Below are 57671 nucleotides of genomic sequence, written 5' to 3' on the forward strand. Positions count from 1 at the left end.
CACCTATTACAAAAGAAGTCATCGACTTTTTAGAACAGTTTGATCCGAAGAATCCTAAAACATGGAAACGGGAACGAAAAGTACCATTAACCAAGATTTTACCAAAAGTGAAAAAAAGAGGCGAATAAGCCTCTTTTTTATGTTATATGAACGTAAATGGCTCTGTATGCGTTTTTGACACGTATATATCAACATCGAATTTTTGTTGTGCACACATCGTTTTTAATACGTTCGCCACTCCTTCTTTCATCACCTTTTCGACATGATGCCCCGGGTCAACGACATTTAAACCGAGCATTAACGCATCATGTGCGACATGATAATATAAGTCACCTGTTACGTACACATCAGCACCGCTCATTTTTGCTTCGTGAATATATTTATTTCCGTCACCACCGATGACTGCAACTTTACGAACACGACTCGCCAATTCACCAACGACACGAACAGCCGGTACATGCAATGATGTTTTCACATGTTCCGCAAATTGTTGCAACGTCATCTCTTCGCTTAATGTCCCGATTCGTCCGAGCCCATATGTCATCCCCTTATTGTCAAGCGGATATACATCATACGCTACTTCTTCATACGGATGAGCTTGTAACATCGCTCGAATGACCTTTCGTTGCAAACGTGAAGGGACAATCGTTTCGATGCGTACTTCTTCTACTGTTTCTAACTTCCCTTGTTGACCGATAAACGGATTTGCTCCTTCTTCTGGTAAAAACATACCTATGCCTTCGCTATTGAACGTACAATGGCTATAATTTCCGATATGTCCAGCACCGGCATCGCCCATTGCTTTGCGCACCGCATCCGCATGTGTGCGTGGCACGTATACGACAAGCTTTTTCAACGGCTCTTCGTACGTTGGTACGAGAACATCAACATTTTGTAATTGCAGTGCCTCAGCGAGCCAGTCGTTCACCCCGCCCTTAGCGATATCTAAATTCGTGTGCGCAGCGTAAATAGCAATATTATGTTTGATACACTTTTCAATCATGCGACCATACGGCTGATCGGTAACAATATGTTTAAGCGGACGAAAGATCGGTGGATGATGCGCAATAATTAAATCAATTCCATGCGCAATTGCTTCATCGACAACATGTTCTAATACGTCTAACGTAATCATGATGCGCCGAATTGGCTTGTTTAACGTACCGATTTGTAAACCGATTTTATCCCCTTCCATCGCTAAATGTTTTGGAGCAAACTGTTCAAACAGTTGGATGATTTCATATCCGTTTGGGGTTTTCATCTGTTTAAAGCCTCCTCTACGATATGCAATGTTTCAACAAATTGTTGTTTCTTTTTCATTGCTTCTTCTGTTTTTGCATGTTTCAGTTGCTCGATGACATCCCGCCAATGTTTTATTTCTAGCGCCCATTTTTTTTCAAACACGTCATTTCGCTCTTTCAATAAAAACGGACCGAGCAACAATTCGACATGGAGCTGCGTATATGGCCGATAAGGATTGCCACGCTCCGCAACGAGCACTTCATAAATTTGCCCATCTTCTTCTAAAATGCGTTCGTCAATAAGTTCCCACTCGTTATTTAATAGCCATTGTCGTACGATATGTGCGCCGACATTGGGCTGTAAAATAAGACGTTTCACGTTTTCCAATTTTTCTTTTCCATTTTCCAAAATATTCGAAATAAGCGTTCCTCCCATTCCGGCTATTGTTATACAATCTACTTGATTGGGCATTACAACTTGTAGGCCGTCTCCTTTACGAACGGAAATGACGTGAGAAAGCCCACATTTTTCCACCTGTTGCTTTGCTGAGCGAAATGGCCCATCCGCTACCTCACCCGCAATCGCTTTTGTTATGTATCCATGCAAATATGCATAGCATGGCAAATAAGCATGGTCTGAACCGATGTCTGCTAGTACGCTTCCTTTTGGAATGAATGAGACAACTGTTTGTAATCGTTTAGATAGCTGTAATTCGTTCAATGATAGTCACCACACTTTTTTCTTCAGTTTATCATGTTTTGCAAAAAACGAAAAATCCCTTCACCGAGGTAAAGGGACTTTTCTACTTCGTTTATTTCAATTCAGCAAGCCATTTTGCCATCTCTTCTGCTTGATCCGCAGGGACTAGTCCAGCTGGCATGCTTCCACGACCGTTTACTAATACATCTTTAATTTGATCAACAGATAGACGGTCACCTACACCTTTTAACGCTGGACCAACACCACCTTCATAGTTCGCACCATGACATGCTACACAGCTTTTTTTGTAAATGTCTTCTGGACCCGTAGCAGCTGTTTCTTCTGTCTTCGCGCCGCCTTCTTTCTCTTTCGCCACTTCTTTCATATCCCCGAGACCTTTTACAGACAGAAAGAAAATGAGGCCGATTCCCATTACCATAATGAGTGCAAATGGGATCAATGGATTACGATTCATACTTTACCCTCCCTTATGTAATAAAGCATGTTTTTCAAAATGAAAACGTTACAAACAATTTTATTGTACTTTAAATTCCCATAAAGGAAAAGCCCTGTATGTAAATTTTTTTAAATGAAAAATGAAGAAAAAAGAAGGATGATGCCGACAACACCCGAAATGACGAAATACATGAGCGAAAAACGCCAACCGATCAATAGCCAAACAAAGCAATTACATATTACTGTGATTGCTAATGCGGTCGTACTTCCCGAAAAATAAACATCGCATGCACGAATGGAAAGAAGAAGAAGCGACAAAGCGCCTACAATTAGGGCGATATGGGTAAGCATTTTATGTTGTGCAAAAAAAAGCACGGTCATTAAACAAATTATTACAAAAAGTGACAAAATGAGCGTTTGCAAAACGAACGACAATTCAGTAAAATAAATGACAAGAAGGGCAAAAGGCAAAAAGATGCCGATCAAAATCATCGTAAAACGAACGGCCCATGTCGGAACTTGCTTCGTTGGTTGATCAACATCGTTGTTATGATTCCCTTCTGTATACAATGCAAGCAAAAAATCGCAATATTGCTCCGGCAACAATCGCGTTTGTTTCCAATATTTAATTTCGTTAATAATAATTTCTTTTCGTTTTTGTTCCATTGAATACGCATTCCTTCCTAAATAAAGAAATAGCTTACTTCCATTGTAAGAAGTAAACTATTTCTTGTAAACGGTTATTCTAAAAAGTCTTTTAAACGCTTGCTACGGCTTGGATGACGCAGTTTCCGCAACGCTTTTGCTTCAATTTGGCGAATGCGTTCACGCGTCACACCGAACACTTTTCCGACTTCTTCAAGCGTTCGTGTACGGCCGTCGTCAAGACCGAAGCGAAGACGAAGGACATTTTCTTCTCGATCTGTTAGCGTATCTAACACGTCTTCAAGCTGTTCTTTCAACAGTTCATACGCCGCATGTTCGGCTGGAGATGTCGCATCTTGGTCTTCAATAAAATCACCTAAATGCGAATCATCTTCTTCACCGATCGGTGTTTCAAGTGACACAGGCTCTTGAGCAATTTTTAAAATTTCACGCACCTTTTCTGGCGTTAAATCCATCTCTTCTGCAATTTCTTCCGGAGATGGCTCGCGACCGAGGTCTTGTAAAAGTTGCCGTTGAACGCGAATAAGCTTGTTAATCGTTTCAACCATGTGAACAGGAATGCGAATCGTACGTGCTTGGTCAGCAATCGCACGCGTAATCGCTTGTCGAATCCACCATGTTGCATATGTGCTAAATTTATATCCTTTGCGGTAATCGAATTTTTCGACGGCTTTAATTAAGCCCATATTACCTTCTTGAATCAAGTCAAGAAAAAGCATGCCGCGACCAACGTAACGTTTGGCGATGCTCACAACAAGGCGAAGGTTCGCTTCAGCAAGACGGCGCTTTGCTTCTTCGTCACCTTGTTCGATCCGTTTCGCTAACTCAATTTCTTCTTCTGCTGACAACAATGGAACGCGCCCAATTTCTTTTAAATACATACGAACAGGGTCGTTAATTTTTACACCTGGCGGAACGCTTAAATCGTTTAAATCGAACTCTTCGTCTTTTAAATCGTCGAAGTCTGGATCATCTAAATCCGCATCATCTAAGTCGGATTCTGCAACGACTTCGATGCCTTGCTCATTTAAATATTCATAATATTCGTCCATTTGATCAGAATCAAGATCAAACGGAGATAATCGTTCAGCGATTTCTTCATAGGTAAGAACACCACGTTTTTTACCTAGTTCAACTAATTGCTCTTTCACTTGTTCTAACGTTAAATCGGAATGTGTTGACTTTTCAGCCATTTATTCCCCTCCTTCCAAAATGCAAAGACTTTCGCATCGCGATAATTTCGCTAGCAATGCGTTTGGCGCGTTCATAGTCTTTTTGTCGTTCCGCTTCGCGCAGCTGCGTTTCTTTTTGCTTAAGCAACTGTTCTTTCGGATAATTGAGCACGCATTGAATATAATCTTGTAACTCCGCTGATGAAATATCTTCGTTAATCAGCATCATCGACAGCTCTGTCACAATGCGTTTTAGTTGTGGATCATGAATGCGTTCAAGCAACGAGCTTACATCGGGTTCATGTCCTTCTTCGTAAAATGCATATAAATAAGCGACAATAGCGCGGTGTTCCTCGATGTTAAATGCGCCTTCGATCGCCTCTTGCACAGTTAATGCGATCTCTTTATCGCGCAACATATGAGCAATTAACATCCGTTCTGCTTTTTGAAAAGCAGGTAACAATTTCGCCTTCGCAGGTAGAATGACTGTCTCGCGACGCTCATGTTTCCGTTCCGTTTGTTGCTTTTTCCCATGAAGCGTCATTTGTTCACGTAACGCATCCATAGAAATCGAAAACTCATCCGCTAGTTGTCGCAAGTAATAGTCAGCTTCAATGGCATTAGATAAGCGACTAATTTCTTGGACTGCTTCTTCAATGTAACGAAGTCGCTCGCTTTCATTTTGTAAATGACGCCCGCGCTTCAAATATTCTAACTTAAATGCAGTAAGCGATAAGCTTGCATCAAGCACATGATGACGAAAGCGGTCGGCACCATATTTTCGCACATATTCATCAGGATCGAGTCCATCTGGTATCATCGCCACTTTGACATAACAGCCGGCCTCCATAAGCGTCTCTGAAGCTCTGAGCGCAGCGTCTATTCCAGCTCGGTCGCCATCGTAACAAACGATAACAGAGGATGCGTTTCGCCGTAGCATGCGCGCCTGTTCTTCTGATAAAGCCGTTCCCATCGTTGCTACCGCATGGGAAATGCCAGCTTGCACAGCGGCAATTACATCCGCAAAACCTTCAAACAACACTACTTGCTGTTTTTGGCGCATCGGCACGCGCGCCTCATGAAAATGATATAAAATGTTTCGTTTGTTGAAAATAGGTGTTTCAGGACTATTCAAGTACTTCGGATCTTCGTTTCCGAGCGCTCTCCCCGAGAACGCAACCGTTTCTCCGTGATGGTTATGGATTGGAAACATAATGCGATGACGAAAACGATCAAAATATGAGTCCTCTCCTGATTTTTTTACGATTAATCCTGCTTGCTCCATCAGAGAAAGCGAAAAACCTTTGTTTGTTAAAAATGTAACAGCCGCATTCCAAGATGGCAAAGCGTAGCCAATTTCAAACTGTTCGATGATTTCGCGCGTAAATCCCCGATGAAGTAAGTAGCTTAATGCTTCCTCTCCTTCATTTGTATGCATAAGCAAATGATGATAAAACTTTTTTAGCAGCTCATGCGCAGCAATCATCGTTGCTGTTTCTGTCCGCTCGGCTGTCGGATGATCATCAACGATGTGCGACAAATCTACATTTGCTCGCGGTGCCAATCGCTTCACTGCTTCTATGAATGTAATTCCTTCGATGTCCATCAAAAACGAAAACACATTTCCGCCTGCTCCACAGCCGAAGCAGTGGTAAATTTGTTTTTCTGGTGAAACAGAAAAAGAAGGTGTTTTCTCTCCGTGGAAAGGACATAAACCAAAATAGTTGCGTCCTTGTTTTTTAAGCGAGACATACTGTTGGATGATGTCTACAATATCGACTGAGCGACGAATGTGCTCAACCGTTTCTTCAGGAATGCGTTGTCCCATATTTCAACAGCTCCAAACATGTTTCGACAAAACGTGTGGCTTTGATCCAATTGTTTTGTATGTTTTTATTCTCCATTGCGCGAAACAATCCTTCTTTTTGAGAAAAAAATATTGTCGAAAATCCCGATGCATTGTCACTTGACAATTAGCTATAAATAGTTTATTCGTCCTATGTTCAGTCTAAACCTGTTTTATCACAATTTTTTATTATAATATAAAAAACGTCAGTTGGCTATACAAATGCACAAACGTTTTTATGAAAAAGGAAAAGCACATATCACTTGTTGTGATTGTGCTTCCTGTTTATTTCTCTCTTTTGCGCATAATATTCATAATGACATTCGCTGTTTCTTCGACCGCTTTATTTGTCACATCAATGACTTCACAACCAATTTTTTTCACAATCCCATCAAAATATTGCAATTCTTCTTTAATTCGGTCAATGTTTGCGTAAATGGCGCGATCATCTAAGCCGAGCGATTTTAGCCGCTCACGACGAATTTCGTTTAACTTCTCTGGACTAATTTTTAGACCGAAACATTTTTCGGGCGGCACTTGAAACAATTCTTCAGGTGGATCGACTTCTGGAACAATCGGCACGTTAGCTACTTTAAAACGCTTATGAGCTAAATATTGCGATAGCGGTGTTTTCGACGTGCGCGATACCCCGATTAAAACGATATCGGCTCGCAAAATGCCCCGAGGGTCACGTCCATCATCATATTTTACTGCAAATTCAATTGCCTCAATTTTACGGAAGTAATCTTCATCTAACACGCGAATAGGTCCTGGTTCGCAACGAGGTATCATTTGTAGCAATTTTGCCATTTGTTCAATGAGCGGTCCAATAATATCGTATACAGGAACTCCTTCACGTGCTGCTTCGGCTAGTAAAAATTGGCGCATTTCCGGTATGACTAATGTAAAAACGATAATACCTCGGTTCATTTTCGCTAACGCGACAACCTCTGATAGCGTTTCAATATCTTCTACGTACGGAACGCGCCGAAATTGAACGAGAGCCCCTTGGAACTGACTCGCTGCCGCTTTGACAACGAGTTCGGCCGTCTCTCCTGCTGAATCGGATACGACGTATACGATTTGACTCATGATTTTCCCCCTTTAAAGCACGTCTTCTTTTGCTAACGCGACAAGTACCTTTGTCATATTCGTTTTTGTAATACGCCCGATGACTTCATACCCTTTGTCCACTTTTTTGACGACTGGCATCGCATCAATTTGCTTTTCAATTAACTTTTGGGCGACGTCAATGAGTAAATCATCTTTTTCACAAAACGTAATATTTGGCATTCGCGTCATAATAATATTGACAGGAATAGACGTCAATTCTTGTTTTCCGATGCTGGCGCGCAACAAATCTTTTCGGGATAGCACACCGACAAGTAACGACTGTTCATCCACAACAAACAACGTGCCGACATCTTCTAAAAACATCGTCACAATCGCATCATAGACGCTCATGTTTTCGTGAATGACAACCGGAATAGACTGATAGTCGCTCACTTTAATTTTTCTAATTTTATCAGCAAGCAGTTGCGTTCCTGTTTTTCCTGTATAAAAATACCCAACACGAGGTCTCGCTTCCAAATACCCCGCCATCGTTAAAATCGCTAAATCCGGCCGTAACGTCGCACGTGTTAAGTTGAGCTTCTCAGCAATATGTTCCCCTGTAATCGGTCCGTGATCTTTGACGATTTGCAAAATTTGTTCTTGACGTTTATTGAGTTCGATTGTCGCTCACCACCTTACAATAGGCTACACTATAAGACCATATTATAATTCATCTTTATATTTTGCAAACAAAAGTGGGAAGCGGACAACATTATATTTGTCCGCTTTCACCTTTTAGCGTATGGAGCTGCTGTAAAAAACGTTTCGTCTTCAGCGAAAGGCCCGAATATTCATCGTAATAAGCTGAAATAATCGTTTGTAATTGTTTTTTCGTTTCCTGCTTGACAGCGATTTGACCAATGCGGGACAAATCTACGTAGTAGAAAAGGCGAAGTAATTTTAAAACCGACGGAGTCATCGGGATACAGTGTGGATCGTGCTCAAAACAACGATGACATAAAAATCCCCCTTGCGCAATCGAAAAAGCAAACGTGCCTTCTTTCTCTTCACAAACAGCACAGCCGTCTAACTTCGGATACAATCCGAATGCCGGAAGCAGCTTCATTTCGTATATGTACGTCAACACTTCCGCATCAAGTCCTTCGTTCATATACGTGAGCGTTTGTAAAAGAAGCTCAAATAAATATGGATTCGGACGTCGTTCTTCCACTGCTTTATCTGTCAATTCAACAATATACGAGGCGTATGCTGTTAAAAAAATGTCCTCACGTATATGGCGCATCGTTGAAAGCAATTCTCCTTGATGTAAACTTCCAACACCGCGACTTTTTTGAATCAAATAAATGCCGTATGTAAACATTTGCGTAACAGAAGAAAGGCGGCTGCTCGGCTTTTTCGCACCTCTTGCCATCGCAGCAACCTTTCCCCATTCGCGTGTAAATATCGTAACGATTTTATTTGTCTCTCCATAGTCAATCGTTCGAATAACAATCCCTTCACACTTTTCAAACATATAACATAACCTTCCAAATTTACAGGACGTGATAATCTCGTTCAGTTAAATGATACGTTGAATCACTCGCTTGCTCTTGCGTTTCGCGTTCTAGCTCCTTAAATAACAGATACGTGTCAATATTCCCTGTTTGACTAAATAGCTTCCAGGTAAAATCGAGCATCGAACCACACCTTTCTCTCGTTAGTTGACGGTGATTGAGCAGCTCACTTGTAGTTTGCCCGTTTGTCGCTGTTACGATGTCTTTTAAAATTTTACAGTATTAATATTCATCTTCGCGATAGCCAAGGTCTCGCAACTGTGCCATTTTATTTCGCCAGTCTTTTTGTACTTTCACCCATAGTTCTAAAAACACTTTTGAACCGAGTAGTGCTTCAATATCGACGCGCGCTCGCTGGCCGATCTCCTTCAACATTTGACCGCGCTTGCCGATAATAATTCCTTTTTGCGAATCGCGCTCAACGATAATGGTCGCTGCAACATATACGGTATCGCTATTTTCCCGACGTTCAATCGAGTCGATGACAACCGCAATGGAATGTGGTACTTCTTCGCGCGTTAAATGGAGCGCTTTTTCGCGAATAAACTCAGCAATAATAAACCGCTCAGGATGATCCGTCACTTGGTGCGCAGGATAATATTGCGGTCCTTCAGGCAAGTAGTTTTTAATTTGTTGCAGCAACGTTTCGACATTGTTGCCTTGCAACGCTGAAATAGGAATGACTTCGGCAAACGCATGGAGCGAGCGATATTGCTCAATGAGCGGCAATAGGTCGTCCGGATGAACTTCATCGATTTTATTAATGACTAAAAACACCGGTGTTTGCACATGCTTTAAGCGCTCAATAATAAATTCATCACCGCGACCGAGCCCTTCTACCGCGTTTACCATAAATAAAATTAAATCGACCTCTTGCAGCGCGCTTTGCGCTACTCTCACCATAAAATCGCCAAGCTTATGTTTCGGTTTATGAATGCCTGGCGTATCAATGAAAATAATTTGCGCGTCGTCTGTCGTGTATACACCTTGAATTTTATTGCGCGTCGTTTGTGGCTTATCGCTCATAATAGCAATTTTTTGCCCGATGACGCGATTTAAAAATGTAGATTTCCCTACATTTGGTCGTCCGATAATTGCTACGAATCCTGATTTATATCCTTCTCGAATCATAAAAACCTCCATCGCATAAATTATGCTTGCTTTTTATTTTACCAAAATATGAACATGATTTCACTACTATTTATGAAAATGTAAAGAATTTTTAAAAAATACATACAAATAAGGCGAGAAAATGGTAATTCCAATAATAACAGAAATAATCGCAAAAACGAGCACTGCGCCTGCCGCTAAATCTTTCGCTTCTTTCGCTAACGGTCGATACTCGTCCGTCACTAAATCGACCGTCCGTTCAATTGCACTATTGACGATTTCTAAGCTAATGACTGCCCCGATCGTCAAAAGCAACACGAGCCATTCCGTTCTCGTAATGCGAAACACCGTTGCAGCAACGATAACAGCAATCGTTGCTGCTAAATGAATGCGCATATTTCGCTCATAACAAACCGCCAGACGAATGCCGTGTAAAGCATATAACACGCTAGCGACAAATCGTTTCCAGCGCATAAGCGATCATCTCGTTAAGCCGAACTGTTGTAATAATTGCTCTTGTTTCGCAAACATCACTTTTTCTTCTTCTTCCGTTTCATGATCATAACCGAGCAAATGTAAAAAACCGTGCACCGCTAAAAAACCAAGTTCGCGCATAAACGAATGACCGTATTGTTCTGCCTGTTCGCGCGCTTTTGGAACGGAAATGATAATATCTCCTAACACCGGCGGAAAATCTGCACCGACAATTTTGATTTCTTCCTCACCCATTTCTTCGAGCGCAAACGAAATGACATCTGTCGGTTGATCTTTTCCGCGATAATCGCGGTTGATTTCGCGAATTTTTTCATTATCAACAAACGTGACGCTCACTTCTGCTCCATCTCGTACGTGTTCTTCCTTTGCAGCATGTTGCAATAACTGTTCAATAAGCTCAATTTGTTGTTCTGTTATTTCATTCGTTTCATCAATAAAGTCAATCATTAACATATACTCTTCCCTCTCTTTATTAAAGTGCAAAAAGGACCTACGTGAGCGCAGGTCGCATTTACATTCCGGCATCTTCATATGCAGCGATAATTTTGCCGACAAGCGGATGGCGTACAACATCAGCTTGCTCTAAAAAGACAAATGAAATTCCGCTTACATTCGTTAAAATGTCTTTCGCAATCGCAAGTCCCGAACGAACACCTTTTGGCAAATCCACTTGCGAAATATCGCCGGTAATCACCATTTTCGAGCCAAAGCCAAGGCGCGTTAAAAACATTTTCATTTGCGAAGGCGTTGTATTTTGCGCCTCGTCTAAAATGACAAACGCATCATCTAACGTTCGCCCACGCATATATGCCAGCGGAGCAATTTCAATTGCACCGCGCTCAATTAATCGTTGGGTATGTTCATGACCAAGGACGTCATGAAGGGCATCGTAAAGCGGCCGTAAATACGGATCAACTTTTTCTTTTAAATCCCCCGGCAAAAAACCTAAGTTTTCTCCCGCTTCAACAGCCGGACGCGTTAAAATAATTCGCTTGACTTGTCCGTTTTTTAACGCTTGTACAGCCATAACGACAGCCAAATACGTTTTTCCCGTTCCTGCTGGCCCAATACCGAAAATTAAGTCGTGGCGCTGAATGGCAGAAACGTATTGACGCTGACCAAGCGTTTTGACGCGAATCGCTTTTCCTTTTGCGTTTTTTCCAATTTCTTCATTGTACAACTCTACAAAATAAGAAATCGTACCGTTCTTCGCCATTTGTAACGCATAAAGCACATCCCGCTCGCTAATGACGATGCCTTTACGAATAACAAACAACAAATGACGAAGCAATTCATCAACAAGCTCAATATGTTGTTTGCTCCCTGAAACGCTGACTGCCTCTCCACGCGTCACAATGGAGACACCGAGTTCTTGTTCAATGCGCTTTAAATGAATATCGTGCGCACCAAATAAGGCAAGCGCTTCATCTGCATTTTGTACGTTAGGGTAAATCGTGACAAACTGTTCCGACATTCCTCAATCTCCTTGAATAATTGGTTGTGGTGTCGCAATGTTTTCAATGACTTGGTAATGCATTTCTACTTTTACTTTACCATTCTCCTTCATCTCATGCAAAACTTTTTCACCTTGGATGATCGCATCCGCAGGCAATTGTCGCTTTAACTGTTCACGAGCAATTTGTTTTGCGGCTGTTTTTGCCTGTTCATATGAATATTCACGAACAGCAACTTCTTTTTCACGCCACACTACTTTTTCATAGCGAATCGGTAACGTCCACGTCAAGAAACGAAACGTTTTTTCGTCTACTTGTTTTTCAAATTGTGAAAACTGTTCTTTATGATTCCAAAAAACCGGAACTTTCCTCGACCAAAAACGAACGTAATGTGTTTCCCGTTTTTTCCCTGTCAACATATAAAACGTTGTTTTTAACGGAATGGCAACGGTAGACTTGTACCACGTCTCGCCTAAAATTTGACCGCGCGCTGGCACGATCTCTGTTTGTCCTTCTTTTCCAATAAAGCCGGAAACGAGCAACTGTCCTGGAACGACATGATCATTCACTTCTACAACTGCTTGACCTTGTTCGACAAACATATACGTAATGACCGCTTTTTTCTTTGCAACAAGATGTTGTGGCGCATTCGCTTTCGTTTGTGTCGGTTTCTTTTTTTCAACGACTTGGCAATATAACGTTGTCCCGCGCCATTCAACACCAATCCACGTAATCGTATCCATATTGTTCATTAACGTTCGCTGAATCGCTTCAGGAGTAGGGATGACAAACTGTAGCGCACCACGTTCAACTCCTATTTTTTTTAATTGTTGTCTCACGGTATGTTCCACTTCTGGATTCGCCCCAGTTACTTCAATACGCCAAATCATATTAGATAATAAAAAAACGACGCACATAAAGGCAACTAATCCGACAACGATGCCGCTATTTTTCCATGACGTTTTCAACCAAAACGGTGCTCCTCGCCGTTCGAGAACATATAGCTTACATCCACTTTTTCGCATCGCTACTCGCACATGATGAATATCGCGAAGAAACATGTAACACGTGAGCGAGTTTTCATCCTCTCGCCTCACGTTCCATACGTATATTCCACGCCGTGTAAATTCATTTAATAACCGCTCTAATCCTTTTCCAACAATACGTATACGCAAATTTCCGGCCACGCGATACATCCATTCGTTTTTCACACTCGTCCCCCCTTATTCTTCCAAATACAACACTTGGCTAATCTTTCCCTCGAGCAAAATTTCTTCTGGCAAAATCGTTTTAATACTAAACGATTCCCCTTTGACAAGTAGCTGCCCGTTTTTTAACAACAAGCGCAATTCGCGATCTGTAAACAAAAGTAAACCACGATGGTTTTCTATGTAGATATGAATATGCCCAATCATTGTAATACGGGGGAGGTCAGCGACAACATCCGCAGGTAATTCCATTTGATTTGTTAACCATTGTCGCATGTTGTTTTTCCATTTTCCGATCATAAACAAAACCCCCTTTCATCTCATATGTATGAGCGAAATGGGGGTTATATCACTTATTTTCTACTGTACGGACGCTTTGCTCGCGGTGGACCAAACACTTCTGAAAAAATGACACCTTGTACGAGCGGATGCGTCGGTAATTGTTTTGCTTTCGTTTGCTGCTTCACAGTTGGCTGTGAAACGACGATTTGCTCCTGTTCTTGTTTGACTGTCCGTCTCGTTCTTGGTTCAACTTCTGTCACAACCGCTGTCGATCGTTGTTCTTGCTGTTCTTTTCGTTCCACAGTTTCTTCCGCTGCTTTGATCTGTTTTCCAATCCAAGAAATAAACGCTCCTAAAATAAAGACGACAAATATGTTGTCAAGAAGCCAATCGATTAGCACCATCATTTATTCCTCACTTTTTCTCATCATCCGGATGTTGCGTCAGCTTGCCAATCGAGTCGCGCATATTCGTATCCGCCATAATGTTTTTTAAGTTCATGTAATCCATCACACCGAGCTTGCCAGAACGGAGCGCTTCCGCCATCGCGAGCGGCACTTGTGCCTCTGCTTCAATAACTTTTGCCTGCATTTCTTGCACGCGTGCTTTCATTTCTTGTTCAAGCGCAACGGCCATTGCACGACGTTCTTCTGCTTTCGCTTGCGCAATTTTCTTATCTGCCTCTGCTTGATCTGTTTGCAATTCTGCACCGATATTTTTTCCGATATCAATGTCCGCAATATCAATCGATAAAATTTCAAACGCTGTTCCTGAGTCTAATCCTTTAGCCAATACCGTTTGAGAAATCATATCCGGGTTTTCAAGCACTTTTTTATGATCGTCTTGAGAGCCGATTGTTGATACAATACCTTCACCTACACGTGCGATAATCGTCTCTTCCCCTGCTCCACCCACTAATCGATCAATATTTGCTCGTACAGTAATACGCGCTTTCGCCTTCACTTCAATACCATCCATTGCGACGCCAGAAATAAACGGTGTTTCAATGACTTTTGGATTGACGCTCATTTGAACAGCTTCTAGTACGTTTCGTCCTGCTAAATCAATGGCGGCACAACGTTCAAACGTCAAATTAATATTTGCGCGTTGTGCAGCAATTAAAGCATTAACGACACGGTCGACATTTCCACCTGCTAAATAATGGCTTTCTAACTGATTAATCGTTACATCTAACCCTGCTTTTTTCGCCTTAATTAACGGATTAATAACACGCGATGGAATGACGCGACGCAATCGCATACCGATAAGCGTAAAAATGCTAATTGGAACGCCGGAAGCAATGGCAGAAATCCAGAGCATAACCGGAACGAACGAGAAAAACACAGCTAACAACACAAGCCCTAAAGCAAATGCAATAATGAACAAAAATTGATCTGGTGTCATATGATCTCCTCCTCTTTTTTCCATTCACGAACAACGATCTTTAGCCCATCGACATAAACGACTTCAATCGGACGATTTCGCTCTATATATTCCCCTTCTGTGACAACATCTACACGTCCGCCATCAATGAGCGCTGTTCCTGATGGCCGCAATACAGTAAGTGACACTCCGCGCTTTCCTATCAAATCAATGCGCGCTTCATGAGAAACATATCCTTTTTCATTTCGCTGTTCATCAGTAAGCACGATTTTCTCAAAAAGCATCATCTTCTTTTTGCTGACTCGACTTAACCATAATCCCATCATGAGCGCACTAACGACAGCTACGGCTAAAGAAACAGTGATAAAAGGGGAGTGTTTGGCGGCTAAAAATAAGCTCCAAACAAGCGTCCCAAGCCCAAGCAAGCCAATTACCCCACCCGGAACAAACAACTCAATGACTAACAAAATAAGACCAATAGCAAATAACATGATCGCTCCAAAAGTTGTTAAACCAGCCGCTAAATGCGATGAGAAAAAAAGCAAAAAGCAAACGAGGCTTCCCGTTCCTTTCCAGCTCCAGCGCGCATCGTATAATTGCCAAACAAACAACACGCTGCCGACGATGAGTAAAAGCGCAGCAAGAAACGGATGCGTGAAAGCAATAATGAAATCGCCCATCGTTTTTCCTCCCTTCACCTTTTATATGTACGTATGAAAAGAAAAAAAGTTTCAAAAACAGAAAAACACCTTACGATGTCGTAAGGTGTTTTAACCCAAATGTTGTTGAACAAGTTTGTTTACGAGCGAGCCGTCTGCTTTTCCTTTCACTTTCGGCATGATCGCTCCCATCACTTTCCCCATATCCGCTTTTGAGGAAGCACCTACCTCGGCAATCGTTTCTTTTACGATTTGCACAAGCTCTTCTTCGCCCAACTGCTTCGGCATGTAAAGTTCAAGAACCGCAATCTCTTCCTTAACTTTATCAACAAGGTCTGTGCGACCAGCTTTTTCAAATTCTTGGAGGGAGTCTTTACGCTGTTTTAATTCGCGAGAAAGTACGGTTAATTCTTCATCTTCGGTCAACGTTTTGCCAAGTTTAATCGCTTCATTTTGTAAGGCGGATTTCACCATGCGAATGACCGACAATTTGTCCTTCTCTTTGTTTTTCATCGCTTGCTTCATATCATTGTTCAAACGTTCGAGAAGACTCATAAATACACCCTCTTTTAATATTTGCGCTTTCTAGCCGCTTCAGACTTTTTCTTGCGTCTTACGCTTGGCTTTTCATAGAATTCGCGCTTTCTTGCTTCTTGTAACGTACCTGTTTTTGAAACTGCACGTTTGAAGCGACGAAGAGCATCTTCAAGCGACTCGTTTTTACGAACGATCGTTTTCGACATCCTACTTCCCTCCCTCCGAACAAAACCGCTAATCCTTGGTACATGTTAGAACATGTACTTTCAAAGTATAATATAACCAAGTTCATAAGTCAACTTCTTTTTATGAGCTTAACCGAATGTTTTCATGAACATCATCGATGACGCGAACAAATTCCCCTTCGTTATATGGATAACCTGCTTTTGTAATTTTCACTTTCACAAGTTTACCCACCATTTCTTCTGTTGCTGGGAACTTCACTTTTAAATAGTTATCCGTATAACCGACGTATAATCCGCTCGCTGGATCTTCTTTATAAAGCTCTTCTGGAATGACTTCAAGCACTTGTCCTTCAAACTTTGATGCATACTCTTTCGCTAATTGATCGGAAAGTGCAATTAAGCGATGAACGCGCTCATTTTTTATTTCTTCGTCAACTTGATCTGGCATTCTTGCTGCTGGTGTGCCTGTCCGCTTCGAGTATGGAAAGACGTGCAGTTCGGAGAAGCGTTGCTCGCGAATAAATTCGTATGTCCCCATAAATTCTTCTTCCGTCTCACCCGGGAAGCCGACGATCACATCCGATGTAACAGCTAAGTCGGGAAATACTTCGCGTAAACGTGCCAGTCTCTCCGCAAAAAATTCCGTCGTATATTTGCGACGCATTCGCTTTAACACCGTATTTGAACCAGATTGCAACGGAATGTGTAAATGACGAACAATTTTATCAGACTGTTTTAATACGGCGATGACGTCATCTGTGATTTGGCTCGCTTCAATTGATGAAATACGTAATCGTTTCAATCCTTTCACTTGTTCATCGATATCGCGCAACAACATGGCGAAATTGTAATCTTTCATATCTTCTCCATAACCGCCTGTATGAATGCCCGTTAACACAATTTCCTTATAGCCTGCATCAACGAGTTGTTGCGCCTGACGAATGACTTCTTTCGGATCCCGTGATCGCATTAAGCCACGCGCCCATGGAATAATACAAAACGTACAAAAGTTATTGCATCCTTCTTGAATTTTCAGCGATGCACGTGTTCGATCCGTAAACGCAGGCACATCAAGCTCTTCATATACGCGTGTTTTCATAATATTGCGCACACCGTTAATCGGCTGGCGTTGTTGTTTAAACTGCTCAATGTACTCTAAAATTTTGCCGCGATCTTGTGTACCGATGACAATATCAACGCCTGGAATTGCCATAACTTCCGCAGGAGACGTTTGGGCATAACAGCCTGTTACACAGACGACCGCATCAGGATTACGGCGCACCGCACGACGAATGACTTGGCGACTTTTTTTATCCCCCGTATTCGTTACTGTACATGTATTAATAACGTATACATCGGCGTGGCCTTCAAAATCTTTTCGCTCATATCCCGCTTGTTTAAACAACTGCCAAATCGCTTCTGTTTCGTAATGATTCACTTTGCATCCTAACGTATGAAATGCAACCGTTGGCATGTATATCACCTCACTTAAGTTCCCATTCATAAGATACTGCTGATAATGCGTATAACGGCGCCGTCTCTGCCCGTAAAACACGCGGTCCAAGACTACACGCGACAAATCCATGGTCTTTTAATAGCGCAACTTCTTGCTCGGACAGTCCGCCCTCTGGTCCAAAAACGATGAGGAGAGAGTCCCCGTCGTTCATCGTCTGAAGAAGATGAGCAAACGAACGATGGTTTCCTTCTTTCGCCTCTTCTTCATATGCAATACATTTATAATCGACATCGTGCGCCCATGAGATGAGTTCATGAACTGTCATCGGAGCATAAACAGATGGCATATAGGCTCTGTGCGATTGTTCCGCTGCTTCTTTCACAATTTTTTGCCAACGCTCCACTTTTTTATCGCCCTTTTTCTCGTCCCATTTCACGATCGAACGAGAAGTTATGAGTGGAAGAAATCCTTTTGCCCCGAGTTCTGTCCCTTTCTGTAAGACGAGTTCGTATTTATCTCCTTTTAACAATCCACTTGCGACATATACGTGTACAGGAAGTTCAACGTTTGCCTCTATCCATTGTATAATACGGCATCGCACAAAATCATTGGAAATTTGTTCGATCTCACAAAGCATCGTTTCACTACGTTCATTACAACAAAGAAGGCGATCACCTTCATTCATGCGCATCACCCGTCCGATATGATGGACGTCATCGCCAGAAATCATAACGTGATCGCCAACGATTTGCTCGTTACGTACAAAATATCGTTGCAACACGAACACCCTTTTTATTGTTTTTTTGCAATAAACGCAACCCAGTCTTCCATCGTTAACGTTTCTTCAATTGTAAAACCAGCGCGAAGAATCCCTTCCTTCACTTCTTGTTTTTTCGTTTGAATAATACCTGATGTAATAAATACGCCACCTGAGCGCAACAAGCGATATGCATCATCGACAAAACGAAGGATAATTTCAGCCAAAATGTTGGCAACGATGACATCCGCTTGTTCATCGATTCGATCAAGTAAATTGTTTTGCGAAACGGTGACGACATCATGTACTTTATTTAACTTCACGTTTAATTTGGCACTTTCTACCGCAACCGGATCTAAATCGAGCGCATGGACACGTTTGGCACCTAGCATCGCAGCAGCAATGCTTAAAATGCCTGATCCCGTACCGACATCAACGACTGTATCTCCTTCTTTAACCGTTTTTTCAAGCGCTTGAATACACATCACTGTTGTCGGATGCGTCCCTGTGCCAAACGCCATGCCTGGATCTAGCTCAATAATTAATTCATCGCTTGAAACCGGTTCATACGTTTCCCATGTCGGAACGATCGTAAATCGCTCAGAAATTTTCACCGGATTGTAATATTTTTTCCACGCCGTCGCCCATTCTTCTTCATTCACTTCACTGATCGTAATTTTATTTCGCCCGATATCAATGTTATATAACATTAAGTTGTTAATCGCTTGTTTAATTTCTTCGACAGTTTCACCTAAAAAACTATTCACTGGTAAATATGCTTTAATAATGACGCCTTCTTCGGGGTAATCGTCAGGATTGAGTTGGTAGATTTCCCCGTAAGTCGTTTCACGCTCTTTCGTTAGTTCAAATGGATCTTCAATAACAACGCCACCTGCACCTGCTTCATGTAAAATATTCGAAATCGCCTCGACCGCTTCGTGTGTTGTATGAATGCTTATTTCTGACCATTTCATGATCTACCAACTCCTCCTTCTCGTTACTCCCCTTTAAATGCTCGTTTCACTTTTGCAAAAAAGCTATCTTCTTGTCCATTCCCTTGACTAAGTTGTTCAAATTCACGCAATAATTGTTTTTGACGTTCCGTTAATTTCGTTGGCGTGACGACGCGCACGCGAATATGTTGATCTCCTTTTCCGTACCCATGCACATTCGGCACTCCTTTTCCTTTTAAACGGAATTTTGTACCTGTTTGCGTACCAGCTGGAATTTTCAACTTTACTTTTCCATACAACGTCGGCACTTCGATATCTGCACCGAGCGCCGCTTGCGTAAATGTAATTGGCATTTCACAATAAATGTCATCACCATCGCGTTCGAAAAATTCATGCGGTTCAACGTGGAAAACGATATATAAGTCCCCAGGTGGCCCTCCGTTTATTCCTGGTTCACCTTGACCTGCTAAACGCAATTGCTGGCCATCGTCGACACCAGCAGGAATTTTGACATGAATTTTTTTCCGTTTTTTCACACGACCTGTTCCATGACATGTTGTACATTTTTCTTTAATCCATTGCCCTGTTCCGCCGCAATGATGACAAACACGTCGATTGACGATACGCCCAAATGGCGTTGCTTGTTCAATCGTTAATTGCCCTGTACCGTGACAATGTGCGCACGTTTCTTTTTTCGTTCCCGGCTTCGCACCAGAACCTTGGCATGTATCGCACGTTTCTTCACGCGGAATTTCAATATTTGTTTCTTTTCCGAATACCGCTTCTTCAAACGTCAAGCGCATCGTATATTGCAAGTCTGCCCCTGCACGTGGGGCGTTCGGATCACGTCGGCGCCCACCGCCAAAAAAGCTACTGAAAATATCTTCGAAGCCACCAAACCCACCAAAATCAAAATCAGCACCGCCAAATCCGCCAAACTGCTGGTTCGGATCTGTATGACCAAACTGATCGTAGTGAGCACGCTTTTGATCGTCACTTAACACCTCGTATGCTTCTTTAATTTCTTTAAACTTTTCTGCTGCATCGGGCGCTTTATTAATATCTGGATGATACTGTTTTGATAACTTCCGATATGCTTTTTTAATTTCTTCCTTTGTTGCGTTTTTACTTACACCGAGCACTTCATAATAGTCTCGTTTACTCATGATCACCCACTCCCGACTCGTTCACATGAACGTAATTTTATCATTGTCTCATCTTATTACGCAATATATTTGATATTTCCATAGCAAAAAAGTCAAAGCCAAGGCAGGCCTGACTTTGACTTTTTGTTTGTTTACTTATCTTCTTTCACTTCTTCAAATTCGGCATCGACGACGTTATCGTCTTTTTTGCCTTCGCTTTGTTGAGTTTGCGCTTGCTTAGCTGCTTGCTCATATAACTTAATTGAAAGCTGTTGTACAACTTCTTGAAGCGCATTTTTCTTCGTGCGAATGTCTTCGATATCTTTTCCTTCAAGCGCTGCTTTCAACGCATCTTTTGCTTCTTGCGCTTTTTTCACATCGGCTTCGTCTACTTTTCCTTCTAATTCTTTTAATGTTTTTTCTGTTGTAAACATGAGATGATCTGCTTCGTTGCGAAGTTCAACTTCTTCTTTTCGCTTCCGGTCTGCTTCTGCATTTTCTTCCGCTTCTTTAATCATGCGTTGAATTTCTTCTTCAGAAAGACCAGACGAAGATTTAATTGTAATTGATTGTTCTTTATTTGTACCTAAGTCTTTCGCACGTACGTGCACAATACCGTTCGCGTCAATATCGAACGTCACTTCAATTTGCGGCACACCGCGCGGAGCTGGTGGAATGTCAGTTAATTGGAAGCGACCGAGCGTTTTGTTGTCGGCAGCCATTGGGCGTTCCCCTTGTAAAACGTGAATGTCCACCGCTGTTTGATTGTCCGCTGCCGTTGTGAAAATTTGCGATTTGCTTGTCGGAATCGTCGTATTGCGCTCAATTAATTTTGTAAAGACGCCACCCATCGTTTCGATACCGAGCGAAAGTGGTGTTACGTCTAATAATACGACGTCTTTCACGTCACCAGCAATAACGCCACCTTGGATCGCAGCACCAATTGCAACGACTTCATCTGGGTTTACTCCCTTATGCGGCTCTTTTCCGATTTCTTTTTTAATCGCCTCTTGAACGGCAGGGATGCGCGTCGAACCACCGACAAGAATGACTTTGTCGATATCCGCAGGAGTTAATCCCGCGTCTTTTAACGCTTGGCGAACAGGTTCCATCGTACGTTCAACTAAGTGAGCAGACAATTCTTCAAATTTTGCGCGCGTTAACGTCATTTCTAGGTGAAGCGGACCGTTTTCGTTCGCGCTAATAAACGGCAACGAAATTTGCGTTTGCATGACGCCAGAAAGTTCTTTTTTCGCTTTTTCTGCTGCATCTTTTAAGCGTTGCAACGCCATTTTGTCTTTCGATAAGTCAATGCCATGTTCTTTTTTGAATTCTTCAACTAAATAATCGATGATGACTTGGTCAAAGTCGTCACCACCAAGATGGTTATCACCTGCCGTTGCTTTTACTTCAAATACGCCATCGCCTAATTCAAGAATCGATACGTCAAACGTACCGCCACCAAGGTCGTAGACGAGAATCGTTTGATCTTCATCCATTTTATCTAATCCGTATGCTAATGCTGCCGCTGTCGGCTCGTTAATGATACGCTCGACTTCTAAGCCAGCGATGCGACCCGCATCTTTTGTCGCTTGACGTTGTGCATCGTTAAAGTAAGCTGGAACGGTAATGACCGCACGTGTCACAGGCTCACCTAAATATGCTTCTGCATATGATTTTAAGTATTGTAAAATCATCGCAGAAATTTGTTGAGGTGTATATTCTTTTCCTTCGATTTGTACTTTATAGTCTGTACCCATATGGCGTTTAATCGAAATGATTGTGTTGGGGTTTGTGATCGCTTGACGTTTTGCGACTTCACCAACTAAACGCTCACCATTTTTAAACGCAACGACAGATGGCGTCGTGCGACCTCCTTCTGGGTTTGGAATAACTTTTGGCTCACCGCCTTCTAATACCGCAACGCAAGAGTTTGTTGTACCTAAGTCAATACCGATAATTTTGCTCATACATAATCCCTCCTTATTGATTTACTTTGACCATTGCCGGACGAATGACACGATCTTTTAGTTTATAGCCTTTTTGAAACTCTTCAACAACTGTGTTTGGTTCATAGTTTTGATCGTCGACTTGCATGACTGCTTGATGCACATGCGGATCGAACGGTTTTCCAACCGATTCAATCACTTCGACACCTTCTTTTTTCAGCGCTTCAATTAACGCGCGATAAACCATTTCCATTCCTTGTAAGAGCGATTTTGCTTTTTCATCTTCTACTTGCACTTGTAATGCGCGTTCAAAGTTATCTAAAATCGGCAACAAGTCAGCAACTAAGCTTTGCGCACGATATTTTTCGGCAGCTTCCATATCTAAACGCACACGGCGACGATAATTATCAAAATCAGCATGTAAACGAAGGAAACGATTTTCTGTTTCTGCTAACTTTGCTTCGAGTTGCGCAATTTTTTCATAAGCAAGTGCTAACTCATCTTTTTCTTCTTTTGTTTCTTCACTTTGCATTTGCTCATCTTGTTGTTGCTCAGTTTGTATGTCTTCGTGTTGTTCAGCCGTTTCATCATATGTACGCTGTTCTTTCTCCATCTTCTCACCTCCCTCACACACTTGAAAAGCGGATGGGGAAATTCCCCATCCATAATATTGACACGACTAATCTTTTTGATACCACATCGTTAATACGTTTGATAAGTCAGTCGCAACAAGATTCAACAACGAAATGACGCGCGAATATTCCATACGAGTTGGACCAAGGACGGCAATTGTGCCTAGTTTCTCTCCACCGACAGAATATGTCGCTGTAATTAAACTGCAGTTTTCCATTCCTTCCACGTCGTTTTCAGTGCCAATTTTCACTTGGACGCCTTGTTGCTTATGTTTTCTTAACAAACGATAAAACTCTTTTTCTTGTTCAATGACATTAAATAAAGCACGAAGTTTATCGATGTCGTTAAATTCCGGTTGACGAAGCATGTTCATTTTTCCGCTTAAAAACATTTGCGCAGGCGCGTTTAAATCTAACGGAGTAGAAATCATCCGCAACATGTGGTCGTAGCTTTGGATATGTTCACGCAAAACATGCGCAACTTCCGTTTGAATTTTATCTGTCAAATCTTCTAAAGGCACGCCCGTCAACCGATCGTTTAAAATGTTTACCATTTTTTCAACATCAGATGTCGGAATAGACGGTGGAAGTGTAACGACATGTTTTTCCACATATCCTGTATCCGTCACAATGATCGCAACAGCTGTTTCTGCATTCAGCGGGATGATTTGAATCGTTTTTAATTTATGCTCTTTCACTGAGGGACCTAGCACAACCGTTGTATAGTTTGTTAAATCGGATAAAATTTGCGCCGATTTTTGAATGAGCTTCTCTAATTCGTATATTTGTTCATTAAAAATCGATCGAATCGTTTGGATATCTTTTTGTGTTAATCGAAAAGGTGGCAACAAATGATCAACGTAATACCGATATCCTTTTTGAGACGGAACGCGACCAGAGGAAATATGTGTTTTTTCAATAAAACCAAATTCTTCTAAATCCGCCATCTCGTTACGAATGGTCGCCGAACTGAACGTAATTTGTTCCTTTTTCGACAACGTCCGCGAACCAACCGGTTGCCCTGAACGAATAAAATCATCGACAATAATTTTTAAAATTAACAATTGGCGATCTGTTAGCAACGCTTATCACCTCTGTTAGCACTCTAATAAAGCGAGTGCTAAATCTACTATTAAGGTATCAAATTGCACTTTTTATGTCAAGATGAAACGCCAAGAAACGATTGAAATACTTCATTTCCTAGCAATTTGCCGCGATGTGTAAGAAAAATAGCTTCATCTGTTTCTTCGAGTAATCCGTCTTGTTTTTGCAACGCAATCGCTTCATTAAAGACGGCATGTACCGTTTTTCCATAACGTTGAAAAAATTCATCTTTATTTATTCCCTCGATTTTTCGCAAACCGAGAAACATATACTCTTCCATTTCCTCCTCTTTTGACACGACATGTGTATCTACATAAGGGAGTTGGCCTTGTTGAATGAGTTGGATATATTTTTTTATCGGTCCCGCGTTTACATACCTTACGCCGTTCATATAACTGTGCGCTCCTGCACCAAATCCGTAGTAATACTCATTATTCCAATATGTCATATTATGACGGCTATAAAACCCGTTTCGTGCATAATTGCTTAGTTCGTACTGTTTATACCCATGTTGTTCCATTTGTTCCATAATGATTTCGTACATATATGCTTCTTCTTCTTGACTTGGTAACGACAACGTACTTTTTCTCATTAAGTTGTAAAATACCGTTTTCGGTTCAATAATTAACGAGTAAGCAGAAACGTGCTGAATCGGCAATGAAAACATCATGTGCAACGTTTCTTTTAGTTGAGCGATCGTTTGTGTTGGCAATCCGTACATTAAATCGATATTTATATTATAAAAACCGAGCTCGTGCGCCCGTTCGATTGTTTCGATCGCTGTTTCTTTCGTATGCGTACGTCCAATGCGTGTTAACAGCTCATCGTCAAACGTCTGCACCCCAAAGCTAAGGCGATTCACGCCCCATTGCTTGAGCACATGCAACTGTTCGTCACTTACTCCATCTGGGTTCGCTTCAACGGTAAACTCGACATTGGAAGCAAGTGGAACTATACGATGAATCGCGCGCAATAATCGCTCGAGTTGTTTGGCGGTAAGCGACGTCGGCGTTCCTCCACCGATAAATACCGTTTGTAATCGTGGCGTTGGAAAGCGTTCAAACGTCCGCTCCATTTCGATGATTAACGCATCAATATAAGCATCAACCGGTTGTTGATGTAAAAATACTTTATTGAAATCACAATAATGACAAATGTGCGTACAAAACGGGATATGAATATATGCTGCTTGAATCACTCGTTTCACCCTTTTCTATATAAAAAACCGCAGAATCGTTCTGCGGTTTATTTTTGATCATCCATTTTTAATACAGCCATAAACGCTTCTTGTGGCACTTCAACAGAGCCGACTTGCTTCATGCGCTTTTTCCCTTCTTTTTGCTTTTCAAGCAACTTGCGCTTACGAGAAATGTCACCACCGTAACATTTCGCTAATACGTTTTTGCGCAATGCTTTAATCGTTGAACGGGCAATAATTTTATTACCAACGGCTGCTTGGACAGGCACTTCAAACTGTTGACGCGGAATTAAATCTTTTAATTTTTCAACGATCACTTTTCCACGGTCGTATGCTGAATCGCGGTGGACAATAAACGATAAAGCATCAACTTTTTCACCGTTTAATAAAATGTCCATTTTGACGAGCTTAGACGGCTTATAGCCGATCAACTCATAGTCAAACGATGCGTATCCTTTCGTGCTCGATTTTAAAATGTCAAAGAAATCGTACACAATTTCAGCAAGTGGCAATTCATACGTCAATGTGACGCGCCGCTCATCTAAATATTGCATATCTCCGAAAATGCCACGTTTCTTTTGACATAATTCCATGACAGGGCCGACGTAATCGTTTGGCACCATAATTGTCGCACGCACGTACGGCTCTTCCACACGTTCAATTTTTTGTGGATCTGGCATGTTTGACGGATTATCGACAGCTAACTCTGTTCCGTCTGTTAAATATACTTTATATACAACGCTTGGTGCTGTTGCAATAATGTCAATGTTAAATTCGCGCTCTAATCGTTCTTGAATAATTTCCATATGCAAAAGTCCTAAAAAGCCACAGCGGAAGCCGAAACCGAGCGCTTGTGACGTTTCCGGCTCAAACTGCAACGCTGCATCGTTTAATTGTAATTTTTCTAACGCCTCACGTAAATCGTTGTAGCGCGCTGTATCGATCGGATATAATCCGCAAAACACCATCGGATTTAATCGGCGATACCCTGGAAGCGGTTCGCTCGCTGGATTGTCCGCATGCGTAATCGTATCCCCGACACGCGTATCGCTGACGTTTTTAATCGAAGCCGTTAAATAACCAACATCACCGACCGTTAATTCATCCACAACTTTCGCTTTCGGTGTAAATACGCCGACCTCAACAACTTCAAATTCTTTTCCTGTCGCCATCATTTTAATTTTTTGACCTGCTTTTACCGTTCCTTCGACAACGCGAATATATGCGACAACCCCACGATACGGATCATACAACGAATCAAAAATGAGCGCTTTAAGCGGTGCATCTGGATCTCCGGATGGAGCAGGGATTTTTTGAACAATTTGTTCTAAAATTTCGTCGATCCCAATGCCAACTTTTGCTGATGCCAACACCGCTTCGGATGCGTCAAGACCGATGACATCTTCAATTTCTTGTCGAACTCGTTCAGGGTCGGCACTTGGTAAATCAATTTTATTAATCACAGGCAAAATTTCTAAATTGTTATCAATCGCTAAATATACGTTCGCAAGCGTCTGTGCCTCAATACCTTGCGCCGCATCAACGACTAAAATCGCACCTTCACACGCCGCTAAACTACGCGAAACTTCGTACGTAAAATCGACGTGGCCAGGCGTATCAATCAAATGTAAAATGTAATCTTCTCCATCTTTTGCTTTGTAATGAAGCTGAACAGCGTTTAGCTTAATCGTAATGCCACGCTCTCGTTCTAACTCCATTGAATCAAGCGCTTGATCTTTCATTTCGCGCTCAGATAACGCACCCGTCTTTTCAAGAATGCGGTCTGCAAGCGTAGACTTGCCGTGGTCGATGTGAGCAATAATCGAAAAGTTACGAATGCGATCCCTTCTTTTTAATCTTTCTTCACGATTCATCTATATTCCACTCCTATAATTTCCGAAATACGCTAGCTTTGATTATAACAACAACGTTTGCAATATTCAACGCAAAATAAAAAGAAAGGCAGATCACTATCCTGCCTTTTGCATAAATGAGAGCATATGTTCAACGAGCGAATGAACGAGCGTGGCTAGCTTTTGACCTGCCTTTGAAAACATGTTAAACGCCTCAATTTGTTGCAGTTTTTCTTTTTTCTCTTCGATGGATTGTCCAAGGACGATCGTTTCATCTTTTGATACGTGTACAACCCGCTCAAGCGACGGATCGTTATACCCTTTCATCTTTCGCATTCCTTCGTTTGCTTGTTGCATGCCGAGCAATACCCCGACTAAAAAAATGACGGCGATGAGTAAACTTTGAATTGTAAATTTCACCATCTTACTCACCTACTTTTTTTCTGCTGGTTGTGTCGCATTCACTTTTTCCGCTTGCCAATAATATTCACTAAACACGTCAGCAACAGCTGACACCGTTCGATACAATTCTTGAAACGTGTTATCCACACCACCAAATTCAATTAAAATGGCGTTTTCTGATAAATCTTGATTAAACTTTCCATTTGTGCCGACCCCTTTTTTCTCGAACGTTCCACGGCTTAACCCTGGATATTTTTTTTCAAGTAACTCATGCAATTTCGTTACGAGCTGTAAATTTTTCTCATATTTCGCATTTTCCCCACCGATAATGAACGACACTCGTGCATAATCAACTCCATTAATCGTCACTGTCGTATCATTACGGCGACGAGAATCACGGTGAATATCAATTAAATATTGCACGTCACGATTGTTCGCCATCGCTTCAACGACCGTTTTACGCGACATATCATACGCTTGATAATATTCCATATTGCTTTTTAATAATTTGCTTATAAAGTCGGTTGTGTCTACAACCGCACCAATGCCACGCTTTTCTAACTCTTCTCCTAATTTTTTGCCAACTTTCGTCACATTCACAGTCGGATGATGGGCAAAGTTTGGATTCGTAACTCCTTTTAACGCTGGCAAATACGATTCTTGTGTATGTGTATGATAAATGTAGACTATTTTTTTTCCTCCTGTCGTTTGTGACGGCGCAGGAGCAGGTGGCGTTTCTTCCTCTTGAAGCTGTTCTTGGGCAGCTTCGCGCTCAGCAAGCAGCACTTCTAAAGGAGGGGGCGATTCGTATGGGATGTTTGTAAAGTCCGTTCCTTCTCCAGCTAAAATAATTTCACTATCATACAACGAAAAACCTGGAAGTTCCCGTCCAAGCAAGCTGCGAGGATCATTCAAGTTGACACTTGTCGTCATTTGAAAAAAATATTGAGAATACGGCCATTGTTGTTTATCTTTCGGCAACGTTTGACGAAAGTACACATTTTCAAAAGAGAGCAAGTGTACAAGCGATTCCGTTGAAAACCGATTTGTCACTTCATGAACGGAAGAAGAAGAAAGGCGATATGTCGATGTCGCTGTCATCGTGGCGACAACTGTCAACGTCCCCATAAATGTAAACAAAATAAATACAAGCCACTTTTTTATACTTGCCCCGTGAACGGTCACCATCATTTTCATCACTTCACCCTTTCAAAGCTTGTCTACTCTATCAATATGACAACGCTTTGAAAGATAGAACGAAAAACTAATGCGTATATGCCCCAACGTTTTCTTGATCAATCCGATGATGCAAAGCAGCGTTCAACCCGCTCGCCAATATGTTCGCCATTTCTTCGATAAAGACATCCACTTCTTTTGGTGTAACCATTAAATTATGACCGATCGGAGCAAGCACTTCATAAATTAATTGCCGCTTTTCTTCTTCATCTAGCATACCGACCATGCCTAAAAAAGCAGAACGATCGGACTCATTTGGCAAATCTCCTTCCGTTAACTTTTTTTTCTTCCCGAATACAAGATTAGCTGGGGCCAACGCGCGCGCTGCACGATTGCCTTCTTTCATCTCGCGACCGAGATGTTTTAATAACAAATCAATCGTATCGCTTGCAATCGATACGGCATCAACAACAGTTGGTACACCGATAGCAATAACAGGAATACCTAACGTTTGTTTACTTAGCTCTTTTCGTTTATTTCCTACTCCTGATCCCGGGTGAATACCTGTATCTGAAATTTGAATCGTGGCGTTTACTCGTTCGATTGAACGGGCAGCTAATGCATCAATAGCAATGATAAAATCCGGTTTAATTTTTTCTACGATACCTGCAATAACATCGCTCGTTTCGATTCCGGTCATTCCCATCACCCCTGGGGCGAGGGCGCTCACCGAGCGAAATCCGTCTTGAACACTTTCAGGTTGTAACTGAAATAAATGACGTGTCACCAATAAGTTAGACACAGCTAGTGGTCCGAGCGCATCAGGGGTGACTTCCGCATTCCCTAACCCAACGACAAGACAACTGGCTTCTTGAGGAATATCAAGCTGCTGTAAAAAAGCATGAAAATGTTTCGCAAATAGTTTTTCTACTTTTTGTTGTAAGTCAGTGTCTTGCGTTCGAATGCCTTGCGCTTCAATTGTTAAATACTTTCCTTCTTTTTTTCCTAACGTTTTTGCGCCTTCTTCCATCACTTCTACAAATGAAAAATGAACACCATCTTCTTCCCAATCGCGAATCAATACCCCTTCAAGCGAAGTTTCCTGCTTGCTTTGCAATCGTTCTTCAATCGCTATTTCATGCGCTTCAATCGCTAAATCCGTTCGTACACTATACGGTCGTAAATCGATCATACGATCCCCTCCATCACTTATCACTTTCATTACTTTTTATCATTTGTTTTATCCATTTTCCTCCTTTTTCATACAATCATACTTTTCCGGCTTTGCCCTATTGCATAATTAAGAGCAGTTTGGTAGAATATCACTTGTTCTTATTGTTCATCGAACTGTCGCGTATTGAACGTATATATTGGCGATCGGTTAACGGAGGTGAAAAAAATGGCAAACATTAAATCAGCAATTAAACGTGCAAAAACAAGCGAAAAGCGTCGCGCTCATAACGCAGCTATGAAATCAGCAATGCGCACTGCAATTAAAAAATTCGAAGCGCTTGTTGAATTAAAAGACGTGGAAAAAGCGAAAGAAGCTTTCGCATTTGCAACGAAAAAAATCGACAAAGCAGCTAGCAAAGGCTTAATCCACAAAAATGCTGCAAATCGCTATAAATCACGTTTAGCGAAAAAATTAAACAGCATTACAGCATAATGAAAAAACAGCTTGTCATACGAGGCAAGCTGTTTTTTCATTATTGGGAGGCCACATATATTTCATTGAGGAAAATGCTACTATACCATTGATGTCGATGCATTGCAACAAAAGCGGTAGTTTCTTCTCTACCGCTGTAACTTTAAGAAAAACAACTGCAACGACAACTGTTTGTCCATCGTGCTGCTTTTTAGTGCATAATCCGTTTCAGCTAAATCATATAAAATGTGCATCAACTGCTGTTCTGAAAACCCGCTTGCATAACTTGCTGCCATTTTTACACGAAACGGATGAACACCTAACATCGAGGCGATTTGTTGTTGTCCGTACCCTGTTTTCATCAATTCTTTCACTTCATATATAAGCCGAAATTGACTAGCCAACAATGCGACAAGCTTAATCGGCTCTTCATTTTGGCGCAATAAATCTTGCAATGTTTGTAATGCAGCTGAAATGTTGCGCTTAGCGATTTGCTCTACAAGGGTAAATACGTTTTGTTCAAGTGTACGTGATACAAGCAGTCGAACATCGTCAGCTGTAATGGAACGACGCTCAGCAAAAAGCATAAGCTTTTCGATTTCATTCGATAATGTCGCTAAGTCAGTACCCGCTAATGTAAGCAATACATCAATTGCATCATCATCAATTTGACATTGCCCTTTCACCCATTGTTTTAATTCTTTTTCATTTAACGGTTTCGCAACAATGACATGCGCTTTTTTTAATAACGCTTTCGTCACTTTTTTTCGTTCGTCGAGTTTTTCATATGAACCGACAAAAATGATGCTTGAAAACGGTGCTGGTTGCTCAATGTAAGCTTCTAACCGTTTCACGTCGTGCTCTACTTTTTCTTTTCCTTTTTCCGCCGTTAAAAAATACGGTTGCTTGACGATCACAACTTTTCGTTCACCAAGAAACGGAAGCGTTTCTGCGTCTTCAAGCGCTACTTCAATCGGCGTTTCTTCGCAATCATATGTACTAACGTTCCATTCACGCTCTTCATCCGATAATGCTCGTCGAATGATTTGCTCATGCGCTTGTTTGATTAAAAAATGCTCCGTACCATATATGACATATAGTTGTTCCATGTTCTCTTCCCCATTCTTCATCGACTTTCTTTAAAGAACATACAACGTTTCGGAGCATTTTACAAGGGAGTTAGCAAACGAAAATTGCCAACTCCCATTTATTTAAACGTTGGAAAACAAGCCCTAGGAACTCATTTGTCCAACGGGTATCATTATCTTTTCCGATCTGGCGCGAACTATTTGTGACAACTGTTGTCAACGATGTAGATTTTCTTTCATTTTTCCCTTATACTAATGGTGAGAAAATAGGAGGGATGGTCATGAACGAATTTGAAAAAAACGTTCAATGTACGCGCAACGATGCCGTTGACTCGGCAGTTGGCTTCATCGTATCATTCGGCTTTTTCGCCACTATGTTCATTATCGCCACACTTGTAAAATTTTTCGGTGCATAATGAACGCCCGAAAGAGATTGCTTGTTGCAGTCTCTTTTTTCTTGTATGTTATGGTGAAAACGTCTGAATGGTGCTTATCCGCTTATGAAAACGAATCACGATCGCTCCTTGTTCATCCGTTCGAAATATGCGCACGTCATAGCGACGTAAACGTTCGATGACCTCACGATGCGGATGACCATATCGGTTGCGTCGTCCTACTGAAATAAGCGCCCATTTCGGACGTATATGTCGTAAAAACGGTTCAGATGTTGACGTTTTACTCCCATGATGCCCTACTTTTAAGATGTGAACAGGCAATGACCGATATGTGCTTGTTATTCGCCGCTCCCCTTCCTCTTCCAAATCGCCGGTAAATAGCCAATATGCCCCTCCCATAAACACATACAATACAACAGAACCATCATTTGTTGTCGTTTCGTTTCCAAACGGAGAAAGAATATAAAATCGAGCTTCTCCGACTGTCCAACGATCACCACTTTTCACCATTTCTACATGTGTTCCTTTATTTATCGCTTGCTTCATCACCGATTGGATGAAATCATTTCGTTGCATACTAACGATTAGTTTTCGCACACGAACGGCATCGAATATATCGTTTGCATCCCCTATATGATCGAAGTCACCATGTGTTGCAATGAGCGCATCAAGCGTGCGAACTCCTTTTGCCTTTAAAAATGGAACGATCACATCTTCTCCAACACGAAACGATCGTTTCCGTTTTTTCCAATGTTCATCGCTAAACGACATCGTTCCACCCGTATCAATTATATAAACCGCTTCTCGATATGGCAGCTCAATATATATACTATCTCCTTGTCCAACGTCTAACATCACGACTTCACCAGTCGGGCGAAAAAATGGCCAAATAAAATGTGCGATCATAACAAAAATAAATGAAAAACGAAAAATAACCGCGCACTTTCCGTATTCGAAAGAAAGAAAAAAAAGGAAAATCGAGATGATATAAGCAACAAGCAACAATAGTGGCGGACGACCGAGCGTAAGCACGAATGTATCGGCTAATGCAAGAACAAGGGCGTTCGCACGTTCAATGACAATCGCTAGTACATATATGATGAGGGGACTAGCAAATGGCATAAACAAGTGGATGAGCAACGCTAAAAAGGAAAGCGGCAAAATAATAAACGAGTAAAGTGGAACAAAAATGATGTTTAACGGAATAGATAAAAAAGACACTTCGTAAAAATGATAAAGCAAAAGCGGTAATGTGCTTATTTGTGCAATAAAGGATGTCATGAACAATTGACGTACAACAGATGGTTCGTTTTGAATGAATGTAGAGCATATGATTAATGCAAAACAAACGAGAAAAGATAATTGAAAACCGAGATGAAATACTGTATACGGGTCTTTTACTAATAAAACGAGGCAAGCGATACTTAACGTATCAAGTGTACGGAGACGAGATGAAAAAAGAAGAAAACAACTTGTCATGATGGCCGCGCGCATCACCGACGGAGCAGCACCAGCTAAAACAGCATATAGCGGAATGCATCCAAGCAATATCATCGTCGCTCGTTCCCTCGGGATGCCGAAGCGAATAAACAAATAAAAACAACCACCGACAAGCAACGTCATATGCAAGCCTGAAATCGCAAGTAAATGAATAAGCCCTAACTTTTGATAACTCGCCAATACCGTTGGCTCTATCTCGCTTCGTTCACCGTAAATCAACGCTTGCATAAACGCACTTACGTCACTTGGAAAATGATGTTGAATGTAGCGAATGCCTTGTTGTCGAATCATTTGTAATCGTTCCATCCATGTTATATTTGTACGCATGCAACGTTCGAGTGAAATCGGACGAACGATCCAATGAATACGTTGGTAAAATAAATAACGACGATAATTAAAGGCATACGGGTTTGTTGGTAAAGATGGACGTTCTAACACCCCTTTCATCACGCATGCCGTACCGATTTGAAGCTCATCCCATCGTTTCTTTTCTTCTTCAGTACGAAGGCGATGGATGAGCTGTAACCGCTCATGCTGCCATTGTACAATCGTTTTTACTTGATCCCCATCAATATCCATTGGAGCAATAAATCGCACAGAAAATGCCGTTTCGTTTCCTGAAAGCGCTGTCACATTATGTGCATCCACCCATTTGCTCCATAACGAGAAAAGCAAATAACAACATATACAAGCGAAAAACAACTCCCGCTTCCTCCAAAGTAAAAAGAAACTGTACATAAATGACAATACAAAACAAACAGGCGATTTCGTTAGCATAGACAGGACGGCCAAAACGGCCGCCATCGCCACGTAAACGATACGTCATCTCCCCTTTGCGTGTAAAAATGTTGGAATCGAGTTAACATCAAACGGAACGTGTTTTACCGTTACCCCCGCTTGTTCGAACAATTGCAAAGCAAACGGGTGGTTTTTATAGTCGTTCGCATAATACACAGCTTTTATCCCGCTTTGAATAATCGCTTTGCAACATTGTAAACAAGGAAAGTGGGTGACGTATATTTCTGCCCCTTCTGTTGGCACACCGAACTTTGCACATTGCAAAATAGCATTCATTTCTGCATGAATAGTGCGCACACAATGATTGTCGATCACATAACATCCTTCATCGATACAATGCGCCCCCCCTGCGATCGAACCGTTATATCCCCCAGCAATAATACGCTTATCGCGCACAATTGTTGCCCCGACAGCTAGCCTCGTACACGTGCTACGCAACGCTAATAAATGGCTTTGAGCCATAAAATATTGATCCCATGTAATTCGCTCCATCTATTTCTCCCCCTTGTCCATTATGCCTTTAGTTTATCGTCAATTTTAACGAACGACAATTTGTTCTTTTATTTTTTCAAGCGATTTCGGACCGATTCCACTAACATTCAACAAATCTTCGACGTTTTGAAACGGTCCGTGTTCCTCGCGATATGCTATAATCGCAGATGCTTTCGCAGGACCAATTCCTTGTAATGTTTGTAGTTGTTCAATCGTTGCTGTGTTAATATTGATTTTTCCACTTGAACTGCTCGTTTGACTAGCTGTTTCCACGAGGATATCCTCACCTTTTTTCGGCACGTAAATGACCATTTCATCATGCACTTTCATTGCAAAGTTCACTTTCGTCTCATCTGCTTCGTCTGTTAATCCTCCTGCCAGTTGAATAACGTCATGAATACGACTTGTCGGCGCCACTTCATATACTCCCGCTCGTTTGATGGCTCCTTTCACATCGACAACAATGGATGATTGCTCCTCTACTTGCTTTTCTTGCTGTTCTTGTTGTTCTATCTGTTCGAAAGGAAGCGGTTGTATCGGCGTTTCCTCTTGTTGTTGAACGATCCAGATGATCGCTCCAATGACAATCGAGCCTACATATATCCAACGTTCATATGTTTTTATCCACTTCATGCTTTCATCCTTTCATAAAAAGCATTATTCACGCATACATATGACGTATAGTGGTGACGGATAAGGGGGGAATACCGTTGAATATAGGGTTTATTGGAACAGGAAACATGGGAACGATTTTAATTGAATCGTTTATTAACGGAAATGCGGTAAAACCAGAACAACTGTTCATTACGAACCGAACGCTTGAAAAAGCGTACAATATACAAAAGCGTTACCCAGACATCCATGTCATGGCGACAAATGAAGAAGTAGCTAAACACGCGACCATCCTTTTCATTTGTACAAAGCCGTTGCATATGCCTGCCGTTTTAAAGCAACTACGTCCACATTTGACTGATCATCACTGTATCGTATCGATTACGAGCCCAATTTCCGTGCAGCAACTTGAATCACTCGTACCATGTCATGTCGTCCGCGTCATTCCGAGCATTACAAATCGAGCGCTCGCTGGAAGTACGTTAATTACTGTAAGTGAACGTTGCACAGAGGCAAATCGGACAACGATTGAGCAGCTATTCCGTTCCATTTCTCGTCCCATATACATAGACGAGCCTATTACGCGCATCGCTTCTGATTTAACAAGCTGCGGGCCTGCTTTTTTTAGCTACTTAATTCAAAAGTTTATCGATGCAGCCGTCCAACAAACATCCATTACGAAAGAGCAAGCAACAACGTTAGCGACAGACATGATCATTGGGCTAGGGGCATTGCTTGAACAACAATTATATACACTACCAACATTGCAAGAAAAAGTATGCGTGAAAGGCGGTATTACAGGAGCGGGCATTGAAGTGTTGGAAAAAGAAGTTGGGGACTTGTTTGTCCATGTTTTTCAAAAAACGCACGAAAAGTTTTATGAAGAAACGGAAAAGGTGCGCCAACAAATCGACAATATTCGCGATTAACAAAAAAAATCCTGCTTATTTGTTAAAGAAAAATCCCAAAAGTAAGGCACTTTTGGGATTTTATTTTTGCGCGATGAAGAAAATGCGCTCGCTTTCTTTTGTCGGTTGCTGTTCTGTAAAATCCGCCCATACATGTAATAGACGAAAACCAGCTTGTTTTAACCATATCACATATCGATCCACATCATATGTTCGCTGTACGTGCATTTCATCAACTCGCTCATACACGCCTTCTTCTAATTGAACAAAAAACGTGAGCTCATGTTCGACGCTATGCGGCCACGGTCCTTCGTAACAATTCCATATATAGCTCACTTGTTCATCGTTGCTCGCAAACGTTCTATGATGTAAAAAAACGTTTTCCATTTTAAATAAAGAATGCACATCAAATAAAAACAAGCCACCCGGACGCAATTGATCATATGCGCGCGAAAACGTGGCAATCACGTCTTCTTCCTGTAATAAATAATTGAGTGAATCACAAAAAATAACGATCGTATCAAACGGCTCGAACGGGCCAAATTCGCGCATATCTTGCTGAAAAAACGAGAGAGCGACCCCGCGCTCTTCTGCTTTCATTTGTGCAATAGCCAGCATTTGCTCTGATAAGTCGACACCGGTCACTTCAAACCCTTTTTCTGCTAACCGAATCGCAAGCTCTCCCGTACCACATCCGAGATCAAGCAACCGTTTTCCAACGTGATAGGAAGCAACGGTTCGTTCAACGAGTGCACACCACGCATCATACGGGGCATCGCTCATTAATTGATCATACCAACTTGCAAATCGTTCGTACGTCATGCTCCGAGATCACTCTCAATTTGTTCAAGTGGCGCATCGCCCCATAATCGTTCAAGATTGTAATATTCACGATCTTCTTTATGGAATACGTGGACGACAACATCGCCTAAATCGACTAAAATCCAACGTGCTTCATCAAAACCTTCCACACGTTTGACTAGAACGTCATGTTCTTCCGCCTTTTCTTTAATTTCGCGCGCAATAGCTTGTACTTGTTTATCTGAATTGCCATGGCAAATCATAAAGTAATCAGCGACAAGCGAAATACCTTTCATATTTAACGCCACGATGTTCTCTGCTTTTTTTTCATCAGCTGCTTGTACAGCAATGCGTAAAATATCTCGTTCCGTCATGATGAAACCCCCTTCAATTTTTGTGCTATATCATTATACGTATGAAACGTATCTGGATAAATCGGTTCACGTTTGTCCATTAAAAATTGAATTGTATTTTGCAACGCACGAAAAAGCGCAACATCCAAATGTTCTCGCGCTAACGCTCGCACTTCGTCAACACCTGGAAACGAACGATTTGGCTCAATATAATCGGCGATATATACAATTTTTTCAAGCAATGTCATATTCGGTCTTCCTGATGTATGATAACGAATCGCCTGTAAAATGTCTTCATCTTGAATGCCGACTTCCGTTTGAACTAAATATGCCCCGACCGGCGCATGCCATAACTCTGGGCTGTACGCTAACAAATCTTGTGGCATTTGTTGCTCGATAATGATGCGCTTCATTTCCTCTTTTGTACGGAATTTAGCGTAGTCATGAAAAATCGCGGCTAATTCCGCCTTTTGAATATCAGCACCATATATTTTCGCAAGTTCAATCGCTGTTTCCATCACACCTACTGTATGAATGTAACGTTGTTCTTTTAATTGCTTGCGCACGATCGCTAACGCTTCTTCACGTTTCATACAAACGATTCTCCTTTATATATAATTGGACCGTTTCTGGCAACAAATACGTGACACTTTTCCCACTTTGAATACGTTCACGAATGAGCGAAGAAGAAACCGCAAATACCGGCACATCGACTTCTATTATTGGATACGATGTACGAAGGGAGTAGCCCGGTCGTTTCACTCCAACAAATTGCACAAGCTGAACGAGCTCATCAATACGATACCAATGTGGCAAATATTCGACCATATCCCCACCAATAATAAAATAAAATATCGTATGAGGATGTTTTTTCTTTAACAAAATGATCGTATCGTACGTATATGATCGCTCTTTTCGTTCAAGTTCAATCGTTTCAACGCGAAAGTGCGGTTGATTCGCAATTGCCGCACGCAACATATGAACGCGATGCACATGATCCGTCACTTTTTTATGTTTATGGGGCGGAATATAATTTGGCATAAACCATATTTCATCGAGCTGTAACTCCGTTCGTACATCGTCCGCAATTAATAAATGCCCGTAATGAGGCGGATCAAACGTCCCACCTAAAATGCCTACTTTTTTCACCGCGTCGCTCCTATTTTGGTAACACAATTTGTTTGTGTTCACGTGATTCTTTATATAACACGATCGTATGTCCGATCAGTTGGACGACTTCCGCCCCTGCACCTTGCGCTAATTGTTCTGCAACAACTTCTTTTTCTTCATCGCAATTTTTTAATACACTTACTTTAATAAGCTCTCTCGCTTCGAGCGCATCCGCAATTTGTTTAATCATGTTTTCATTGACGCCACCTTTTCCTACTTGGAAAATCGGTGTTAAATGATGAGCTAAAGAACGTAAAAACCGTTTTTGTTTTCCTGTTAACATGTTTTTCCTCCTAACTTTTGAATAACGAGTTGTTCCATTCGTTTCGTATCGGGGAAGATGCCTGTCCATTTTTCAAACGCTAGCGCCCCTTGGTAGACAAACATGCCAACGCCGTTTTGCACGCACGCCCCTTTTTCTTTCGCTTCTTGCAACCATTTCGTCATCAGTGGATTATAAATGATGTCGCTGACGATTGTACCTTTTTTTAAATTTCGAAGAGAAATTGGCATCGCATCGACATGCGGATACATACCAACAGACGTCGTGTTAATGACGATGTCATACTCTCCTAAACGCTCTTCCGCTTGTTCAAGCGAATACACAGCTGACTTTTCTTTTTTAACAAACGCTTCCGCCCTTCCTAGTGTGCGATTACATATATCAAGAGCGGACACTTGATGTTTTAAAAGAGTAAAATAAATGCCACGCGCGGCTCCACCTGCACCGACAATGAGTATGCTTGCGCCGGATAATTCCATGTTCATTTGCTCGCATAACGCTCGGACAAATCCTTCACCATCTGTATTATAGCCAACCCATTTCCCATTTTCATTAACAACTGTATTCACTGCCCCTATTTGTGTAGCCGTTTCATCAAGCTCATCCATATATTCCATCACTGCTGTCTTATGTGGGATCGTCACATTAAACCCGGCACATTGTAACGCCTTTAAACCTTCTACCGCCTCTTTTAACATATGTGGCTCGACATGAAACGCATGATAATGCGCATCGATATGTAACGATTGAAACACATCGTTATGCATAAGTGGCGATAACGAATGATGAACAGGACAGCCAATAAGCCCAAATAGTTTCAAATCCCTCTCCCCCTTTTATGTTAAATGAGCGATTTACGCAACATCACACCAACACCTTTTGGCGCATACGCAATGACTTGTGCCCCCGGTTCGTGACATGTCACCCAACCGAGCCCTGAAAAAACGATATCTGTTTTTGGTTCTTTTAACGTAAAATGATGGGCGACAAGTGGTGGCAATTGATCGCAATAGCTTTTGCGCGGCGGCTGCAACAATTCACCGAGATGTCTCTCATACAATTCATCTGCATGTTCACGTTTCGTTCGATGAATAAATAGTTCATTTGACATATAACATACAAATGGACGTCTTCCCCCGCTCACATAATCTAACCGGGCAAGTCCGCCGAAAAATAACGTTTGTTGTTCGTTCAATTGATATACTTTCGGCTTTATTTCTTTTTTCGGTGTAATGACTTTTAAATCTTTTTTATCGACGAAATGCGCCATTTGATGATGATTTATAATGCCTGGCGTATCATAAAGCGCTGATCCGTCATCGAGCGGAATTTCAATCATATCTAATGTCGTTCCCGGGAAATATGACGTCGTAATGACGTTTCCTTTTCCTGTCGCTTCTTTAATGATACGATTAATAAATGTTGATTTTCCGACGTTTGTACAGCCGACAACATATACATCTTTTCCATTGCGATACTCATCAATCGCTGCCATCACTTCTTTCATCCCATCACCTCTATTGGCGCTGACTAAAAAGACATCGCGTGGCTGCAATCCGAGCTCACGCGCTGTTTGTTTCATCCAACGCGTGACTTTCTCATGTTTCACAGACTTTGGCAACAAATCAACTTTATTGCCGACAAGTAGCACATCTTTTTTTCCGACAAATCGATGTAAGCCCGGCAACCAACTGCCATTGAAGTCAAAAATGTCAACAATTTTTACTACGAGCCCATCTGCCTGTCCGATGCCGTGCAAAATGTTTAAAAAGTCATCATCCGTTAAAGATACATCTTGCACTTCGTTGTAATGTTTTAACCGAAAACAGCGCTGGCAAATCATTGGATCGCGTTCAAGCGCTGAAGGAGGCGCATATCCAATTTTCGTTTCATCTTCGGTTTGAATCGTTACTCCACATCCAATACAAATCATTCGTTCACTCATCATCATCACTCCCAATGAATCATACCTTTTTTTCGCATCATATTTAAAATTCTTCGTTCAATATTTCGATTTATACGAGTAAAAAAGCCGTCTGTTTGCGCAACAGGAACGACTAAAATCGTATGTAATCCGAGGCGATTGCCGCCAAATACATCGGTAAGAAGCTGATCACCGATGACGACAACTTCTTTCTTTTTTAGATTCATGTCGCGCAGCGCTTGTTGAAACGCTCGCGTTAACGGCTTGCGCGCCTCAAAAATAAACGGGATACCGAGCGGTTTCGCAAACGCCTCGACCCGTTTTTTATTGTTATTCGATACGACCGTCACTTGAATGCCGTTTTGTTTCATTTGTTCAAACCAACGGGCAACATCTGGCGTTGCTAGCGGACGATCCCATTCAATTAACGTATTGTCTAAATCGGTAATAATCCCTTTCATTCCTTTTTGTTTCAAATGTTCTGGGGTAATTTCAAAAATACTTTTCGCATGTTCGTTCGGTAAGAAATATTTTAACATACTTCCTCATTCCTTCTTCGTTTTTTACATAAATAAACAAATTGTAAAATTTTTCGACAAAATCCGACGACTTTCGTGTATTGTGGATAACTTTATACACATTACCCACACATATTTATCAACTTTTTCTACATGTTATGAACAATTCATCCACACTTTATCCACCACCACTTGTGGATAATTAGAACAATTGTTCTTATTTTTGATTTATGGTAAAGTGAAGATAAACCTACCATTATATGTATACATGTATTGATGTATACCTCAGGAGGCGAAAAAAATGAAATGTTTGCCTGACGACTTATTAATCGAATCATACTACAAAGCGAAAGAGTTGCAATTAAGTAAAGAGTTTATTCAACTAATTGAACGTGAAATTTTCCGTCGCCGTCTTGAACATAAACTAAAACAATCACCATCGGCTTGAGCCTTTATTGGCTCTTTTTCTTTTGTGTCAAAAAACCGATCCGTTGTCCCATTTTCACTTCAAATGGCGGAACGATTTGTTCGTCTAACGTAAACGCATCTTTTTCAAACAATAACACAACGGTTGAACCGAACGAAAAATATCCGATTTCTTCTCCTTTTTTTACGTAGTCATGCTCATGCGTTAATTCAATGCTGTTGACAAACATCGCTCCGACTTTCACAATAGCCGTATACATGCCATTTGTACACAGTTCCGTAATTCTTCTGTAATTTTTAGAAAGAGGCGCCTTGCCATATTTCAATCCAAGGCGGTTTACCGGATATGACTTGTTACCAAGCTCCCACTGCTTTACAACCTCCCCACATATTGGGCTATGGATGCGATGATAATGACTCGGACTTAAATACAAAATAATAAACGTTCCATGCAAATATTTTTCAGCTATTCGGTCATCGCCGAGCATTTCACGAATGGAGTACGTTTTCCCTTTGACGATGATTTCTTTTTGATCCGTAATGATGCCGACATCTTCAATGACTGCATCGACAGGGCTGACGACGCTATCTGGATGCGCATCAACTGGACGAAGACCTTCTTTTAATGTGCGAACGAACAGTTGTTGGAGCGTTTCGTATTCGTGCAACTTTTTTTCCATTTCTTCTTCATTAACTTTATATAGTTTCGCATAAGATGGAATGACTAACCGACTCCATTTCGAACGTGTGAACGAAGCGAGACATTTCGATGTCAATGGGTGATTTGTCAATTCAATAAATAGTCGATATAACCACTTCACCAACGACTTTCCCTCCTAAAGTAAAGAATATCCTTTACTAGTTTGCTTATTATCAATAAAATATTAGTAACCGAGTGATATTTTTGGCAAGTGGGTCGGCACGATTTTAATAAAGGAGTGAATTTATATGTTTTTATCGGATTATATTGATCATACCATTAAAAAACTTAAAGCGCATACGGCAAACGTATTGACGTTAACAAACTTAAGCTTAGGCGGTTTCGCAATTTTATTTGCGGTGAAAGGCCAGCTGAACGTTTCTGTATTATTTATTTTTTTAGCAGCACTTGCCGATCGTTTTGACGGGACAGTCGCTCGGAAAATGAACATCGAATCGGACTTAGGGAAACAATTGGACTCAATGAGTGATATTATATCATTTGGAGTAGCACCTGCACTATTACTTTATCAAGGATTATTGCACGAATTTGGTGCACCTGGCTCATTTTTTACGATTTTTTATATCGGTTGTGGAGCCTTTCGCCTAGCGCGATTTAACATTACTGAAAGCAACGGATATTTCACCGGTTTGCCGATTACAGCGGCAGGTTGTTTATTGACGCTCAGCTATTTAACGATTCATTACTTCCCGCCTTATGTCTTTATTTTTATTATTTTTACGCTTTCTCTTTTAATGGTTGGTCCATTCAAGCTAAAGAAAATTTAACCCTTGAAGTTTTCCACTTCAAGGGTTTTTTTCGTACAAATTTCCCTTTTCAAACATTCGGATAAATTATATGATAAACTTGGATTTATTTTTCAATCTACAACTACAACTAGAGGTGATATCATGGACCGTACGTCCTTAATTGGGCTCATTCTTGGCATTATCGCTGTCGGTGTCGGAATGGTGTTTAAAGGTGTAAGCCCAGCTGTGCTCATTAACCCTGCTGCGATTTTAATCATTTTATTAGGGACAGCGGCCGCTGTTACGATCGCCTTTCCAACAAAAGAAATTTCGAAAGTGCCGAAATTATTTGGGATTATTTTTAAAGAGTCAAAAACGCCAAAAATTGAAGAACTCATCCCTCTGTTTGTTGAATGGGCAAACATCGCTCGCCGCGAAGGATTGTTAGCGTTAGAAGCAAAAGTGGCTGAAATTGATGATCCGTTTTTGCGCAACGGATTAAGTTTAGCGATCGACGGACAGTCACAAGAATTTATTCGTGATGTCATGACGGAAGAAATTGAAGCGATGGAAGAACGACACTTAGCGAATGCGACCATTTTTACACAAGCCGGCACATATGCCCCAACGCTCGGGGTGCTTGGGGCCGTCGTTGGATTGATCGCTGCCTTGCAAGATATGTCTGATATTGAGCGTCTCGGTCATGCGATTAGTGCGGCGTTCGTGGCAACACTCATGGGGATTTTTACAGGATACGTTCTTTGGCATCCGTTTGCGAACAAATTAAAACGGAAATCAAAAGAAGAAATTAAAGTGCGACAAGTGATGATTGAAGGTGTGCTTTCCATTATTGAAGGACAAGCACCGCGGGCGATTGAACAAAAATTAGCTTCGTACTTACCGATGAGCGAACGCCAAAAACTTTTAGGACAAGGAGCTCAAAATAATGGCGAAAAAGCATAAAAAGCATCATCATGAAGAACATGTCGATGAAAGCTGGCTCATTCCGTACGCCGACTTATTGACATTGTTGCTTGCGCTATTTATCGTACTGTTCGCAAGTAGTCAAATTGACTCAAAAAAGTTTATGGAAATTGCGCGCGCGTTTAATAGTGTATTCACAGGCGGTACAGGGGCGCTGCAATATTTAAGCCCGATTGAACGAGAGGAAATGGACTCGGTCATTAAAGACTCGCCAAATCAAAAGCCGTACGTTAAAATTTCAAAAGAAGAATACGAGGAATTAAAAAAGATTCAAAGTAAATTTAACGAATACGTCAAAACGAATCAATTGAGTGGAGAATTATCTGTAGCGATGACAGAGGAAGGATTACTTGTTACGATCGCAAACGATGTGCTGTTTGATTCGGGTAGTGCTGATATTAAACCGCAATATCGCGATGTCGCAAACAAAATATCAAATTTACTCGTTATGAACCCGCCACGCAACATTGTCATTAGCGGACATACGGACAACGTGCCGATCAATAATGCAAAATTTGCTTCAAACTGGGAATTAAGCGTCATGCGCGCCGTTAACTTTATGAAACTGTTGCTTGAAAATACAAAGTTAAATCCACAATTATTTAGCGCAAAAGGATACGGTGAATTTAAACCGATCGCTTCCAACGCCACACCAGAAGGACGCGCCAAAAACCGACGTGTAGAAATTTTAATTATGCCACAAGAGCCAGCACGATAAAAGCGAGGGACGCTCCCTCGCTTTTTTCATCCTGTCAATATATCGCCATTCGGATAACGAATATTTGTTTTTTTCGGTTTCGCAATCGTATACACGAGCGTTAACGGACCTAACTTTCCAAACAACATGACGCCAATAATGAGCATTTTTCCGATGGTTGATAAATGCGGTGTCAAATTCATCGAGAGTCCAACGGTTCCAAATGCAGATACTACTTCAAATAAAAGAGCAAGAAGCGAGGCGTCTTCTGTAAGTGTCAACATCATCGTCACAACAAAAATAAACAACATACTCATCGATGCAATCGCTAACGCACGCAAAATGATCGTATGGCGAATCGTTCTCATCCCAATCACTGTTTCTTCTTTTCCTTTTAGAAAACTCATCACCGCAAACACGATGACCGCAAATGTTGTCAGTTTAATTCCTCCACCGGTCGATGTGCTTCCTGCTCCAATAAACATAAGAAAAATCATAAGCATCGCTGTTGGTTGTTCTAATGAGCCGATGTCGATTGTATTAAATCCTGCCGTTCTTGGTGTAATGCCTTGAAAATATGCAGCCCATAACTGTTCAAAAAGCGAAAGGGAACCGAGCGTTTTCGGATTATGACGTTCAAATAAAAATATGGCAACAATCGCCACAACATTCACAACAAGCGTCATGATTAACATGAGTTTCGTATGGAGAGACAGTTTTCTCCAACGCCGTTGATACAATACGTCGAACACAACGGTAAAACCAAGACCTCCGATGATCACGAGCAAAGAAACGGTAACGTTGACGATCGGGTCACCGACAAAACGTGACAAATTATCCGGCCATAATGCAAACCCTGCATTATTAAACGATGCGATGGTGTGAAAAAGACTGTAATACAATCCTTTTGCCCACCCCATTTTCGGAACCCAATCGATCGCTAGCAACGCCGCTCCGACAACTTCCATGAATAAAGCAAACAACAATAAGTTGCGCGCCAAACGGATGACACCGCCAAGCGATGGTTGATTTAGGGCTTCCTGCATCAACATGCGCTGCTTCATTCCGATTTTTTTTCCGAGCACAATGACAACGAGCACCGCAAACGTCATAATCCCAAGCCCACCCACTTGAATGAGCACCATTAAAACGACTTCTCCAAACAACGTGAACGTAGAGCCGGGATCAATTGGCGCTAGTCCAGTTACTGTCGCTGCGGACGTGGATAAAAAGAATGCATCAAGCCAGCTAATATGTTTATTTGTTGCGATCGGCAACTTCAACAACACCCCACCAATAACGACGAGAAAAAGAAACATAAACGCTAATAGTTGCGGCGGTGTCAGTTTTAACGGTTTCATCATCGCCCTTCTCACGATTCATCCTTCTTTCTTATGTATATTTACAGTTTCCAATTATACGTCATTTTCTTTCACAAAACAAAAAAAATCGTGTGTCCAAACACGAACAAGTTTTCTAATGCATATACATACATAAGCAACAAAATGACCACCTGTGAGGTGAACGATGATGGGCACTATTTTTTCTGCACTTGCTTTGTTTATAAAAGAGCTTGTCTTTTTAGTTTCTTATGTGAAAAACAATGCCTTCCCGCAACCGCTCGATGCAAAAGAAGAAGCGATGTATTTAAAACAGATGGCTAAAGGAGACGAACACGCCCGAAATAAGCTAATCGAACATAATTTACGTCTCGTTGCGCACATTGTAAAAAAGTTTGAAAACACCGGAGAAGATCCAGAAGATTTAATTTCAATCGGCACGATCGGCTTAATTAAAGCGATCGAAAGCTATTCAACCGGAAAAGGAACGAAACTCGCCACTTATGCAGCACGTTGTATTGAAAATGAAATACTTATGCATTTACGTTCGCTCAAAAAAACAAAAAAAGATGTATCTCTTCATGATCCAATCGGGCAAGATCGCGACGGAAACGAAATTAGCTTGCTAGATGTATTAAAGTCGGAAGATGAGGACATTAGCGATATGATTGAAAAAAATAATGAGCTTGAAAACATCGCCCAACATTTGCACGTCCTTGACGATCGTGAACGCCAAGTCATTGTTAGTCGCTTCGGCTTAAACATGCAACCTGAACGCACCCAGCGCGAAATCGCCAAAGAGCTCGGCATTTCTCGCAGCTACGTTTCACGTATCGAAAAACGTGCATTAATGAAGCTATTTCATGAATGTTATAAACATGATAAAGGAAAAAAAGGATCATGAACAAAAGGTGTCCCACAAACTCGGGACACCTTTTTTCACACACGAACCTGTCGTATATGACGCATCCGTTTTTCCATGTAGTAAACAGGAACAATAACAACTGCCCAAAATGTAAAGTGACCAAAAATAACAAGTAGCGGATGGCTGCTGCCGTGACGTTCTTTATGAGGAAACTCCCCTTCGCGAAACTTTTCGGGTGGTGGAAATGCTTTGCTCGCTTGTGCTACTTTTTGCTCAAACTTCGGCTTAAACGCCTCCTCATTCGGTTTTACATTGACTGCTAGCCACTGCATACTTGCGAAAAATAACGCAAGCACCAACGCAGAAGCCACAAGCACTCCTTTCCGCCAACTCCCTTCTTTTGTTTTAAACATTTTCCGAAACATCCCCATAATCCATTGCCAATGTAACGCAATGTGAACGCCGACAAGCACAAGCGTCACATTCGAAAAAACATCATGAAGCTCTCGCAAAACGTGATTCTCCCCACCTGCAACATGCGGAAAAACGACTTTGGAAATAAGAATGCCTGTCACAATAATTCCCGTCATCGACATAAGCAACAATATATTTAGCAAAAAACTAAATCTCGTCTTCCCTGAAAGTGAACGATCAAACATTTTTTTCACCGTATGGACAACCCACTTATAGTTTAATGCAATATGAACGAAAATAGCGACACCAATCACTAACCCTGTCACTTCATGAAACGGCAGCCCATTAAACACCCTCGGATTCATTAACAACACAAACATAATCGCCAACGATACATCTAATATGATTTTTACCATATTTTTCTTCAACACATATCCCCCGCATTCACATATCATTTACCGTATATCGTAAATGTACTAGCCGATGGTGAAAATTAAGTGAAAGGGGGAGGGTTTATCCCACTACGTTCAATTGAACTACTCGCCGCTTAACAACCTTACGGTTTGTTTGAAGCAGGAGATTCCTACAAACACCGAAGCACCCTTCAGTTATTTAGTAGGCTAGCCCCGCAGTTCCTGCGGTTAGAAGCCGAACGGCTTCATTCTTAATATTGATACTTGCGTTCACATCTCGGTCATGACGGGTATGGCAATTTGGGCATTGCCATTCACGCAAAGTGAGATGTTTCACGTCTTTATTTTGATATCCGCAATGGGAGCATAACTGGCTCGATGGGAAGTTTTTCGCCACCACAACCAATTGCTTCCCATACCACTTGGCCTTGTATGCGATCATCGCTTTGAACGTTTCCCATGACGCCTCGCAGATCGCTTTGGAGAGTTTGTTGTTTTTGAGCATGCTAGCAACTGACAAATCTTCCATCCCGATGATGTCGTGGTTTTTGACGATCTCGGTGGAGATTTTGTGCAAGTAGTCGTTTCGGGAATTTGTGATTTTCTCGTGTATGCGCGCAACCTTGATTCGTTGCTTATGCCAATTCGAACTCCCGATTTTGCGCCTAGAAAGAATGCGTTGAGCTTTGACTAATTTTTTTTCAAGTTTCCGAAGAAATTTTGGATTCGCATACGTTGTTCCGTCTGAAAGAATGACAAAGTTCTTTAAACCCATGTCGATACCAACAGCAGTATGTGTTTTTGGGAGTGGTTGCACATCTGTTTTTACAAGAATGGATACGAAATATTTTCCGCTTGGATTGCGTCGAATGGTGACGGATAACATACGTCCTTCTACCTCACGACTTTTGGCAAAACGAACGAATCCTAGTTTCGGAAGCTTGATTTTGTTACCTACAATCGCTATATTTCCTTTCGTGTATTTCGTTGTATACGATTGCACCTTGTTCTTCTTTGACTTAAAACGAGGTTTGTCGTTTTGTTTTTGGAAAAATCGTGTGAATGCATCCGACAAATGTTTCAGCGAGGTTTGAAGTGCGATGCTGTCCACTTCTTTGAGCCAAGTGTATTCTTTTTTCAACTTGGTCAATTGCGAAGAACACGCCTGATAAGACAGTCCTTTCCCTGTTTTTTTGTATGTGTCGTTCCATCTGACGAGAAAATGGTTAAACACAAAACGTGAGCATCCGAACGTTTTATTAATTAGCACCTCTTGTTTTTTGTTCGGGTACATGCGAAACTTATACGCTTTATGCACGGGCAAGACTTTCACCTCCCGCTAGAAATGTTTTGAAAACCTTTCTAACAGAAACGCTCCTTGAAAACTTGTTTCAATTCCTCATAGGTACGATACAAACAGTTGCGTTAGTTCTGCTAGTCTTTCATCGACAAACGCAGTTTCAATTCCTCATAGGTACGATACAAACCCGGACAAGTTCTTTGAAAATTTTATATTTTCTGACAATGTTTCAATTCCTCATAGGTACGATACAAACCACCAGTACCACAACATCACTTGGTTTCATCTTCTCTTGTTTCAATTCCTCATAGGTACGATACAAACTACTGATTTCATGTTCGTTGGCGACACTTTCGCTATTTGGTTTCAATTCCTCATAGGTACGATACAAACAAGAAAAAGCAGCTAAATCAAACACGACGGGTGTAGCTAGTTTCAATTCCTCATAGGTACGATACAAACTACGGAGAATCTTATTTATCTGATCGCGTTTGCTATTAGTTTCAATTCCTCATAGGTACGATACAAACTCTGTATAGTCTCCGCTTCTGAAATAATCAACATCAATGGTTTCAATTCCTCATAGGTACGATACAAACCTGACAGGCGAGGGGTTAGAGCCGTTGAAACTTGACGGGTTTCAATTCCTCATAGGTACGATACAAACCCACTAATTGCGGCGCTTGCTACACCGAATGATGCAGGTTTCAATTCCTCATAGGTACGATACAAACGAAGAAACGAATCGCCTTCCGTACGCCCCAAGTGTTTCAATTCCTCATAGGTACGATACAAACCGTGGTGTTCATGCTCGTGTGAAAACTGGTGTATAGTTTCAATTCCTCATAGGTACGATACAAACTGGAAAGAACGGGCTGTCCATCGAGAGTGTGAATGACAAGTTTCAATTCCTCATAGGTACGATACAAACATGTAAATGTGTTCGACGATGAACTCGGAATCAACGTTGTTTCAATTCCTCATAGGTACGATACAAACTTACCCTCGAAGATAGAATAACGCGGAAGGTAGACCCGTTTCAATTCCTCATAGGTACGATACAAACTGAGCGTGTTGTGATGGGGGATATCGTCGGCTATGCCTTGTTTCAATTCCTCATAGGTACGATACAAACGGGAAGCCATCTGCCGTTTTAATCGTTTCGATTGCCGTGTTTCAATTCCTCATAGGTACGATACAAACCTTTGGTGTAGAAAGTCCGTTTATATCAGAGTGCATCGATGTTTCAATTCCTCATAGGTACGATACAAACCTGCAAAAAGCGATAGGATACGCTCTTACAGGCGATAGTTTCAATTCCTCATAGGTACGATACAAACCGCCAAGTAAAACGTGAAAATGCGGGTGATAGGTATCCTCGTTTCAATTCCTCATAGGTACGATACAAACAGGCACTTCAAACGATCAGAGTTGTTTCTATATTATCAAGGTTTCAATTCCTCATAGGTACGATACAAACGGACAAGGTGACGGGGCGGTGTACGTTGCCTATCGTCAGTTTCAATTCCTCATAGGTACGATACAAACACACCGTTCGAACCCATGAGGAATTCATCGGGAATATACAGTTTCAATTCCTCATAGGTACGATACAAACTTTGCCTGTCAATCATACGATCAGCTTGGCACACAAAAAGTTTCAATTCCTCATAGGTACGATACAAACCTTGCTTACCTGCCGCTTTTCTTTCAGCAAGCTTATCAGTTTCAATTCCTCATAGGTACGATACAAACAAACGCAAGAGCAAGAACTTCTTTCACCATTTGCTCGTTGAGTTTCAATTCCTCATAGGTACGATACAAACACAGATACGCAAAAGCAATTACAATTCGTTGCGATGTTTCAATTCCTCATAGGTACGATACAAACACAACACCAATACAAAAGGAGTCGATTCCGCATGAAGTTTCAATTCCTCATAGGTACGATACAAACAAAGTAAAAGAATGGCGTGCGAATTACGGAAAAAATGGTTTCAATTCCTCATAGGTACGATACAAACTAAAATACTTACAAATTTGATATACAAAATTTTCTTTGTTTCAATTCCTCATAGGTACGATACAAACTTCGGCTAAATGATTAAAGTGTTTGACTGTTTGTGAAAGTTTCAATTCCTCATAGGTACGATACAAACCAGGACAAATTGAACGCAATAGGACAACGCATACGAGTTTCAATTCCTCATAGGTACGATACAAACCCAAAAGAGTATTGATAAATCAACACTTGGAAAAGCTATACAATGTTATTATACATACATTCGAAAATTCAGTCAATAGTCTATATGCGTTAATACAACTGAAAAAGTTGCAACATACAAACTGTCGTCGATCCCCCGAGGTTTTTGCAAGATTGGAGGTCGACGACAGTTGTGAAATACTTCACTTTCTATTTGCGATACGAAACATGCCGAATCCTTGTGAGTTTCGTCCGCCGATACCTACACGATACAAAAACGTTAAATTTTCTGGAGAAGAAATAAGCTTATACCGCCCTTTCCACGCTGTAATGTAAAAGCCTTTAAAGCTCGTTACGATCCGATCGTTTTTTCGAACATCGACAGGTTCGATGAGTAACCGATCGCTTGGTGGAACCCCATAGTATGCTTCATATTTGTTATGAAAATTCCGTTCCATTAAATGGGGAAACACTTCATCGTTCGGGTCAAAAAATTGTGTTTTTTTCTTCCCATCCACCGTTTCGTACGTACTGTATACAGTCATCGGCGACAACATATCAATTTCAATTTCACATTGCTCAATCGCTCGCTTTTCGGTTTCCACTCGCTCAATGATGACATGTTGATCACCAATTTTTACGTATGGCTGAAGCAATAAATACTCCCCTAACTGTTGCGTCAGTTCAGGAAGCACAGTGCCAATGTGCCATTGAATCGAATCAACAAAAGTAATCGTTTTCGCATCATATTGAATGTAATGTTCGCCAAATAAGCGGCTAAATGTAAACAGTTTAAATGATCGCTTTTCTTTGCGAAACCCACGCTCGTGCAAAAAGTAAGCAAATGCCTCATCGCTCAGTGAATGATATATTAACCCTTGTAAATATTGCTGATAATGAAGTGGCAATATAACCGCTCTGTCTGTTCCCCGTAGTGTAATCGTTAAACGCATTGATTTCTTCCTCTCTACAAAATAAATTCCTCTCCACCTTTTTTCAGTCCAAACTCTTCACGCTTCGAATATTTTTGCGTGCGGAACGTGTAGAAAATAATTGAATCTTCGTTAGGATGCATGATATTTTGCAGTTCAATTTTTAATTTCTTATAATTTGCTTCTGATATTTCTCCTTCAAACACAGAGTTTTGTACCCAATGAAGATATTTACGAGCAATTTTTAACGCTTTCGCTACGCGCTTCTCATTAAAATCGTACACTAAAATAACAAACACCGCCATCACCTACCATTTCGCTGCGTACGGTTCGTACTCTTTTTCCCCTAATAAATGCTTCTGAATTTTATATAGTTCGAGACGGATTAGTCGTCGATACGATACCGATTTTCCTAAATGGCGATGTTGTACCGTTGTTTGCATTTTCTTTTCTAATTCGCTCACAAATATTTTTCGTCCTTCTTCTGACAGTAGGATACCGTCCGTTAGCTTCTCAAAATGTTTCTTCGCCAACATTTTTTTATTCACAAGTGAAAAAATAAGACGATCGACAATAATGGGTTTAAAAATTTCAGCAACATCTAGGTTAAGTGAAAACCGTCGGAAATTTGTACTATGCAAAAAACCAATACGCGGATCAAGGTATGTCTTATAAATTTCACTTAAACACATCGTATACACGATCGAATTTCCAAAACTAATGAGCGCGTTTAAACGATTATGAGGCGGACGCTTCGTTCGCTTTTCAAATACGAAATCAGGATGTTGAATAATCGTATCAAACGTACTGTAATATTTTTCGCGCATATGTCCTTCCGAAGCCATAAGCTGTTCAACAGATTGAACAGCCGATAAAGAAAGCAATTGTTGCTCAAAACTACCTAATACGTCATTAAAAACTTCCTTTTCTTCCAAACGGGAACGATAGTACTTTAACACGCGACTCATTTGCTGAATCGAACCTTCAATAAACCGTCGTGCCAAGTCAAGACGTTTTTGTATGTCTATATAATGCTCCGCCTGTTTTAAAATGACATGACCCGCATTTAAATGTTCCCGTGGATAAAATGTCCCGGTGTAATAGCCGTAGTGGTTAAAATAATGAACGATAATTTGTTTTTGCGAAGCAAACTCTAAAAAGCGCTTAGACACATCTACCTCTCCAAAAATATATATGTCATTCGTGTTTTCGACTGGAATATACTTTTTCCGCTCCTCTGTTTCAAAATAGAGGCTATTATCCTTTCGACGCAACTCACCATTTTGAAAAATGTACAATGTCCGTTTCATCTTATTCCTCCGCCCAACAATATTCGCGATACGCACATTTTGCGCAAAACTGAATTTTTTTCGGCTTTGGTGGTACTGACATACGTACGATGCGTTGAATATGTCCGATCGCTCGTTCTAGTTCTTGCTTCGCTTCTTCTGTCCATTCCACCGTTTCTTTTTTTCTCTCTTCAGGGAACAAAAGCTCCCCCTTCGCCTGAATGCCCATTTGGCGCAAATGATCTAAATAGTAGAGCAGTTGCATTTTAGCACTTTTCATATACCGCGACGACTTTTTCACTTCACCAACGACAAGCTGACCATCCTCTTGTCGAATGCGGTCAATAACAATATTTCCAATAGATAGTTCTTTTGTACTCCGTTTGTAGTACATCTCCGAAATAAAACGTCCAAGATCAAGCGATTCATCTTCTTGATCAGGTGCAATTTGATGTTTCATCAGCCAAACTTCGCGGTGACAGATGTAGTAATACCATATATCTGTTCCGGTGATAGGAATTTCATAGTCCATGTTTTCACCTACCATATCATTCCTTCGCTTTTCGTTTTATATCCAAGCACTTGATCGTAAAAATCATCAAGCATATCTATGTTAACGTAACCTATACCATATAAAATAGGTGGTTTATGGCTAACTTTTCGTGGAATAGAAACAACGTATTGATAAAAAGATGCCTTCATAGCCGCAAATTGCTTTTGTCGTTCAAAAGGATCCTTTATACTTATGATTTGTTCAAAGCGTTGAAATATCGTTTTAGCTTCTTCATCTAATTCAATAAATACATCAAATTTATCTTCTCCTTCTTCAATAAGACGGAAATGGGAAATTGGTATGCGTTCCGTTGTTGCTTCGCCATCAAAATAAAGACTTTTTATTCCGTTTAAAAGCCGAATAGACTCCCGATTATTCATCTTCATAGAGAGCTGTTCAAAATATTTTTCAATCAAAGGGAAAAACTCGCTCTCCTCTATAACGATAAAGTTTTTTAAAAGTGATTGTGTTAAATCAATACGTACTAAATCGTAAATATAACTAGCATAACGACGTCTCCCGTCTGTTAATGAGACTACATAAACACTCCCTTTTTTCAAACCGTTTCGATTGCATCTTCCTGCTGCTTGGTGAATAGAATCTAATGGGGCAAGATCACGATATACAACATCAAAATCAATATCAACCCCAGCCTCCACCACTTGTGTACTTACAACAACACGATATTTTCCGCTTTTCATCTCATGAATTCTTCGTAACCTTTCTTTTGGAGGAATATGTGTTGATAAAAATGTCATTTTTTCTGAACAAATATGTTCAGCTAGTTTTTCATATAATTTTTTCGCACAATCGATTGTATTAACGATAAATAAGTAACTTTTTTCTTCATCCAAACAAAGTTGATTCACAAACTCGTCAATGGTCATATTTTTTTGCACGTACGGAAACAGCTGAACACGCGACAATGCTTGAAAGTATGTCGAAGGCTCAACAAGCTGTACCATTTCATCTCTTTGAAAAATGGCAGGTGTGGTCGCAGTGCTAAATAGAAAATAGCAGTTTAGTTCTTCAGCTAAAATTCGAAACATTTCTTTTACTACAAGCCAATATCGGTGCGGAATAGCCTGCACTTCATCAATAATAATGATAGCATTAGCTAAGCGATGAAATTTTCGTATCAACTTATTTCGGTTAGTAAATATCGTGTGAAAAAGTTGAACAAATGTAGTTAAAACGATTTCCGAGTTCCATCCCTCAATTAAAAGTTTTGCCACATCATAATCGACATCATATCGTTCTTCATCTTGTGCAAGCGAATATTGCATTTCTGCTAAGTGATGGTGAGATAAAAATAAACGTTGATCCACAACCATATTATTTGCTCGAAAAACGTCCTCTAATACCGTTGCCGTCTGATCGATGATACTCAAAAATGGTAAACTGTACACAATACGTGGGATAACCCCTCTTTCTTTTTCAATTTCTTGTCTAAGACGAAATGCGAACTGAAAAGACGCAAGTGTTTTGCCCATGCCAGTTGGTAGTTGTAACGAATAAAAATGGTTCGCTACATCAATAGGCACGTTTGTAATTTCTTTAAATGCCCTCTCACGAAGATCATTAATCTTATTATTTTTCCAATTTTGTTTCTTTTTATATATTTCAATAAACGAAGAAGCAATAGAACATCTTTCAGCAAAAGACCATGCTTCTTTTTGCATAATGCCCGCTTCTGACTTATCCGCATCCAAAAGTAATGAAAATAAAAATAAAAATTGGACATAAGGAACTAATGAGTCGTTTTCATTGTTCCAACGCATCACATAACGACGGATTTGTCGACTTTGTGCAAATAAATGACGCACAGCATTTTCAAAATCACATTTCGTAAATGGGTTGTTCGAAAGGGTAGGAAGTAAATGCACGTATGCATCATTTAGTGTTTGAAAATCTATAGCTTCAATTTGTTTTAATAATTGTTCTTCCATCTCACTACTGAATTGCTTCCATTCCTCAAGCCAATCATCTAAGTCACCGTGATGACGCTTAATCATAATGAACGAGAAATATTTCCATAAATCATGGATATTTTCATACTCCTTTATAAAAGACATAAACACAAACGCAGAAAGCAATGCGTGAGTTTTTAATTTCTGTGAAACATGTAAACCACGAATATAATCTTGAAAGTATTGATGTGACTTTCCAATATCATGAAACAAAGCAATATGCTCAACAAGCGTTTGCACCCATTCTTGCTCGGTAAAGCCCAAATGTTTTTCACAAAGAAATTGTGACGAGAGCAATTTTACCCCTTCTATATGCCTTTGAAGAGGATAGTTCGGATGCGAGTATAATTCATTCATCATATTCCCCCCATATGTAAAGAGAGCACGCATGAAGTGACATACGCGCCCTAATGAAGAAAAACAATTTGCGTCCCTTGATTATTTGTCCAATAGCTATCCACAGAAACAGTCAAAGGTCGTCCTGTTGCTTCAAATATTACCTCATCATATAGGTTGACAATTCGTTCATGATCTATACATATCGGCATTCTTTCTTTTAAATACTCTTTTCCAAGTTCAATTTCTAGTTTTTTTAATTTTCGTTCCGGAACAGCTGTCACAACCTCAACTACTTGTCCATCTTTTTTTTGATAAAACTCCCCGATAGAAACAAATTCAATGTTGGCCAAACATTCACTTAAGCCCATACTCACTGTATATACATTTTTCCCACACGTTACATAATCAATCAGTTTATCAAACAGTATGTCATCCTTAATATGCACATAACATCGATATTTCGGAAAACGTAAAAACTCTGTTCTGATTTGAGTTCGCGCCCCTTCTCTCCGCTGTTTTGGAATCCACACATTTCCTTTTGTATTAATATGGTTTAATCCCATCCTCATTTTCTTGACAGGATGAAGTAGCTGCACAGCAAATTTTACCGTATGATGATTCACATATTTGAGGTACGCATTTTCCTCCTTTTCTAATCCAACAATGGCACCAATCATCCCGTAAAAAGCGGTAGGTGGGATGATGGCATATGTTAAGGGTGAAGAGGTTGAATATATTTTCCGAAAATGTCCAAAATCAGCGTAAAGATCAAAAATAAGTATATTCATGTAGCTTCACCCTTAAAACATTTTTTGTTCAACAATGAAACCTTTACTTTCTAAAGAGCTTACTAAATTTTCACTACAAATAAGACGACCGTCTTGGGCTAACTCAATTCGTTCAATGCGCTCCTTATGTTTTTCTAACACTTGAAGCAAATTCGCCACATCGAGTACATAGTCACTTACATCACGAATTTCCTCATCCACTTTTTCTGCATGAATCGATACATACTTATCCAGTTCCCCAATTTGGAAATGTTTCTCTTTATATACCACTCTCATCAATAAACGTGGAACTTGTCCCACTTTTGAACGAGAGATAAGACTTTTTGTTCCGTTCCACATCGCTTCAAGCATGAACTGTACATCTTCTTCAGTTAACTTCGTATGTTTAGCAGCTACTTCATTAATGACACCGTAAAAGGAAATAAGTGAATACGGTAATACATATTCTTCACGAAACGTTTTCGTTGATTTTTTGCTTCCCGAAGCAAAAGCGCCGGTCCCTTTTACATAGTGTAACTTGACGGCATGCAACGATTGTCCCATTTTAAATTGCACCGGTCCTGTATGTGTAATAGA

Annotated in this window: 66 protein-coding genes and 1 CRISPR repeat array (2 of these 67 only partly in view); of the genes, 9 read left to right on the forward strand and 57 right to left on the reverse strand. The window is 40.9% G+C overall.

Translation table 11 applies throughout. The annotated features are described in order from the left end of the window. A protein-coding gene (locus ASC42_RS06075) for a 4-hydroxy-3-methylbut-2-enyl diphosphate reductase (protein WP_055440997.1) crosses the window boundary here: on the forward strand, positions 1-128 show its 3' end. The gene continues 820 nt to the left of window position 1, outside the view; 128 of the gene's 948 nt are visible here — the last part of the coding sequence; its start codon lies beyond the left edge, outside the window; its stop codon occupies positions 126-128. Between the two features lie 14 nt (positions 129-142). On the opposite strand, the gene ASC42_RS06080 is transcribed toward ASC42_RS06075, so the two are convergent. The 33 genes from ASC42_RS06080 to gpr form a co-directional block, all read right to left on the reverse strand. Then, positions 143-1261, reverse strand: a complete 1119-nt coding sequence (locus tag ASC42_RS06080) for a Nif3-like dinuclear metal center hexameric protein (protein WP_055440998.1) — start codon at positions 1259-1261, stop codon at positions 143-145. Further along, complete coding sequence (locus ASC42_RS06085) at positions 1258-1962, reverse strand: tRNA (adenine(22)-N(1))-methyltransferase (protein ID WP_055440999.1); 705 nt, start codon at positions 1960-1962, stop codon at positions 1258-1260. The genes ASC42_RS06080 and ASC42_RS06085 overlap by 4 nt, the downstream gene beginning before the upstream one ends. Before the next feature lie 91 nt (positions 1963-2053). After that, complete coding sequence (gene cccA, locus ASC42_RS06090) at positions 2054-2416, reverse strand: cytochrome c550 (protein ID WP_055441000.1); 363 nt, start codon at positions 2414-2416, stop codon at positions 2054-2056. Between the two features lie 110 nt (positions 2417-2526). Further along, positions 2527-3063 carry a hypothetical protein gene (locus ASC42_RS06095; RefSeq protein ID WP_055441001.1) on the reverse strand — a complete coding sequence of 179 codons (537 nt, stop codon included), beginning with the start codon at positions 3061-3063 and terminating at the stop codon, positions 2527-2529. 74 nt (positions 3064-3137) lie between these two features. Next, a complete protein-coding gene (gene rpoD / locus ASC42_RS06100; RefSeq protein ID WP_055441002.1) occupies positions 3138-4256 on the reverse strand; it encodes an RNA polymerase sigma factor RpoD in 1119 nt (372 codons plus the stop codon). Continuing rightward, positions 4249-6063, reverse strand: a complete 1815-nt coding sequence (gene dnaG / locus ASC42_RS06105) for a DNA primase (RefSeq protein ID WP_055441003.1) — start codon at positions 6061-6063, stop codon at positions 4249-4251. Before dnaG ends, rpoD begins: the two co-directional genes overlap by 8 nt. A 303-nt stretch (positions 6064-6366) precedes the next feature. After that, on the reverse strand, positions 6367-7173 hold the full coding sequence (locus ASC42_RS06110; RefSeq protein WP_032100084.1) for a pyruvate, water dikinase regulatory protein: 807 nt from the start codon (positions 7171-7173) through the stop codon (positions 6367-6369). A 12-nt stretch (positions 7174-7185) separates the two neighbouring features. Then, positions 7186-7815, reverse strand: a complete 630-nt coding sequence (ccpN, locus tag ASC42_RS06115; protein WP_209424228.1) for a transcriptional regulator CcpN — start codon at positions 7813-7815, stop codon at positions 7186-7188. A 91-nt stretch (positions 7816-7906) separates the two neighbouring features. Further along, positions 7907-8668 carry a DNA repair protein RecO gene (gene recO / locus ASC42_RS06120; protein ID WP_032100086.1) on the reverse strand — a complete coding sequence of 254 codons (762 nt, stop codon included), beginning with the start codon at positions 8666-8668 and terminating at the stop codon, positions 7907-7909. Between the two features lie 19 nt (positions 8669-8687). After that, positions 8688-8831, reverse strand: a complete 144-nt coding sequence (locus ASC42_RS13665; protein WP_072242680.1) for a YqzL family protein — start codon at positions 8829-8831, stop codon at positions 8688-8690. Positions 8832-8930: 99 nt separating this feature from the next. Further along, positions 8931-9839 (reverse strand): GTPase Era, encoded by a 909-nt coding sequence (gene era, locus ASC42_RS06125; protein ID WP_055441005.1) that lies wholly within the window; start codon positions 9837-9839, stop codon positions 8931-8933. 66 nt (positions 9840-9905) lie between these two features. After that, the gene (locus ASC42_RS06130) at positions 9906-10292 is read right to left on the reverse strand and encodes a diacylglycerol kinase family protein (protein ID WP_055441006.1); all 387 of its coding nucleotides are present in this window, start codon (positions 10290-10292) and stop codon (positions 9906-9908) included. Between the two features lie 6 nt (positions 10293-10298). Further along, positions 10299-10766, reverse strand: coding sequence for an rRNA maturation RNase YbeY (gene ybeY, locus ASC42_RS06135; RefSeq protein WP_055441007.1), 468 nt, complete (start codon positions 10764-10766; stop codon positions 10299-10301). A 58-nt stretch (positions 10767-10824) separates the two neighbouring features. Further along, on the reverse strand, positions 10825-11787 hold the full coding sequence (locus tag ASC42_RS06140; RefSeq protein WP_055441008.1) for a PhoH family protein: 963 nt from the start codon (positions 11785-11787) through the stop codon (positions 10825-10827). A 3-nt stretch (positions 11788-11790) separates the two neighbouring features. Beyond that, entirely contained in the window at positions 11791-12978 is a 1188-nt protein-coding gene (yqfD, locus tag ASC42_RS06145) for a sporulation protein YqfD (RefSeq protein WP_055441009.1), read from the reverse strand. A 12-nt stretch (positions 12979-12990) separates the two neighbouring features. Further along, the gene (gene yqfC, locus ASC42_RS06150; RefSeq protein WP_055441010.1) at positions 12991-13275 is read right to left on the reverse strand and encodes a sporulation protein YqfC; all 285 of its coding nucleotides are present in this window, start codon (positions 13273-13275) and stop codon (positions 12991-12993) included. 53 nt (positions 13276-13328) lie between these two features. Then, a complete protein-coding gene (locus ASC42_RS06155) occupies positions 13329-13661 on the reverse strand; it encodes a hypothetical protein (RefSeq protein ID WP_245191150.1) in 333 nt (110 codons plus the stop codon). A gap of 10 nt (positions 13662-13671) precedes the next feature. Next, complete coding sequence (gene floA / locus ASC42_RS06160) at positions 13672-14661, reverse strand: flotillin-like protein FloA (protein ID WP_055441012.1); 990 nt, start codon at positions 14659-14661, stop codon at positions 13672-13674. Further along, positions 14658-15320, reverse strand: coding sequence for an NfeD family protein (locus ASC42_RS06165; protein WP_055441013.1), 663 nt, complete (start codon positions 15318-15320; stop codon positions 14658-14660). The genes floA and ASC42_RS06165 overlap by 4 nt, the downstream gene beginning before the upstream one ends. A gap of 90 nt (positions 15321-15410) precedes the next feature. Continuing rightward, positions 15411-15854 carry a GatB/YqeY domain-containing protein gene (locus ASC42_RS06170; protein ID WP_055441014.1) on the reverse strand — a complete coding sequence of 148 codons (444 nt, stop codon included), beginning with the start codon at positions 15852-15854 and terminating at the stop codon, positions 15411-15413. A gap of 14 nt (positions 15855-15868) precedes the next feature. Further along, positions 15869-16042, reverse strand: coding sequence for a 30S ribosomal protein S21 (gene rpsU / locus ASC42_RS06175; protein ID WP_003393897.1), 174 nt, complete (start codon positions 16040-16042; stop codon positions 15869-15871). Positions 16043-16142: 100 nt separating this feature from the next. Continuing rightward, positions 16143-17495 (reverse strand): tRNA (N(6)-L-threonylcarbamoyladenosine(37)-C(2))-methylthiotransferase MtaB, encoded by a 1353-nt coding sequence (gene mtaB / locus ASC42_RS06180; RefSeq protein WP_055441015.1) that lies wholly within the window; start codon positions 17493-17495, stop codon positions 16143-16145. A gap of 10 nt (positions 17496-17505) precedes the next feature. Then, positions 17506-18255: a 16S rRNA (uracil(1498)-N(3))-methyltransferase gene (locus ASC42_RS06185; protein WP_055441016.1), complete on the reverse strand. Its 750-nt coding sequence runs from the start codon at positions 18253-18255 to the stop codon at positions 17506-17508. A gap of 14 nt (positions 18256-18269) precedes the next feature. Continuing rightward, positions 18270-19208 (reverse strand): 50S ribosomal protein L11 methyltransferase, encoded by a 939-nt coding sequence (prmA, locus tag ASC42_RS06190; protein WP_055441017.1) that lies wholly within the window; start codon positions 19206-19208, stop codon positions 18270-18272. A 23-nt stretch (positions 19209-19231) separates the two neighbouring features. Further along, complete coding sequence (dnaJ, locus tag ASC42_RS06195) at positions 19232-20353, reverse strand: molecular chaperone DnaJ (RefSeq protein WP_055441018.1); 1122 nt, start codon at positions 20351-20353, stop codon at positions 19232-19234. A gap of 131 nt (positions 20354-20484) precedes the next feature. Beyond that, positions 20485-22302, reverse strand: coding sequence for a molecular chaperone DnaK (dnaK, locus tag ASC42_RS06200; RefSeq protein ID WP_055441019.1), 1818 nt, complete (start codon positions 22300-22302; stop codon positions 20485-20487). A gap of 13 nt (positions 22303-22315) precedes the next feature. Then, entirely contained in the window at positions 22316-22894 is a 579-nt protein-coding gene (grpE, locus tag ASC42_RS06205; protein ID WP_055441020.1) for a nucleotide exchange factor GrpE, read from the reverse strand. Positions 22895-22960: 66 nt separating this feature from the next. Next, entirely contained in the window at positions 22961-23995 is a 1035-nt protein-coding gene (gene hrcA, locus ASC42_RS06210) for a heat-inducible transcriptional repressor HrcA (protein ID WP_055441021.1), read from the reverse strand. A gap of 77 nt (positions 23996-24072) precedes the next feature. After that, on the reverse strand, positions 24073-25215 hold the full coding sequence (hemW, locus tag ASC42_RS06215) for a radical SAM family heme chaperone HemW (RefSeq protein WP_055441022.1): 1143 nt from the start codon (positions 25213-25215) through the stop codon (positions 24073-24075). A gap of 47 nt (positions 25216-25262) precedes the next feature. After that, positions 25263-27089, reverse strand: a complete 1827-nt coding sequence (lepA, locus tag ASC42_RS06220) for a translation elongation factor 4 (RefSeq protein ID WP_055441023.1) — start codon at positions 27087-27089, stop codon at positions 25263-25265. 96 nt (positions 27090-27185) lie between these two features. Beyond that, positions 27186-27491 carry a YqxA family protein gene (locus ASC42_RS06225; protein WP_055441024.1) on the reverse strand — a complete coding sequence of 102 codons (306 nt, stop codon included), beginning with the start codon at positions 27489-27491 and terminating at the stop codon, positions 27186-27188. A 9-nt stretch (positions 27492-27500) separates the two neighbouring features. Next, positions 27501-28670: a stage II sporulation protein P gene (gene spoIIP / locus ASC42_RS06230; protein WP_082435699.1), complete on the reverse strand. Its 1170-nt coding sequence runs from the start codon at positions 28668-28670 to the stop codon at positions 27501-27503. 64 nt (positions 28671-28734) lie between these two features. After that, positions 28735-29838: a GPR endopeptidase gene (gene gpr / locus ASC42_RS06235; protein WP_032100501.1), complete on the reverse strand. Its 1104-nt coding sequence runs from the start codon at positions 29836-29838 to the stop codon at positions 28735-28737. A gap of 207 nt (positions 29839-30045) precedes the next feature. Here gpr and rpsT point away from each other — a divergent pair, with 207 nt between their 5' ends. Next, complete coding sequence (gene rpsT / locus ASC42_RS06240) at positions 30046-30312, forward strand: 30S ribosomal protein S20 (protein ID WP_021095125.1); 267 nt, start codon at positions 30046-30048, stop codon at positions 30310-30312. A gap of 128 nt (positions 30313-30440) precedes the next feature. On the opposite strand, the gene holA is transcribed toward rpsT, so the two are convergent. After that, positions 30441-31421 carry a DNA polymerase III subunit delta gene (gene holA, locus ASC42_RS06245; protein ID WP_055441026.1) on the reverse strand — a complete coding sequence of 327 codons (981 nt, stop codon included), beginning with the start codon at positions 31419-31421 and terminating at the stop codon, positions 30441-30443. Between the two features lie 239 nt (positions 31422-31660). Here holA and ASC42_RS13670 point away from each other — a divergent pair, with 239 nt between their 5' ends. Further along, positions 31661-31795 carry a YqzM family protein gene (locus tag ASC42_RS13670; RefSeq protein WP_003393868.1) on the forward strand — a complete coding sequence of 45 codons (135 nt, stop codon included), beginning with the start codon at positions 31661-31663 and terminating at the stop codon, positions 31793-31795. 48 nt (positions 31796-31843) lie between these two features. On the opposite strand, the gene ASC42_RS06250 is transcribed toward ASC42_RS13670, so the two are convergent. From ASC42_RS06250 to ASC42_RS06260, 4 genes are read right to left on the reverse strand one after another with little or no spacing between them, the layout of a single operon-like run. Next, positions 31844-33976, reverse strand: coding sequence for a DNA internalization-related competence protein ComEC/Rec2 (locus ASC42_RS06250; RefSeq protein ID WP_342413231.1), 2133 nt, complete (start codon positions 33974-33976; stop codon positions 31844-31846). Then, a complete protein-coding gene (locus tag ASC42_RS14395) occupies positions 33909-34100 on the reverse strand; it encodes a hypothetical protein (protein ID WP_342413232.1) in 192 nt (63 codons plus the stop codon). The genes ASC42_RS06250 and ASC42_RS14395 overlap by 68 nt, the downstream gene beginning before the upstream one ends. Beyond that, on the reverse strand, positions 34097-34564 hold the full coding sequence (locus ASC42_RS06255) for a ComE operon protein 2 (RefSeq protein ID WP_006317820.1): 468 nt from the start codon (positions 34562-34564) through the stop codon (positions 34097-34099). Before ASC42_RS06255 ends, ASC42_RS14395 begins: the two co-directional genes overlap by 4 nt. Before the next feature lie 45 nt (positions 34565-34609). Then, the gene (locus ASC42_RS06260; RefSeq protein ID WP_055441027.1) at positions 34610-35197 is read right to left on the reverse strand and encodes a helix-hairpin-helix domain-containing protein; all 588 of its coding nucleotides are present in this window, start codon (positions 35195-35197) and stop codon (positions 34610-34612) included. A gap of 77 nt (positions 35198-35274) precedes the next feature. On the opposite strand from ASC42_RS06260, the gene comER reads away from it, so the two are divergent. Further along, a complete protein-coding gene (comER, locus tag ASC42_RS06265) occupies positions 35275-36105 on the forward strand; it encodes a late competence protein ComER (RefSeq protein ID WP_055441028.1) in 831 nt (276 codons plus the stop codon). Between the two features lie 60 nt (positions 36106-36165). Here comER and ASC42_RS06270 read toward each other — a convergent pair whose 3' ends face one another. The 8 genes from ASC42_RS06270 to ASC42_RS06305 are packed head-to-tail and all read right to left on the reverse strand — an operon-like array spanning position 36166 to position 41154. Continuing rightward, on the reverse strand, positions 36166-36906 hold the full coding sequence (locus tag ASC42_RS06270) for a class I SAM-dependent DNA methyltransferase (RefSeq protein ID WP_055441029.1): 741 nt from the start codon (positions 36904-36906) through the stop codon (positions 36166-36168). After that, on the reverse strand, positions 36903-37259 hold the full coding sequence (gene rsfS / locus ASC42_RS06275; RefSeq protein ID WP_055441030.1) for a ribosome silencing factor: 357 nt from the start codon (positions 37257-37259) through the stop codon (positions 36903-36905). Before rsfS ends, ASC42_RS06270 begins: the two co-directional genes overlap by 4 nt. Beyond that, a complete protein-coding gene (gene yqeK / locus ASC42_RS06280; protein ID WP_055441031.1) occupies positions 37256-37831 on the reverse strand; it encodes a bis(5'-nucleosyl)-tetraphosphatase (symmetrical) YqeK in 576 nt (191 codons plus the stop codon). The genes rsfS and yqeK overlap by 4 nt, the downstream gene beginning before the upstream one ends. After that, the gene (locus tag ASC42_RS06285; protein ID WP_055441032.1) at positions 37821-38387 is read right to left on the reverse strand and encodes a nicotinate-nucleotide adenylyltransferase; all 567 of its coding nucleotides are present in this window, start codon (positions 38385-38387) and stop codon (positions 37821-37823) included. Before ASC42_RS06285 ends, yqeK begins: the two co-directional genes overlap by 11 nt. A 10-nt stretch (positions 38388-38397) precedes the next feature. After that, a complete protein-coding gene (yhbY, locus tag ASC42_RS06290; RefSeq protein ID WP_055441033.1) occupies positions 38398-38691 on the reverse strand; it encodes a ribosome assembly RNA-binding protein YhbY in 294 nt (97 codons plus the stop codon). Beyond that, positions 38685-39512: a shikimate dehydrogenase gene (gene aroE / locus ASC42_RS06295; protein ID WP_072242682.1), complete on the reverse strand. Its 828-nt coding sequence runs from the start codon at positions 39510-39512 to the stop codon at positions 38685-38687. The genes yhbY and aroE overlap by 7 nt, the downstream gene beginning before the upstream one ends. A gap of 20 nt (positions 39513-39532) precedes the next feature. Further along, entirely contained in the window at positions 39533-40636 is a 1104-nt protein-coding gene (yqeH, locus tag ASC42_RS06300) for a ribosome biogenesis GTPase YqeH (RefSeq protein ID WP_055441054.1), read from the reverse strand. A gap of 5 nt (positions 40637-40641) precedes the next feature. Then, positions 40642-41154 (reverse strand): YqeG family HAD IIIA-type phosphatase, encoded by a 513-nt coding sequence (locus ASC42_RS06305; RefSeq protein WP_055441034.1) that lies wholly within the window; start codon positions 41152-41154, stop codon positions 40642-40644. 280 nt (positions 41155-41434) lie between these two features. Between ASC42_RS06305 and ASC42_RS06310 the strand changes: the two genes are divergently transcribed. Then, the gene (locus ASC42_RS06310) at positions 41435-41581 is read left to right on the forward strand and encodes a sporulation histidine kinase inhibitor Sda (protein ID WP_055441035.1); all 147 of its coding nucleotides are present in this window, start codon (positions 41435-41437) and stop codon (positions 41579-41581) included. Positions 41582-41585: 4 nt separating this feature from the next. Here ASC42_RS06310 and ASC42_RS06315 read toward each other — a convergent pair whose 3' ends face one another. Continuing rightward, the gene (locus ASC42_RS06315) at positions 41586-42383 is read right to left on the reverse strand and encodes a phosphatidylserine decarboxylase (RefSeq protein WP_055441036.1); all 798 of its coding nucleotides are present in this window, start codon (positions 42381-42383) and stop codon (positions 41586-41588) included. A gap of 124 nt (positions 42384-42507) precedes the next feature. On the opposite strand from ASC42_RS06315, the gene pssA reads away from it, so the two are divergent. The 3 genes from pssA to motB all read left to right on the forward strand — a co-directional run bounded on the left by pssA (position 42508) and on the right by motB (position 44710). Next, complete coding sequence (pssA, locus tag ASC42_RS06320; RefSeq protein WP_032100118.1) at positions 42508-43047, forward strand: CDP-diacylglycerol--serine O-phosphatidyltransferase; 540 nt, start codon at positions 42508-42510, stop codon at positions 43045-43047. A gap of 123 nt (positions 43048-43170) precedes the next feature. Next, the gene (motA, locus tag ASC42_RS06325) at positions 43171-43971 is read left to right on the forward strand and encodes a flagellar motor stator protein MotA (protein WP_055441037.1); all 801 of its coding nucleotides are present in this window, start codon (positions 43171-43173) and stop codon (positions 43969-43971) included. Further along, the gene (gene motB, locus ASC42_RS06330) at positions 43955-44710 is read left to right on the forward strand and encodes a flagellar motor protein MotB (protein WP_055441038.1); all 756 of its coding nucleotides are present in this window, start codon (positions 43955-43957) and stop codon (positions 44708-44710) included. The genes motA and motB overlap by 17 nt, the downstream gene beginning before the upstream one ends. A gap of 26 nt (positions 44711-44736) precedes the next feature. Here the strand turns inward: motB and ASC42_RS06335 are convergent, their stop codons facing one another. After that, a complete protein-coding gene (locus tag ASC42_RS06335) occupies positions 44737-46050 on the reverse strand; it encodes a TrkH family potassium uptake protein (RefSeq protein WP_055441039.1) in 1314 nt (437 codons plus the stop codon). A gap of 169 nt (positions 46051-46219) precedes the next feature. On the opposite strand from ASC42_RS06335, the gene sigK reads away from it, so the two are divergent. Continuing rightward, on the forward strand, positions 46220-46933 hold the full coding sequence (sigK, locus tag ASC42_RS06340) for an RNA polymerase sporulation sigma factor SigK (RefSeq protein WP_055441040.1): 714 nt from the start codon (positions 46220-46222) through the stop codon (positions 46931-46933). A 35-nt stretch (positions 46934-46968) separates the two neighbouring features. On the opposite strand, the gene ASC42_RS06345 is transcribed toward sigK, so the two are convergent. The 9 genes from ASC42_RS06345 to cas7b form a co-directional block, all read right to left on the reverse strand. Further along, positions 46969-47739, reverse strand: a complete 771-nt coding sequence (locus ASC42_RS06345) for a DUF4405 domain-containing protein (protein WP_055441041.1) — start codon at positions 47737-47739, stop codon at positions 46969-46971. 181 nt (positions 47740-47920) lie between these two features. After that, complete coding sequence (gene tnpB, locus ASC42_RS06350; RefSeq protein WP_055441042.1) at positions 47921-49045, reverse strand: IS200/IS605 family element RNA-guided endonuclease TnpB; 1125 nt, start codon at positions 49043-49045, stop codon at positions 47921-47923. Between the two features lie 64 nt (positions 49046-49109). Beyond that, positions 49110-51246: a CRISPR direct-repeat array (repeat unit 30 nt; unit sequence GTTTCAATTCCTCATAGGTACGATACAAAC). 181 nt (positions 51247-51427) lie between these two features. Beyond that, on the reverse strand, positions 51428-52177 hold the full coding sequence (gene cas6, locus ASC42_RS06355; protein WP_055441043.1) for a CRISPR-associated endoribonuclease Cas6: 750 nt from the start codon (positions 52175-52177) through the stop codon (positions 51428-51430). A 14-nt stretch (positions 52178-52191) separates the two neighbouring features. Then, positions 52192-52455 carry a CRISPR-associated endonuclease Cas2 gene (gene cas2 / locus ASC42_RS06360; RefSeq protein WP_055441055.1) on the reverse strand — a complete coding sequence of 88 codons (264 nt, stop codon included), beginning with the start codon at positions 52453-52455 and terminating at the stop codon, positions 52192-52194. Positions 52456-52464: 9 nt separating this feature from the next. Then, positions 52465-53466, reverse strand: a complete 1002-nt coding sequence (gene cas1b / locus ASC42_RS06365; protein WP_055441044.1) for a type I-B CRISPR-associated endonuclease Cas1b — start codon at positions 53464-53466, stop codon at positions 52465-52467. A gap of 1 nt (position 53467) precedes the next feature. Next, positions 53468-53977: a CRISPR-associated protein Cas4 gene (cas4, locus tag ASC42_RS06370; RefSeq protein ID WP_055441056.1), complete on the reverse strand. Its 510-nt coding sequence runs from the start codon at positions 53975-53977 to the stop codon at positions 53468-53470. An 8-nt stretch (positions 53978-53985) separates the two neighbouring features. Next, the gene (locus ASC42_RS06375) at positions 53986-56325 is read right to left on the reverse strand and encodes a CRISPR-associated helicase/endonuclease Cas3 (RefSeq protein WP_055441045.1); all 2340 of its coding nucleotides are present in this window, start codon (positions 56323-56325) and stop codon (positions 53986-53988) included. Positions 56326-56375: 50 nt separating this feature from the next. Continuing rightward, complete coding sequence (gene cas5b, locus ASC42_RS06380) at positions 56376-57095, reverse strand: type I-B CRISPR-associated protein Cas5b (RefSeq protein ID WP_055441046.1); 720 nt, start codon at positions 57093-57095, stop codon at positions 56376-56378. 12 nt (positions 57096-57107) lie between these two features. Beyond that, positions 57108-57671 carry the 3' portion of a type I-B CRISPR-associated protein Cas7/Csh2 gene (cas7b, locus tag ASC42_RS06385; RefSeq protein ID WP_055441047.1) on the reverse strand. 399 nt of this gene lie beyond the right edge of the window, so 564 of the gene's 963 nt are visible here — the last part of the coding sequence; its start codon lies off the right edge, out of view — the gene reads right to left on this strand; it ends in the stop codon at positions 57108-57110.

Source organism: Anoxybacillus suryakundensis (genome assembly GCF_001418025.1).
GTDB lineage: Bacteria > Bacillota > Bacilli > Bacillales > Anoxybacillaceae > Anoxybacillus > Anoxybacillus tengchongensis.

Coding starts and splice junctions, on each gene's coding strand:
- ASC42_RS06130 (WP_055441006.1), bottom strand. CDS start 10,292: ATGCGCTGGAAACGATTTGTCGCTAGCGTGTTATATGCTTTACACGGC.
- ASC42_RS06260 (WP_055441027.1), bottom strand. CDS start 35,197: ATGAAGTGGATAAAAACATATGAACGTTGGATATATGTAGGCTCGATT.
- gpr (WP_032100501.1), bottom strand. CDS start 29,838: ATGATCGATTTACGACCGTATAGTGTACGAACGGATTTAGCGATTGAA.
- ASC42_RS13670 (WP_003393868.1), top strand. CDS start 31,661: ATGAACGAATTTGAAAAAAACGTTCAATGTACGCGCAACGATGCCGTT.
- era (WP_055441005.1), bottom strand. CDS start 9,839: ATGATTCGAGAAGGATATAAATCAGGATTCGTAGCAATTATCGGACGA.
- ASC42_RS06310 (WP_055441035.1), top strand. CDS start 41,435: ATGAAATGTTTGCCTGACGACTTATTAATCGAATCATACTACAAAGCG.
- mtaB (WP_055441015.1), bottom strand. CDS start 17,495: ATGCCAACGGTTGCATTTCATACGTTAGGATGCAAAGTGAATCATTAC.
- ASC42_RS06255 (WP_006317820.1), bottom strand. CDS start 34,564: ATGGAGCGAATTACATGGGATCAATATTTTATGGCTCAAAGCCATTTA.
- ASC42_RS06170 (WP_055441014.1), bottom strand. CDS start 15,854: ATGAGTCTTCTCGAACGTTTGAACAATGATATGAAGCAAGCGATGAAA.
- ASC42_RS06270 (WP_055441029.1), bottom strand. CDS start 36,906: ATGACGTACGAACGATTTGCAAGTTGGTATGATCAATTAATGAGCGAT.
- yqfC (WP_055441010.1), bottom strand. CDS start 13,275: ATGATCGGAAAATGGAAAAACAACATGCGACAATGGTTAACAAATCAA.
- rpsT (WP_021095125.1), top strand. CDS start 30,046: ATGGCAAACATTAAATCAGCAATTAAACGTGCAAAAACAAGCGAAAAG.
- cas1b (WP_055441044.1), bottom strand. CDS start 53,466: ATGAAACGGACATTGTACATTTTTCAAAATGGTGAGTTGCGTCGAAAG.
- dnaG (WP_055441003.1), bottom strand. CDS start 6,063: ATGGGACAACGCATTCCTGAAGAAACGGTTGAGCACATTCGTCGCTCA.
- yhbY (WP_055441033.1), bottom strand. CDS start 38,691: ATGTTAACAGGAAAACAAAAACGGTTTTTACGTTCTTTAGCTCATCAT.
- cas5b (WP_055441046.1), bottom strand. CDS start 57,095: ATGAATATACTTATTTTTGATCTTTACGCTGATTTTGGACATTTTCGG.
- rsfS (WP_055441030.1), bottom strand. CDS start 37,259: ATGACGGAACGAGATATTTTACGCATTGCTGTACAAGCAGCTGATGAA.
- rpoD (WP_055441002.1), bottom strand. CDS start 4,256: ATGGCTGAAAAGTCAACACATTCCGATTTAACGTTAGAACAAGTGAAA.
- ASC42_RS06335 (WP_055441039.1), bottom strand. CDS start 46,050: ATGAAACCGTTAAAACTGACACCGCCGCAACTATTAGCGTTTATGTTT.
- ASC42_RS06140 (WP_055441008.1), bottom strand. CDS start 11,787: ATGTCGGAACAGTTTGTCACGATTTACCCTAACGTACAAAATGCAGAT.
- ASC42_RS06155 (WP_245191150.1), bottom strand. CDS start 13,661: ATGGTGCTAATCGATTGGCTTCTTGACAACATATTTGTCGTCTTTATT.
- recO (WP_032100086.1), bottom strand. CDS start 8,668: ATGTTTGAAAAGTGTGAAGGGATTGTTATTCGAACGATTGACTATGGA.
- ASC42_RS06095 (WP_055441001.1), bottom strand. CDS start 3,063: ATGGAACAAAAACGAAAAGAAATTATTATTAACGAAATTAAATATTGG.
- ASC42_RS06080 (WP_055440998.1), bottom strand. CDS start 1,261: ATGAAAACCCCAAACGGATATGAAATCATCCAACTGTTTGAACAGTTT.
- ASC42_RS14395 (WP_342413232.1), bottom strand. CDS start 34,100: ATGACGTATCGTTTACGTGGCGATGGCGGCCGTTTTGGCCGTCCTGTC.
- cas6 (WP_055441043.1), bottom strand. CDS start 52,177: ATGCGTTTAACGATTACACTACGGGGAACAGACAGAGCGGTTATATTG.
- ASC42_RS13665 (WP_072242680.1), bottom strand. CDS start 8,831: ATGCTCGATTTTACCTGGAAGCTATTTAGTCAAACAGGGAATATTGAC.
- sigK (WP_055441040.1), top strand. CDS start 46,220: ATGGGCACTATTTTTTCTGCACTTGCTTTGTTTATAAAAGAGCTTGTC.
- cccA (WP_055441000.1), bottom strand. CDS start 2,416: ATGAATCGTAATCCATTGATCCCATTTGCACTCATTATGGTAATGGGA.
- dnaK (WP_055441019.1), bottom strand. CDS start 22,302: ATGAGCAAAATTATCGGTATTGACTTAGGTACAACAAACTCTTGCGTT.
- cas4 (WP_055441056.1), bottom strand. CDS start 53,977: ATGGACTATGAAATTCCTATCACCGGAACAGATATATGGTATTACTAC.
- ASC42_RS06375 (WP_055441045.1), bottom strand. CDS start 56,325: ATGAATGAATTATACTCGCATCCGAACTATCCTCTTCAAAGGCATATA.
- yqeK (WP_055441031.1), bottom strand. CDS start 37,831: ATGAAACGTGAAGAAGCGTTAGCGATCGTGCGCAAGCAATTAAAAGAA.
- yqeH (WP_055441054.1), bottom strand. CDS start 40,636: ATGAGTGAACGAATGATTTGTATTGGATGTGGAGTAACGATTCAAACC.
- pssA (WP_032100118.1), top strand. CDS start 42,508: ATGTTTTTATCGGATTATATTGATCATACCATTAAAAAACTTAAAGCG.
- motB (WP_055441038.1), top strand. CDS start 43,955: ATGGCGAAAAAGCATAAAAAGCATCATCATGAAGAACATGTCGATGAA.
- grpE (WP_055441020.1), bottom strand. CDS start 22,894: ATGGAGAAAGAACAGCGTACATATGATGAAACGGCTGAACAACACGAA.
- floA (WP_055441012.1), bottom strand. CDS start 14,661: ATGACACCAGATCAATTTTTGTTCATTATTGCATTTGCTTTAGGGCTT.
- prmA (WP_055441017.1), bottom strand. CDS start 19,208: ATGAAATGGTCAGAAATAAGCATTCATACAACACACGAAGCGGTCGAG.
- dnaJ (WP_055441018.1), bottom strand. CDS start 20,353: ATGAGTAAACGAGACTATTATGAAGTGCTCGGTGTAAGTAAAAACGCA.
- motA (WP_055441037.1), top strand. CDS start 43,171: ATGGACCGTACGTCCTTAATTGGGCTCATTCTTGGCATTATCGCTGTC.
- ASC42_RS06305 (WP_055441034.1), bottom strand. CDS start 41,154: ATGTTAAAATATTTCTTACCGAACGAACATGCGAAAAGTATTTTTGAA.
- rpsU (WP_003393897.1), bottom strand. CDS start 16,042: ATGTCGAAAACGATCGTTCGTAAAAACGAGTCGCTTGAAGATGCTCTT.
- ASC42_RS06110 (WP_032100084.1), bottom strand. CDS start 7,173: ATGAGTCAAATCGTATACGTCGTATCCGATTCAGCAGGAGAGACGGCC.
- ybeY (WP_055441007.1), bottom strand. CDS start 10,766: ATGTTAATGATTGACTTTATTGATGAAACGAATGAAATAACAGAACAA.
- ASC42_RS06225 (WP_055441024.1), bottom strand. CDS start 27,491: ATGGTGAAATTTACAATTCAAAGTTTACTCATCGCCGTCATTTTTTTA.
- holA (WP_055441026.1), bottom strand. CDS start 31,421: ATGAAGAATGGGGAAGAGAACATGGAACAACTATATGTCATATATGGT.
- lepA (WP_055441023.1), bottom strand. CDS start 27,089: ATGAATCGTGAAGAAAGATTAAAAAGAAGGGATCGCATTCGTAACTTT.
- ASC42_RS06165 (WP_055441013.1), bottom strand. CDS start 15,320: ATGGGCGATTTCATTATTGCTTTCACGCATCCGTTTCTTGCTGCGCTT.